Genomic DNA, 41,307 nt, shown 5'->3' on the forward strand with positions numbered 1-41,307 from the left:
GGAACGCCACGTTGTCGAACAGGTTCATCGAGCCGAACAGGGCGCCGTCCTGGAACAGCACACCGAACAGCTTGCGGATCTCGTAGAGCTCCTTGGACGAGCACTCGAGAATGTTGGTGCCGTCGATCACGATCGAGCCCTGCTCCGGGCGGAGCAGACCGATCAGCGACTTCAGAAACACCGACTTACCCGTACCCGACGGCCCGAGCAACGCACTGACCTCACCAGAAGGGAGGGTCAACGTGACGTCCTGCCAGATCCTCTGCGAGCCAAACGACTTGGTTAGGTCGCGGACTGAAACTTCAACACCCATTTTGCGCTTACCTCTATCCGATCTTTGTCGAGATGAATTCACTGAGCATGTCCTCAGTCAGACCGCCGCCACCGACTGCAGCTGCGCTGCCGTCTCCGCGTGACCACATGGTTTCTCGCACAACGCTCGAATCGCCTCTACAGATACCGGACCGTCTCCCGCACTATCGATCCGGGCAAGCCATCCGATACCGACGAAGTGGAGCGAGTCACGCAATACTGCGACTGATGTCGGCGCACCGAGAATCTATTTCTCCGAGAGGGCAGATTCGATCCCGCCGACGTCGGTAATAACCCAATCGTTTCGACTGTCGATGTTCAGGCTGTATGTGGCAGTGGATTGTATTCCTTCAGGGGCTTGACTGTTTTTTGTCAGGACGCTGACAAAACAGTCGACAACATAGATTCCGTTGGACTCGGACCGGACTTTCGCAGCGATCGGGGTGGACGTCGAGACCCATTGCAAGGGGGTGATGATCTGTTCCATCGATGAAGCGGCTTGCGTCAGCTTGTTGGATAGTTCTGGGCCGGTGCCGTTCGTGAGACGCGATCGCCATGCCTGGATGTCCTGAAAGGACATGTCGGCTGCACCGACGGCGTAGTCGAGAGCGACTTGTTCCGCGTGTGTGCCGTTTTCTGCGCGAAGATTCATCTGATCGAGTTCATTAGACTTGTTGTGCAGCAACCAGCTCGACACCCCTAAGGCGGCAACGATTGCGAGGATGAGCGCCGAGACCACGAGTGTCTTGACGGAAATAGTGGAGTTTCCCGCACCGCGGCTACTTCCAATAATCCGGGCGAGACGGTCCGGTGCACCCCGTGAGTTCGACGGAGTATCAACGGTGTTGTCATCCTTGCCGGTTTCTTGGTTCATATTTCTAGCCTTTCCTGAGAACGTTATTGTCACCATTTTCGGCCGCCCACGGCGACGTCTGTGTTTACTTATTTACCTTGCAAATCGACCCGAAGGGTGACGCTGTCTCCGGTAGCGGTGGACGCCAGGGCAGTGTCGAGTAGGTGCCCGATATCGATTGTCCGAATTGATGCGGCACCCGCGCGCACCGCTGGCAGTGTGTCGACCGCAAGGATGTGTATGTCGGGTGCGGCCTTGTCGAGGAATCGTTGAAGCTCCGCGAGAAAGGGTCCCGTCCCGAGCGCAATGCCATCAGGCAACGGCGCGATGACGGACGTATCTGCTGCTGCGTTCAAGAAGCCACCGAGTCCGGTGCCGAATCTCGCGATATCCGTTGTGGTGTCGGACAGGCCGGGAGCGAGCCATGAGCTGTCCAACAGCAGCGACTGTGCGTTGTTCAGCAGGCCGGTCATATCGTCCGTGTTGTCGATCAACATTGTGGCGAGCAGCGCGCCGGCGCGGGAGAGGTCTTGCAAGACCTGGGTTCCTTGCGGCAGCGCGGTGTCGAGTTCATGGAAGATTTGCTGAAGCTTCTCGGGTTCCACTTGTTCCAGCAGCCGAGTCAGCCTTGCAGAGAGCTCTTTGACCGTGGTGGGCACGGTTACCCGATCCGCCGCGATCTCGGCGTCGTCTTCCAAGTACGGGCCGGTGTCGGAATGCGGAAGCACTGCTACGTACGCCTCGCCGAGTGCAGAGAGGTTGTCGAGCCGAAATGTGGCATCGACGGGAATGTCGTAGCTGCGGTCGTATTCCCAATCGACCTTCACACCGCCGGCGGACGGCACGACCGCGGTCACGGCACCGATCGGTACGCCGCGCAGGAGGACTCGCGACCCAACCACGAGACCGTTCGTATCCGGAACACCCATAGTGGCCGTTCGCAGATTCTCGAAGAGCTTGACCTGCAAGCCCAGCGCGTTCATGTAGATGAAGGACGCGATGGCGATTGCGAGCATCCCGGCCATCGAGATGCCGGTACGGACGTTCATTTGACCGCACCCAGCATACGGAGGACGTTCTCGACGTCGCCAAGGAGTTCCTCTCCCTGCGGTGAACTCACCGAGACGACGTTCACCGATGGGTTGCGAAGGAACGGCAGAATCGTCTCCCGGAGGAACGCGGACAGTATCTCGGCGTCCGCTGGGACGTCTTCGCCGGTTGTTCGGATTACCGCTGCGGTCGACGCCAGGGAGTTCAACATGGGCACCAACCACATTCCGCCCTCGAAGATAGAGCCGATGGAGGGCAGCAACGTGCCGACGTAGGACAGGACATCGACGTTGATGCGCTGCCAGTAGTGCATGGCCGTGGGCGTCAACATCTCGGAGATCTCAGCCGACTTGTCGTTGATCGACACAGCGGTGGAGTCGAGACCCTCCAGCGTGCGGTCGAGTTCGCCGGTGTTTTGTGAAAGATCGCGCAGGTCCACGGCTACGGTCGATGCAAGCTTCTCGACCTCGGGGACGCGGGGCATCACGTCATTGATACGAGTGATGGCGTCCTCGACCTTCTGCACGCTGCCGCCGTTGATGAAAGTCGCGAGGACCGCCATGGTGTCCTCGAGTTGGGGCGGTGAAGTCGTCTGGCTCAGCGGCACGGTGTCCCCCTCGCCGAGTATTCCGGCAGTGGAATGGTCGGGGTTCTTCTCGAGGGCTATGTAAGTGTCGCCGAGGAGTGTGTTCTGACGGATCACCGCTCTGAGGTCTGCAGGAAGCTGTGTGCCCTCTTCGATCCGGACGGCAACCTCCACCGCTTGACCGGTGACCGTTATCGGGCCGACTTCACCGATGCGCAGACCATCCATCATGACATCGGCCTGATCAGGGAGGTTCAACGCGCTCGCGAACTCGAGCATAACGGTATATCCGCTTCCGATACCCGACTTGGCCGACGGAAGGTCCGATGGTTGCATCGAGCACGACGTGCTCGCCACGACCGTGGTCATCAATACGGCCGCACAGAGAACCGATTTTGACCTGGTACAGAGATTCATCTACTTTCCTTTCGCAAGAACCAGGTCCAGAAGACGCACGTCGACCATTCGAACGTTGTTGTCGACAATCGAACAACTATGTGCGAGGGCTTGATTGAGCAATTCGCACCACTGCGGACCGTCCGGAGTGCTCACTTGCACAGTCGGTGGCCGGTACTGCACGGAAAACCCGCCGTCGCCTGCCGAGACTTGCCGTACCGCACCGGACATCGATGGCAGCGTCGACAGCAAGCTTTGGATGTCATCCGACCGTGTTGCCGCCACGCGGAGTACATCCGCCAACCCGTCCGCGGCCGGCCAGATGTCCCCGCTGTAGTTTGCCTGTATGTCGTAGATCGTGGCGACCAGCGGGCCGATGCCTTTGATGAGGTTCGTTCCTCCCGGCCACAGTCGATCGGAGGCGGAGGTGAGGACAGTCGGCAGGGTGTCGAACACCTCGCGGACTGTCGACCACTTCGCCAATGCGTCGGTTGTCAACGGTGCCAGATTGACGATGATCGATCGAATGTCCGCAATTGTGGCGTCCGGAGTCGACAGTGCGTCGGAGGAGTGCCGCAGCAGGGACTGTGCACCGTCGCCGTTGCCTCGCAACGCTTCGTCCAGGCCAGCGATGGCGTCGGCAACCGAGTCCTTGCCGGCGGATGGTTCGACCGACTCGAGGAAGTCGGCGAGTGAACCGGTGATCTCTGAAATGCTCTTCGGTGTTGCGGTGTGGGCCATTGCGATACAGTTGCCGGATGAAAGCTCGGCACCCCCGTCGTAGTTGCCGACCAATTCCAGGCTGCGGTCTGCCAGTAGCGATTTCGAGCGCGTCACGGCTTTGACGTCGGCTGGATACTGCCGCCCCGCGTCGAGGGAGAACGTGACCTCGACGTGGTCGCCCTTCGGCTGAATTCGTTCGACCTGACCGACCTTGTATCCCATTTGGGTGACCGGGTTTCCTTCGTACAATCCGACGGCGTCAGACATCAGTGCGCAGTAGCCGGATTCCGCCGTCGCGGCATCGGTTTTTCCCGTGACTGCGAAGCCTGCAACGCTCACAGCGGCGACGATTACACAGGCGATGGCGCCGATTGCTAGCTTCTTGTTGCCGAACATGTCAGCACATCCGTCCGGGTATCGGGATGCAGATCTCGGAAGCGAGCAACTTCCCCCCACCAAGCGTCGCGAGGCCTTCCGGGGTCAGTAGTGATTCCAGTTGTGCGCGCATCCCGGTCAGTTGGTCGACCACGGGGTTGATGGCGTCCTGCATATTCTTGAAGGCATCTCTGGCTTGATTCACGGCGTCCAGCAGTTCCTGCTTGTGGTTCAGGTAATACTCTTCAACGGGTATCAGTCGGATCAACGCGTCGCCCAGGAGTTCGTATGTCTCGTTGAATCCGTCCCGGTAGGTGTAGTAGGTGGCGAGTACGATGTTCACCTTCTCGACGAGCTGGAATACGAAATCGCGGCTTCCGTTGAAGGTTTGTAGGTATTCGGCGGTGAGGTCCAGTGTCGTTCTTACTTGGTCTCGCTGGTGGGCCATCACCGTCGCAATGCTGTCCAGTCCTTTGATCAGCGAGCCCACCGACGCCGAGTTGTGCTCGAGGCCTGCCGCCAGCTGCTCGATATCCGCCTTGACGACTGTCCCGTCGACGTTGTCCGTGACCCGTGGCACCGCTTGGAGGACGTCGGCGATCGAGTAGGGCATCTTGACGCGCTCCGGCGGGATGACGCTGTCCTGGAGTGGAGTGTCTCCGACCGGTATGACCGCGACATAGTACCCTCCGACCGGAGTCAGCATCCTGACTTCGATCCTCGTATCGGCGCCGATGAAGGTGCGGTCTTGGACTTCCATGTCCACATGCACGGTTGTCGGCTCCATGGACACCTTCGTCACTTTGCCGACGGCCACTCCGGCGACACGCACGTCTTGTCCTTCGCGTACCGAGGACGCGTCGGTCGTTTCGAACGAGATCGTCTTTTTCCCCATCGGGTGGATGTAGACGATCGTTGTCGCTGCCAGCGCGGCGACGACGACGATCAGGACCAGAGAACCCAGCAGGAATTCATTCCTCCCGAATCGTCGCATCCCAGCGGTGAGACGTGCGATACGCGAGTTTCGGGGCTTCATCGTTGGTTGCATACCACGACCTGACTGCCGTTGAGTAGCACCTTGACCGCAGCAGGAATATCCGCTGCGCCGTTAATGCAGTTCATATTTCCCGATCCTGCCGTTCTGAGCTCGGGCTGTTGCAGTCCGTCGAAGACAGCAGGCAGCAGACGAAGCGCTTCGGAGGCATCGTTGACTGACGAGAAGGCTGATGAGATGAGCGCGTCGACATCGAGATCGGGTGACAGCCCGATCTCGATCAGCAGTTGGTCGACCGGTGCCATGAATGCCGGTCCGTAGATCGACGTCTTGCGGAATTCGTCGAGGACGGTCATCGCTTGCTCTACGGGAACGCTGAAGTCACGAAGAAACTCGATTATTTGCGGGGACTTGCCACCGAGCGTTTCTGATACTCGTGACAGGTTTGCGACCAGTGTGGAGATCAGCTGCTCCCGATTTTGGGCATAGTTTCCCAGGGTATTGATGCTGTCGAGCATGGGGGCCAGTCCGCCCCCGTCGCCCTGCAGAATCGCGATTGCGTTCTCGGTGAACCGGTTGACTTCGTCGGTGCTGAGGGTGCTCAGCACCGGTTGTAGTCCGTTGAAAAGCTCAGTGATGTCGAACGACGGCTGCGTCATCTCGGTCGAGAGGTGATCGGTGAGGTCGCCGGCCTCGGACGGGACGGTCATGTCGACGTACCGTATCCCGGTCAGGTTCTGATATTTGACGGCAAGTCGGGTGTTCGTGGTGAGTTGATAGTCTCGTTCCAACGAGAAGGTCACTTCCGCACGGCTTTCGCCCTGGTCCTCAGTCAGCCTGATCGACTGCACCTTCCCGACCTTGACTCCCCCGATTCGCACATCAGCGTTTTCGTTGAGCCCCGACACATCCGTAAAATCCGCCGTATAGGAGTCGGTCGGTCCAGATACCGGGCTTTTGACCGCATTCATGATCAGAATGAACAGCATCACCGAGACGACGGCGGCAGCGCCCAATTTCAATAGCGGGATCGCATAAGCAGTTCTGAACTTCATCGCGGCCCCTCCTGACGAGGTTCCGGTCCCAGGCCGCTGAGGGCGAGTGGTGTTGCAAGCATGGGTAGGTTCTCCAACTCGATCCGGAGATTGAGTGTCTTGGCACCGTCGGGGCCGGTCATGGCACGGTCGTAGCGCTCGACAACGGTACCCAGCTTTCCGGTCAGCGCGCCCTGATCGAGCAGGTCCGGAACGACATCGGACAGGGTCTTCACGGCTTCCGTAGCCGGTGCGAGCTCGGCCGGGTGCGACGCCAAGAGGTGGCCGGCCGCTGAGAACAGCGAACCGCTTCCCAGTTCCAGCCCTGCGCCGGTATCGTCGAGGAATTGGTCGTCGACTCCCCGGGAGCCATCCGGCAGACGGTTGAATTTGGTATCGAAGATTCCGTACAGCGCATCTACTGTCTCGCGGTCGAACGCCGGGAGAACGTCCAGGACAGCGTTCGCATCATTGAACAGAGTGCTGGGCAATGCTCGCTGGGTCTTCGCAATCGTATCGGCAAAGACGATGCCGGATTGGATCATCGGGTTCAATCCGTTGGTGTACCGGATGACTTTGTCGAGTGTTGCGATCATGTCGTTCGTGAGTGTCCCGTTGATGACGAGCGATCCCTTTTCGATCATGGTCGACATGGTGAAGTCTCCCAACGGGATCCGGTTCAAAGTTTGCCCTGCGACGAGCTGGCTTCCCCCCGGCTGGCCGATGACATTGACACCGGTCACGCCGAAGTAGTTCGCCGGACGAAAATCGACATCGAAGGCGTCAGTTAGTCCGTCGATGTCGCTCGTGTTGAGGGACAGACCCATCCGCACCGATCCATCGGAGATCTTCTCCAGTCCAACGACCTCACCGACCTCTGCCCCACGCAATATCACCTTGGTACCTGTGGCGACTCCCGGCGCGACATACGGGAGGTCCATGCTGAGCGGGAGGGAGCCGTGCCCTTGACTGTGCCGGTAAATTGCGGTGATTGCGAGCGCCACGACGGCGACGGTCACGATCACGGCGATGGCGACAATATGTAGGGCCCGTTGTTGCCGCCGACCCGTGCCTCGAAGAAAATCCTGTTCCACCGCGCTACCCCTTGAAAACCATCGAGGGGCTGAAACCCCACAGCAGAATGGACAACACGAAATTCATGACGACGATTGCGACCAGACTCGCGCGGATGGCGCGCCCGGAAGCTAGTCCGACGCCGGCCGGTCCCCCGCTCGCGAAGTAACCGTAATAGCAATGGATGAGAGTCACGACGGCGCAGAATGTCACCGCCTTCAACAGTGAGTAACCCACATCTGTGGCACTGATGAACTGGCTGAAGTAGTGATCGTAGGTGCCGGGTGCTTCACCGTGGAAAGTCTTGATGATCGTTGCGCCCGTGAGGAAACTGACGACCAGCGCGAGCAGATACCCGGGCACGACACACAGCATCCCGCCGACCAATCGTGTCCCGACCACGAACGGAATTGCTCGAAGCCCCAGAGCCTCGGTTGCGTCAATCTCCTCGGAGATACGCATCGCACCGATCTCGGCCGTCATCCGGCATCCCGCTTGCGCGGCGAAACCGATGCCGGTGACGATCGGTGCCATCTCTCGGATGTTGGCGAATGACCCAATGATGCCGCTCAGTGCACCAAACCCCAAAAGGTTCAACGCATCGTACGCCTCGATGGCAATGACGGCCCCGACCGCGACACCCAAGATCAACAGCAGACTGATAACGCCGCCGTCCACAATCAGGGAACCGCGACCCCACGCCATACTGTTCATCGTTTTGAAGGTCTGATGCCGGTACAAACGCAGTGTCGTCGGCAACAAGTAAAACGTCTTCCCGACAAAGATCGTCACCCGTCCGACCTCGCCGAGAAGGCGATGTACACCCGAACGAATCGGCCGCAACAGGGAAGTCACGCGCGGGAAGGCGCTGTAGCTCGATGGTCTGCTCATGACTACGCCAGCTGACCTTGAAAGAACATCGACTGCAACTGGCTGACCAAGAGATTCACGATAAAGATCGAAACCACGCTTAAGACCACGGAGGAATTCACCGCATCAGCGACGCCTCTCGGTCCACCCTTGGCTTCCAGTCCGCGAAGACTGGCGATCAGAACAACGATGCCGGCGAAGAGCAGAGTCTTCAAAATGGCGAACCACACGTCCACCGGCGTAGCAAATGCGCCGAAGGATTGCCAGAAGCTCCCCGGCACCACGCCATTGACGTAGGTCGCGATTGTCAGTCCAGCGAAGACACCAGCCGCGATGATGATCACGCACAGCATCGGGGCTATCACGATCATTGCCAGGAAACGAGGCATGACCAAGCGCTCGACCGGATCGATTCCCATCACGCGCATCGCATCAATTTCTTCGCGGATCGAGCGAGCTCCGAGGTCCGAGGCGACCGCCGATGCGGCGGCACCACTCATCAAGAGCCCCGCCGCCATCGGTGCACCTTGCCCCACGACACCGAGTCCGCTCGCAGCACCCGCGAGGGAATTCGCACCGACCTGATTCATCAGTCCACCCACTTGCACGGACACCTCCGCCCCGAGGGGAACCGCCATGAGAACCGCGGGAAGCGCGGTCACTTTCAACAGCGACCACATCTGGGTAAGAACCTCCTCGAGGGGAAGGCGCAACCGTACGATGTCCACCACTGCGTACCGGACGACTTCAGCACTCAGTTGCGCGGACCGGCCCAGCGTTGCAAGGGAGCGCTTCGGGGCAACAGTGAGGTAAGTGACCACCTTGCTCGAATGTCGGCGGCGTTGCGCCCGCTCCTGGCCACTAGCAGAGCTCTGCGGCTCAGCGGTCTGCAAGGTAGTCATCTGACCTACCTCCGTTCACGAGATGGTTTGCCTGCAACGTGGGAAGCCCCCTGACGACGCGGCTACCCGGTTCCGCGGCCGTTGCTCCGCCGCTGGCGCCCACGAGGGGCCGACAGGTGACAACGGCAATACACGAGCCTGGTGGTGAGTCGCTCATCGACCTACAAACGCCTTCCATCGGTTCTGGTTGGTGCCCTGGATCGCATCCCCGGGCCACTTGTGAGTCAGGCCTACGCCGATCACTGCTGTGGTGGACATCACCAACTCTGACATACCGAGCATCACTATGCAACAAACTCCGCAACTATTGCTGTTCTGCAGTACGCATACAGTTGCCTCGACTCGGTATTGAAGCGATATGTGCACGCAAGTCGACTACCTAAACTGCGCAGTTGTGCGTCTTACACTCAACGGAACCCTGGGTCATACAGCGCGCACCGCTCCGGCGTAACCGCTGGCAGTTAAGACGGGCGGTTGTCAGCTGCGAGACTGCGCAAGATGCGCGTCGAGCAGGTTGCCGTTGCGCACACCAAGTACTGCCTGGGTCCACCGCTGCGCTATCCAGGTCGTTGTCACCACTGTCGCAATGATGAGCGTGGTCATCACCGCGAGTGCGACGTAGTCGAGAGCGGGGGGCAGGTTCGAGTAGAGCGCGAGGTAGAGAGGCCATCCAGTCGCAGCGAAGATCATCGGTAGGACCAATGTCGGGATAATCAAGCCCGCGAACAGTCGCCGCCAGCCGGTGAGGCGATCAGTAACGATGTAGATCACGAGACCACCCACCAGTGGAACGCCGGCCATCGCCGCGACACCGCCGAAAAATTTCAGCGGGGCTTCGCCGTAGTACACCCATGCGCCCATCCGGAGGTTGACCAGCTCGACGCAGACTACGGACAGCACACCCACCAAGGCAATCAGATGCAGTGTGCGGCGCGAGATTCCGGACCTCATCGCTTGCGCGATCAAATAGGGCAGCAACCCGACCCACGGTACGTAGCCGATGACCAGAAACCACGGGATGTCCCGCCCGAAGGCGGTGAAAGCCGTGGGATGGTTCTCCGCATAGGAGATCTTGCCCAGAACGTCGAAGATCGGCTCGTTGAGGGCACAGATCAGGGCGCCGATGCACAGCGCGATCGGGAGTGCGTCGCGTCGGCGTATGGCAATCGCGACAGCATAAGCAAAGGCGGCGGCCGCGGCGGATCCGAAGAAGACGAGCAACACCGCCGGGCTTGCTGCCGATGTGATGACCGGCGCTTCGAACATGTCACTGGGCGACATCAGAACCCCTCAGGACGTGCGGACTGAACCGATCGAGGCGAATATCTACGATCAGATCCGGCTGATATTTGTTTGTTGTCAATGAATTTCACCCCACCCAGCGCCGTGCTGCCGCCACTTCCGGGCGAGAGAAGGCTGCAGGAGACTGTCGAGGATGGGGACGTAACCGCAACCGCGGAGGTGGACGTGCTGCGCGCCGGGAAGGGCTCGGCTGGTGGGAGTGTGCGTGGGCCTGGAACAGCGCATCCCATGTGCCCCACGCTCTCGTGACTGAAGATTGTGCACAGTTGCCCCGGACCGAAAGGCATATAGCCCCGAATAAACGGCAAGCGAAATCGAAAGCTTCCGCATAATCCGCGCCGCCGATGACGTCCCCGAATCCGGTCTCTGCGGCCGCGACCCCATCAGCTCCCCCGTTCCGTGCGGGAAAATGAGACCGCTGCGCAACCCACCGGACACTCCTTCGACGTTATCGATGTGGCTAGCATCCCCATCGAGTTGACAGGTTGTCAATAGGATGGGGAAAATGAACCGACCGGGGACGACTGACTATCAGTCCTTCCATGCCCTATGCTGGGACTTTGAAGTGGTGAGCACCCCGTCTAAAAGTCAACAAGCGGGGCGAGGATTACGACAGGAGCGGCAATTGGCTACCCCGAGCGGACTGCAACCGCAGCGCATGGATGCGACCGAACGGCGCGAACAGATCCTCACCTGCGCAATGCGTTTGTTCGAGAAGCACCCCTACAGCGAGGTATCGACCTCCGACATCGCAACGGAGGCCGGGATCGCCCGGCCGCTGATTCACCACTACTTCGGCACGAAGCACGAGTTGTACCTCGAAGTCGTCCGACGCCTGTCCTACGTCCCTGCCGCGGCGATCAGTAGCATTCCGGAGGGAACCCTCGAGGAACGGATCGACGCCAGCATCGAGCGGTGGCTGACGGTTGCGAAGCGACACCGAAACATGTGGTTGTCGACAATCACCATGGAGGGGTCCGGACGCGATCACGCAATAAGTCAGATCCTGCAACAAGCGGATGAGATCGCCGCAGACCGCATACTCGAAGCGCTGGACCTCACCGGAACAGGCCCCGACCAACTGCGCCTGCATGCGATGGTGCGCGCGTACGGCGGTATGGCAAAGGTCGCCAGTCGCCTATGGCTCGTTGATCAAACACTCTCCCGCGAAGAGGTGCACGCATTGCTTACTCAGACGTTGCGCAGCATCGTCGAGGAGGTGGCACCGAAGTTCCTCTAGCGGTGGACAGCTGAGGAAGAAGTGATCCCGCCCAAATGGGCACGCGCAAGTACCTCATACAGAGTCCTGCACCATGCCAGTGTCAGTCGCAGGGTGACGGTACTGGCAAGTCTCTCGGAGCAACCCTCACGCTCTGGAAGAGAAGATTCACTCAGCTCTGCACACCGACCGCGCCGGCAAGTAGGTCGCCGGCACCGTCGAGTCCCCAATCTGCCGGCGCTGCCCGGGCCAGTTCACCTGCCGCCGCCGGGACATTCAATTTCGGTGGGCGTAACCGCAACCGGAACTCCGGCCCAGGACGGCATGCGAGTTGGGCCGGGACGTGGTCCGAGGAGGCGGACGAATTCCGCGTAGAAACTCGCTCGAGCGGACCGACTGCCAGAGAGACCATCCGCGGTTTCGTAGACGCGTAGAACAGTGTTCCTGTGTAGGTTGGGGCCACGGTCGGGCCGCAAGTCCCGCACCGACCATGGCGTAGATCGTCGTCGAGAGGTGCGCGGTGCCATCGACAATCGACGCATCAACGAACCGTCCTTGTCCGGTCAGCTCTGCTCAACGTAATCCTATTAGAACTCGAGGGTGACGTGGAGGGCGCCGCCGACAAAATCTCCGACGAGATTAAGCGGGACCGGTGGGGCTAGTCCCAAAGCCGTGTAGTTGTGTCGTGGGTTGTGTTGTCAAGGGTCGATGCCGGTGAGGATGTTGATGGCGATGGTGGCCTTGAGGCTTGGCCCCCGGGTGCGGCCGCGGGCAGTGCTGGCGACGAACTTGGAGATCGCTCGTTTGACCACGCGGGGGTTGGTTCGTAATCGTCGGGCGGGCATGAGGTGGTCGAAGACGCGTTCGCCGATGATGCCGACGAGGTCGACGACGGTGGTTTCGATGACACCCGCGGCGTGAATGAGCTGGTCGCGGGCCGCGTTGAGGGCGATGGTGAAGCTGGGTGCGGGCGCGCAGCACCCGGCCACCGAGGATCGTCGATTTCAGCTCCAGGAACGCGGTCTCGATCTCCCACCGATCGTGGTACAAACGGACGATTTCGTTTGCGGGACAGTCGGGATCGAGGAGGGTGGTCACCAGCTTGTAGGTCTCGCTGCGTGTCCCGCACTGGTTGTGATGGTGATCTCGCAGCACAGGACACGGACCTCGACCAGGCCCATCCGGACAGGTAGGAGCCGTCGGGCAGCCGGGCGCAGACCGGGAGGTTGCGGCTGTTCTTGACCCGGACCAGCAGGTGCGCACCGGTGTCGCGGACCGCGCGAGCAACGCCTGTGAGGCGAAGTTGCGGTCGGCCAGCACGATCATCCCGCGGTGCCTCCCCCGGAGTAGGTCGAGGGTGTAGGTGGTTTCCCCGACGCTGCTGGCACCGAACGTCGCGTCGATCACGGTGCGGGTGCCGCACGCCACCACGGCGAGCAGGCGCACCATCGGATACCCGGTGCCGCCGTGATACCCGCCGCCCCGGTGGTAGACCTGCAGATTCGCCGCGGTGTCCGGGCAGCACATCATGGCGGGCGTCGATGGCGGTGACCAGTAGCCCCCGCCAGTACACGCCCTTCGTGGCCAGGCGGCGGCGGCAGACCCGGTTGGCGAAGATTCGGGAGGGCGAAGGCCGCCGCCTCGGCCGAGGCCCGGCAGGCGGCACGGGAGCGGACCGACGGCGGACCACAGACCGTCGCGACGACGATGACACCGCTGCGGGTGTGGGGGCAAGCGCGGCCGGTAAGGCGACGCCGAAACCGAAGGCGCAACGCGGGCTTCACCGACCCGGACTCGAAGATCACACTGACCGGCGACGCGGCCTTCCAACAGTGTTACAACGCGCAGGCCGTGGTCGACGAGAAACATCAGGTGATCGTGGCCACCGACGTGAACACCAACGCCGCCGATGTCGGCAATCTGATGCCGATGACCGAACAGGCCGTGACTACACCGGGCAGGTCCCGGACCAGGTCCTCGTCGGCGCCGACGCTCGGCCGACAGCCTCGACCGCGCCGCCGAGTTCGCCGACGAACGCGGCACCGAGTTCTATGTCGCGACCGGGCGTTGGCGCCGTGACGACCCACCACCGGTGTCCTCACCCGGGCGAATCCCCAAGTCCGCGAACGGCAAGCAACGAGTGGCCCGCAAGCTGGCCACCCGGAAGGGCCGCATACGCCCGCCGCAAAGCCATCGTCGAACCGGTCTTCGGCCAGATGAGCACCCTGCAGAACGCCAAACACCTGCTACTCCGCGGACTCGACCAGACCCGCGGCGAATGGCTGCTGCTCGCCGCCTGTCACAACCTCCGCAAGCTCCACAGCGCAGTCGGTGTCCACGGCCTCGCGGCCCTCACGGCGATCTGACCGGCTGGTCAGCCGCTACCGCAGATCCTAAGCCGGCCATCCGCGCAACTTACGTCCATACCGAACCCACCCACCGCCGCGCAATCCACTCCAGTCGCACCATCGCGACAACCCCGATTGGCAATACTGACCCAGGCTCCTAGCCAGAGACGCTCCATGGCCCCGGCGAAAATCCTTCGATCAGAGCACGGCTGTAGACCGTTGGGCCGACGCCGATCACGACGGCGTCACTCATTGCGGTGCACCTGCACCTTGTGGGCTACTCCATGAGATTCGTGGTTTCTCCGGCGCGCACTGATGTCGTCCCGAATGTTTTTCAATTCGAGGCTGTCTCGAATCATTGTTGAAGCGAAGGTGACCATCCCGAAGGCCATAGCGATTGCGTATGTTCCGGCGATCCAGCCAGCCCATTGCGGTACGTCAGAGTGCAGTGTCACCCACACCGGCCATGCACAGGTAGCGTGGGTTGCGGCGAATGCCGTTGGGGAGACGGTCAGCAAGGCCAGCCTGCGCCATCCGCTCAGCCGGTGTTCGAGGGCGAGGAGCAGCCACACTCCGACTGCGGCGACGGCGCCGTTGACGAAGGCCCACCACACTGGGAACCCGAACAATGTATACGGCGAGAAGTCGAAGTAGACGCCGACATCGAGTATCGGTGCGCCGAGGTATTCCACGAACAGATCCATTGCAAAGACTGTTGCGAAGACTTTCCACAGGCTGGTGCCCCGCAGGACGAATCGAGAACCGACATAGACCGTCCCTCCCCAGAACAGTGCGTAGCCCAGCAACAGGAAGGCGGGCTGCGGAACTCCCACCGCCGTGTACACCACCCACGGATTGTCTTTGGCATACCAGACCTTACCCATTGTGTCGACAATCGGCTCGAGGCCTACTGAGAGCAGACCGCTTCCCAGCATGAGCAGTGGCAGAGTGTCTTTTCGGCGCACCGCGAAGGCCAGACACCACAGTGCGATGATCACGAACCCGACCCCCACGACAAGGGTGAAGAACCACGCTGCGCTAGACGCACTCAAATCTTCTGGGCGTGGCCCCAGGCTTCTCAACGGTAACGACAGAGATTCTGTCACTACTACTCCTTGCTCGCTTCTCGATTGCGCGGTCCGTCCCGCAAACCTTCACGGCACATACGTAGGCGATCGAAGTTGTGCAGTTATTGGTTTCTGCGTTCAGAACGGGGGGCTGCACCGCCGTCGCCCACGACGATGCGTTGTCCTGTGATGTGACCACAATCCTCGTTGGCGCGAGGGGGCGAGGATAGGACGAGGAAGTCGCGACCGCAACGGCGAGCCCGTGTCGGGCGCCTGCGCAGCCGTCACGCCAATTAAGTCACAATAGGTCCCTCGATGCGAGATTGCAGACTAAGCTAGCGGCTAGTATACGCATAGTGAGCACCAAAGCAGAAGAGAGTAGCAATAAGTGGCCAGACTATAGTGTACTTATTACGCAGTTGCCACTTCAGCAACCGGGGGCCGGCGGCTGTCGTTCGTTTGAGTAACGGATGTCTCGGTTGCCGTCTCGAAGTCGAGCGGGCACAAGTGCGAGGCTGCCTTGCACATAGCAGTCGGGAGGAAGGCAACTATGAGGCATCGGATGCAGAATGAAGGCATCGTGGAACTCAGACCTCCCTCGATCGAGGGAGCGTCCGCTGGCCAGTCCTTGCTGGGGCCGAACTCTCGTTCCAAGCCAGGCCTCGACGAGCTGGACAGAACACTTATCGCCCTCCTGCTCGAAGACGGACGGATGTCAAATCGAGAACTCGCCTCGGCGGCCGGCACGACGAACGTAACGGCCGGAGCTCGAATCAAACGACTTGTCAACGACAGAGTGCTCATCTTTACCGCCCTCTTCGACTGGGAAGCCGCCGGTTACGAATGGTTCGTCATCGCCAAGATCAACGTCGAGGGCCGGCCCCCGCGTGAGGTGGCCGACGACTTGGCCAAGCTTCCCGGATGTGAGGCGGTGGCAATTGTCTTCGGCGACGTCGATGTACTCGCGTACTTCGTCATGCGGGACCGGGCAGAGCTCCATCAGTTGATCGCGGAGGAACTTGCATCAATTCCTGGGATCAGCTCGATGAAGATGGATCTGTCGACCGAGTCCACTGTGACGTCACTGGGCAGGCAGTTCTTCCTAGCCCGCAACGCCCCCTCAATCCGGCTTCCCGATCCCGTCATCGATCTTGACGAACTCGATGCGTCAATCATGCAGGAGCTTTTGTGTGACGGGCGGCAGTCGAGTCGCAGTATCGCCCGTCAACTGGATGTGTCGGAAGGAACCGTGCGCGCACGGATTCAACGCCTGACCGGGTCGGGGTTGATGCGCATCGTCGCTATGGTCGAGCCGTTGGCCTTAGGCATGATCGGCGTCATTGCCAGCATCGGCCTCCGAGTCGATCGCGACGCGGTCGCGACAGTGGCTTCAGCAGTACGCAAGCTTCCACAAACCATATTTCTGGCTGTCACGGTGGGAAGCGTCGATATTTCGGTGGCGATCGCCGCCAAAGACCAGGATGACATGCTCGAGACGGTGCTCAGCCAATTGCGAACACTTCAAGGTGTGCGTTCGACGGAGACTTTGCAGATGATCGACGTCGTCCGTTTCGCGCCCTACATGAAGAGACTGAATTAGCCTCGTAGTAGTAGCGGTTTGCTTAGCGATCGGCCCAGCCGTTCGTTACATCGATCGCCCCTCGCAACATGACGGTGGCACTCGTCCAGGGGTCGGGAGGGCCATGATCTCTAGGTTCGGGCGACAGCTATTCGACGCGATGTCGCGCCCGCCTACCTCTCACGCGGTGTGTCCGTATTCGAACGCCACCGAGGCAACATCCGGCACGACCGGCCCGGGAAAAGTCAACTCGATAGTCACTCCGAGCTCGAACGCGCCCTCGAGCTCGGACCGACACCGACCACAGCGGCGACCGTCAAATCGGTGGCATCGCATCCAGCTCGCTTCACGGTCAGACGCGCGCCGAACATCCAGGGCAGGGCGAGCTGCCCGACAGCGCCACGGACACGTCGGCCGCCGCGTGTGTCAGGAGGCGGACTTGTTCCGCGACCGCCCGTTGAGCGCAGCTTCAGCCCCCGGATCGCTACCGAGTTTGTACGCCTCGGTCGACCCCGGCCAGTTCTCGGCGAGGTCCGGCGGCACGACCAGAGCCTCGCGGGCGTCGGGGATGACGAAGGTCGACGCACGCGTGCGACCGCCAGGTGCGCGCTGCGCCTTCTGCGCCGCCTCGATGATCTCGGCAACGTTGGCCTTGACGAACGAGTTCCAGACCTGGCTTCCGCGTTCGCTGCGCATGAATGCCGACAGCGCCTTGAACGACAGCCGGACCGCGAGCGTGGACCGCAGCTTCGGTTTCCGATCGATCGAGATCAATCGCCGCTCCTCGGGAGACATGATCGACATCGCCATGTCCGACATCGCCCGCAGACCGAACATCGCCGGGATCCGGTAGTACACCGGAAGATCGCCGATCACGGTACCGCGCGGGTACTTGCCGTGTCCGAATGGTTCGAGGATCTCTCGCGCCTGCAGACCGGGCGCGAACTTGACCCTCGCGTGAGCGAGGAAGTCAACGGATTCACCGAACGTGTTCGGCATGTGATCGGGATCGACACCCAACAGGGCAGCCGGAACCTGCTGCTCCCTGACGAACTGGTCCCGTTTGACGGCCGGCAGCTCACCGTAGAGCGCCTCGTACGCTTCGCGGAACGAATCGACCAACATCACCTGCGTCAGCGCGAGCTCGTAGTCCGCATGCGCGCGGTAGTTTTGACCCGTCATCGGCTCGGTCCCGACAATCCGGGTGTGTGTGCGACGCACCATCGCGCTGAACCGTATCGCGTCGTCCCGAGTTCCGTACGTCGCGCCGTAGGTGTACATCGCGACATGGCGGAATCGGCTGATCGGGTCGTCACCGAAGCTGTCGTGATCGACGGCGGCGGCTGCGAAGTCCGGATGCAGGGTGAGAAGCATCGCCTCCCGCAGCAGACCAACGAGAAACACCGCCGGGTCTTCCATCACCGTCCAGGTCACGGACCCGGGGCCGAGCGCCCAGTCGACCGGATCTTTCTCGTGTGGCTTCGTCGCGAGGGCCGGACGTGCCACCTTTTCCTCAGCTGTGCTGGTCATGATGCTCCAATCGTTATGAGCTGTCGACAGTCTCGCATTTCTCGTTCAGCGGACCTCAGTAGATCGTCGGTGCCACACCGCCGCCGTCGACCGTCAGCCTCGTCCCGGTCAGGTAGGACGCTGCTGGGCTGGCGAGGAAGCCGACGATCGAACCGATGTCGGCCGGGGTGCAGACGCGCCCGAAAGGACTCGCTGCGGCCGTCGAATCGAAACTCGACCCTTCGGACGAGCTGGCGCCCACCAGTCGGCGGCCCATGTCGGTCGCAACCAGACCCGGTGCCACTACGTTCACACGTACGCCGTGCTCCCGCTCCTCCAGTGCCAGCACCCGGCAGGCTGATTCGATGGCGCGCTTGGCCATCACGTACGGTCCGGTCGAGGGTGGGTGGTTGTCGGTGACCGCGCTCGACACGACCACGATGTCGCTTCGATCCTGTCCGCGCATCTGCGGCAGCAATTGTTGGATGAGGGCGATCGGTCCCCACGCGTGGACCGCCATGAGCCGCTCGAACTCCTCGGGCGGGGTATCGGCGATCGTCCGACCGGTGCTGGCGATTCCGGCGTTGCTGACGAACAGATCCACCGGTCCCAACTCGTCGTTCACCCGCGTCACGACCTCGGGCGCCGCAGCGGTATCCGCCACGTCGAGTCGGAGTGAGAGTCCCTCGGCGCCGGACTCACGGACTGTGGCGAGGACCTGCTCTGCGTCGTCGGGTCGGCGGTTGTAGGTAATCGCCACGTTCGCGCCGAGACGGGCGAGTTCGATGGCGATACCCGCGCCCACGCCCCGCGAGCCCCCGGTGATGAGCGCGACTCTGCCGGCCAATGCCCCTGTGGGTGGCTCGAACTCACCCGGATCGGCCAATTGCACGACCGATTGACTCACCTGTGGACCGTCCATTTCTCTCCCTTCTCGGCCCTGTCGCATTCCGCGACGAGACGACCGAGCAGTCTTTTGATGACTGACGACATGCCGATTTGCAACACTTTTCCGGTCGCGGACCAGCGCGGTTCGAAGTCGACCGACCAGGTAATACGCGTCCCGCCATCGGCTGCGGCTTCGGTGAACTGGATCATTCCCCGGTACCGGTCGAACAGGTACGGGCTCAGCATCGTGTAGGTCTGATGCCCCGCCGGATCCCAGTCGGTGACGAGTTCCCGGATCCACACCGGTGCCAGGCCCACCCGGCGGATGGAGCCCTTCCCGTACGCCTGGTCCGTGCCCCACTTCTCGCAGCGCGACTGCGCGAGGTACGGACGGGCCCAGCGCGCCCAGTGGTCGGAGTCGGCGACGGTGTCCGCCACGGTGGACAGCGATGCGGTTGTGAACGCCGAGTGGGAGAAGTCTTGCGTCCTGGTCATCGGATACCTCCCCGGCGCCAGGAGAACCGTGCACGCGTGAGCGCCTTGAGCGCGGGGATGGTGATCGCCGCGCGGTTCAACAGCATCCCGTTCAGTCCGGGCAGATCGGCGATCTTCGTCGAGATCGACTTCGTTCGACTGAACTCCAACAGGCCCTCGGCGCCGTGGATGCGCCCGTTGCCGCTCGCCCCCACTCCGCCGAACGGCAGGGCGGGGATGCTGACGAAGGCGAGTACCGAGTTGATCGACACCATCCCGCACCGCAATTTGTCGGCGATCCGCTGCCCGTTCTCACGCGAGAATACGGATGCCCCGAGGCCGAACTGCGTGCCGTTCGCCAGCGCGATGGCCTCCTCGATCGAGTCGACGACCTTGACAGTCACGGTGGGGCCGAATGTTTCCTCCTGCACGGCCGGGCCGTTCTCGTCGGTGTTGACGAGGACGATCGGGTCGATCAGCCGTCCGTTGATCCTCTCGATGGCGCCGAGCGGTGCCTGCGCGCCACCGGACACGGCCTCGTCGACGTGCCGACGGACGATGTCGGTCTGCGCTTCGAGCGTCATCGGCCCGTAGGTGCAGTCCCCGGAGACGCCTGCGTGCGCGCCGGTCAGCCGTGCGGTGAGTGCGGTGATGAATTCCGCCGCGATCGATTGGTGGACGTACACACGTTCCACGCCCACACAGGTCTGCCCGCCGTTGCTGAAGCCGCCCCACGCGGCGGCGTCTGCTGCCTTGCTCACGTCCGCGTCGGCGGCCACGACGAGTGCATCCTTGCCGCCGCACTCCATGACGACCGGCGTGAACGTTTCCGCGCAGGCCTTGCCGATGATGCGGCCGGTGCGCGGCGAGCCGGTGAACTCGAGTTTGTCGATCCCGGACGCAACCAGCGCGGCTCCGGTTTCACCCCTGCCGGTCACCAGGCTCAGCACCGCGGGATCGAGACCCGGATTTGCGCGGTGAAACGCGTCGACGAGTTCCCGGGCGACCGCTGTGGCGTACTCGCTGGGCTTGAGGACCACCGCATTGCCGGCCGCCAGCGCCGAGGCGATCGGCGCGATCGGCGCGAAAAGCGGGTAGTTCCATGGACTGATGACGCCGACGACGCCGTACGGTTCGTACTGGATTCGGGCCCGGTAGTTCGCCATCAGGATGCCCGAGCTCACACGGCGGGGAGTGAGCACACGCTTGGCGTTGCGCGCCGCCCAGTCGATGTGCTCGAGGGCGATGACCAGTTCCATGTAGGCGTCGTCGTGCGGCTTGCCGTTTTCGCGGTTGATCAGATCCGTCAGGTCGCGGCTGGACCGGGACAGCTCGCCCGCCCACGCCAGCAGCGCGCGGCGGCGCTGCGCGAACCCGAGCGCCGACCATTGCTCGCCCGCTGACCGCGCATCGGTCACCACCGCGGTGACCGCCGCCGGGTCCATATTCGGGAACCGGTCGATCAGGTCGCCGCCGGCCGGTTCGGTCGAGGCGAAAAACTCGGGGGTGCCCGATGCGCGCCGACCCACCTGCGCGGTCACCGCGACACTTTCGAGGCTGCGTACAGATCGTCGATGGCGTTGCCGTACTTCTCCGCGATGGGTCGGCGACGGAGCTTCATCGTCGGGGTGAGCTCGCTACCGCCGGGCATCCACACTTCGGCGATGATCGAGAAGCGCTTGATCTGCTCGATGCGGGCAAGCTGTGTGTTGGCGCGTTCGATCGCACCGTCGATCTCGGCCACGATGTCGGAATGTGCGACGACGGCCTCGAGGTCGCCGTCGGGCAGCCCCAGGGCCTTCGCCCGTGCGGCGGCCACCTCGGGGTCGAGCACGATCAGCGCGGTGATGAACGGCCGGCCGTCGCCGATCGCGACGGCCGAACCGATCAGCGGGCTTTCGCTCTTGATGGCGGCCTCGACGCGCTGGGGCGAAATGTTTTTGCCCGACGCGGTGACGATCAGCTCCTTTTTGCGGTCGACGATGCGGAGGTAGCCCTGGTCGTCGAGCTCGCCGATGTCTCCGGTGTGCAGCCAGCCATCGGAGTCGATCGTGTCGGCGGTACGAGCGGGATCGTTGTGGTAGCCCTGCATCTGGATCGGTCCGCGGACCAGCACCTCGCCGTCCTTGGCGATGTGGACCTCGACGCCGCGCAGGGGGCGGCCGACGGTGCCGGCTCGCTGTTGGCCGACGGGATTGATCGTGGCGACCGCACCGAGTTCGGTCATGCCCCAGACCTCGACGATCTGCAGTCCGATTGCCTCCATGAACAGCAGCACGTGCGGCGGAGTCGGTGCGGCCCCGACCACCAGCCACCGCAGGTGGGACAGGCCCAGTGCGGCGAGGATGCCGTCCAGCACCGGCTTGGCCTTCTCGTAATTCGCTGCCAGCTCCTCGGGCAGCTCGCCCGACTCGCGGCGGGTCAGCACCACCTGCTCACCGATCTCGAGCGCCCCGGTGATGGCCGAGCGTTTGGCCTCGTCCGGCTCCGCGGCGAACTTCGCCGACAGGCCCGCCACGATCTTCTCCAACACTCGGGGCACCGTCCCCCAGATCTCGGGCTGGATTGTCTGCAGTCCTGGCACCAACTGCTGCACGTCGGCGATGGTCACGACGTCGAGGCCGAAGGCCACACCGTTGTAGTGGGTGCCCCATCGCTGCGCAGCGTGCGCCATCGGCATCGCCGACGGCACGCGATCGCCCGGGCGCATCTCGAGTCGCTCGGCGGCGAGGAAGACGTCCGCGATCATCGAGCGGTGTGTCAGTTCGACGCCCTTCGGGGTGCCGGTCGTTCCCGAGGTGTAGATGAGAGTCAACACGTCGTCCGGGTGCACCGCGCGCCATGCGGCGTCGAAGTCGAGGTGTTCGGAACGATCGAGCTGGCCCAGAGCCAGGTATCCATCGCCGGGCTCGCCGGTGGACACCAGCGGAATGCGGCCTCCGGTTGCGGTCTGCAGCGTGGCTACGAATTTCGGCTCACACACCGCGACCTTGGGCGAGCAGTCATTAAGAATGTGCTCGATGTCCCTGGGGGGCGCCGTGTTGTAAACGGAGCAGGTGGCGGCACCGAGATGGACGGCGGCCAGGTCGATGATGTGGAACTCGGGTCGGTTCTCGAACATCATGAGCACGACGTCGCCCCGGCGGACGCCCAAACCGTGCAGGGCCGCGGCGACGTCGCGCACCGCGGTGCGATATTCGCTGTACGTGTAGGACTCGCTACCGTCCGGGGTGCTCAGCGCGCGCTGGTCCGGATAGTTGGTGACTGTGCGGTCGAAGACGCTACAGATGGTCTCGGTTTCGAAAGAGTTGTCATGATTGGTCATCGCGTCGCCGCTCCCGGGTCGAAGGGTTTCTACGGTGTGGTCGGGCCGAACCGAGGTCTCTCCGGACGGGCTCTGGTCCACGACAGCGAAGAGAGGTTGGCGGTCGTATTCGTGTGGTTTGAACTCCGCCGTGGCCCGCGCGTAGGACAGATGCGAGGCCGGCCACATGGCGGTGACCTTGCCACTCTCGTTCGTGTACCAACCAGGACAGCCGTCGGTGAACACGGTTTGTGTCATCTTGCCGTCGAGCCAGTCCTGGAAGATGGCATTCGTGTTGTCGCTGACCGCAATCCACTGCAGGCCGGCGTCCTCGCGATGTTCGAGAGCCTGACGGATGTAGCGCGCCTGCCGTTCGAGCAGGAACACGATTGTGTTGGTGATGCTGTTGGTATTGGGTCCGAACAGCATGAAGAAGTTCGGGAAGTTCGGCACGGTCATGCCCAGATACGCCGTGGCCGCGTTCGTCCACTCCTCGTGGAGGTCCCGGCCGCCGATGCCCTTGATGGTGATCGGGACCAGGAACTCGCTGGCCTTGAATCCGGTGCACCACACGATCACATCGGCATCGATATGCTGACCGTCGGCGGTGATGACGCCAGTGGCATCCACCTTGGACACGGCGGATCCGACGAGGTGCACGTCCTCGCGGCCGAGCGTCGGGTACCACTCGTTGGACAGCAGAAGCCGGTTGCACAGGAGCTTGTAGTCGGGAATCGCCGCGGAGACCTCGGCGGGATCCGAGAGGTTCTTCCTGATAGTCCGGATCAGCCACCACTCGGACAGCTTGCGCACCGGATTCGCCAGCCGGAGCACCAGCGGATAGCGGGACTCGTAGGCCAGGAACAGCAGGTTGTGATGCAAGGTCCGCAGGACGCCGGAGCGGCGCATGAGTGCGGTCTGCAGTTTGCCCGGTACCCGCCGGCTCTTCCACATGACCCAGTTGGGTGAGCGTTGCACGACGGTGAGGTCGGCGACCTCGTCCGCGATCGCGGGAACGAGCTGGACGGCACTGGCACCGCTGCCGACGACCACGACCCTTTTGTCCCGGAGATCGACGTCACTGCGCCACTCGGCGGAGTGGAACGACTCGCCGCGGAAGCTGTCGAGCCCGTCCACGGCCGGCATCTTGGGTCGGCTGAGCTGGCCGGTCGCCATGATCAGCACGTCGAACGTCTCGACCTCGCCCGACTCCACACCGACCGCCCAGGTTCCGGTCGTCTCGTCGAACTCCGCCGAGGTGACCTCGGTGTCGAAACGGATGTGCCGGGTCACGTCGAACTCGTCGGCGACGTGCTCGAGATAGGTGTGTATCTCCGACTGCTTCCCGAAGACCGCCGACCAGTCCGGTTTCAGCGCATAGGAGAAGGAGTAGATCGCCGACGGAACGTCACATGCTGCGCCGGGATACGTGTTGTCCCGCCACACACCGCCCACGGTGGATGCGCGCTCGAAGAGCGTGATGTTGTCGAAGCCTGCCCGCTTGAGTTCGATGGCTGCAGCGAGCCCACCAAACCCCGTCCCGACGATCGCAACAGAGGACGAAACACCCAGCTGCGGCATCGGGGATCGGTTCCGACGACTCTTGCTCATAAATGCCATCACACCCAGCCCGTTCGAATTTCAGTGGAAGGTATCGAGAGCAGCGGCGCCCTCTCGCATTGCATATTGGCACCCAACCTTGAGGAGCCAACTTCATCTTGCGCAACTTGCACACCTCGCGACTACGCATACTCCGGCGCGCTACCCAGGTCTCACTATGGTTCAGGTCACGTCGTTTGTCAAACATACACACAATTTGGCTGCTATAACTTCGCATATGCCATCATATTGCTCGATTTTAGGGATATTGCGTAGCCTCCTTGCCGTTGTTGGCCAAGCGGACGAGTAACAATGTTCACTGTGATGATGTCCAGCGGCGAGCGGAACCGAGTCCAAGGCAGGGAAGATCCCCTGAGATCACAACGTGCGGATTTTGCCCGCATCCAACCACCACTGCTGCCGAGTCGACCGCGGCACAGCACGCATCCAGACGCCCCCGGCACCCTTAGGGCGAACAACGGCAGCACCACAGCGGTTTCGGTCGACCAGCAACTCATCGACCACTTACTCGCCGATTGCCACGCCACCAACCGCCAGCTCGCGCAGCTCACCGGCATCAGCGAGTCCGCGGTGAGCATCAGGCTCAAGAAGCTGCTGTCTGCCGGCAGCCTCGTCTTCACCGCACTTATAGACTGGGAGATGGCCGGATTCGAGTGGTTCGTCATAGTGCGCATGCGCACTATGAACCGTGCACCCATCGACGTCGCGACCACGATCGGCGAGCTCGACAATTGCGAGGCCGTCGCGGTCGTCCTCGGAACGTATGACCTCGTCGCATACTTCTTGGTTCGCGATAGCACCGAACTGCACGAACTGATCAACCGCGACCTTCCGTCGATCGCCGGGGTCGCCGAAATCGTGACCGACATCGCCACTGAAACGGCAGTAACAACTCGCGGCCGACAGTTCTTCATGGTCCAAAACGCGCCCCCGATCCGCCTGCCCGCCCCCGCCCTCGATGTCGACGACCTCGACATCGCCGTTATCCAGGCTCTCGTGACCGACAGTCGCCAGTCGTCGCGGGCGATCGCGCGCAACCTCGGTGTCGCAGAGGGGACGATTCGAGCGCGAATCGACAGACTGGACAGAGGCGGACTGTGTCGAATCGTAGCAATGGCCGAGCCGATATCAATGGGATACGCGGGCGTCATCGCCAATGTTTCTCTGACTGTAGACCGCACCGCACTCGGTTCCATCCGCGAGAAGCTCCTCGCGATGCCGGAAACAGTGTTCCTAGCGACGACGATCGGGCCGGCGGCACTCATCTTGACGCTGACAGCGGACGATCAACATCAACTTCTTGAACTCGTCGCGCGCGACATCCGAGCGATCCCTGGCGTGAATGGCACGGAAACGCTCCCCATGATGGACGTGGTGCGCTTCAGTCCCTACCTCAAGCGGCTGCCATAGGGTGCCAACAATGCACACCCTGACCACATCCCTGTCCCGTCAGCCGAGGCCCCGAAAGCTCGACACCATACTCAGTCTCGGCATTCCGGGCTCGCGCGGGCCTCGAACGACGAGGTGTTCGCCTGAGACACCTAACGCCGCTTCCTCCGGGTGTTCGGCGCTGGCACCGCCCGAGACGTTGGGAGCACCCGGGCCGGGAGAGGTGCAACGCCGCGCGGGTTCACACCGTCAGGCATCGACGGCAGACGCCGCGCAGATCGATCTCGACCGGACATCCACACCGCACCCGCACGCCGGCCATCGACCCAACAGGATACGACCGCACGAGGTCGGGTCATCGAAGAACGGGACGTGCCCACACCCGCGGAGAAGCAGGTGCCGCGCCGTCGGTAGCGCATGCCTGGCCCGACGGGCCTGGGTGCGGTACGGCAGAAGCAGATCGCGGCCGCCCCACACGCACGTCACCGGCGTCGATGTCAGCGCGCCAGGTTCGCCGAAAACATACTGCCCGAACGCATCGCACACGGCATCGAAGGCCGGTGCCGACAAAAACGCCTTCGAGTCGGCAATCACCGTCTCCCGGTCCAACGAGGCCGGTTTGCCGTAAAAGAGCCCTGCCGCAGAAGCCCTGCCCACGGCCGCGCGCGCCAGAACCGGAAGCGCCGGTTGCACAGACGGGCCGACGCGTCGAAACAATCGGAGCGAGAATTGACACCACGTCAACCCGGACGTGCCCCAGAATCCGATCGGTGCAAACGCGGTCACCGACCGGGCCAGTCCTCGCTTGCCCAACTCGAACGCGATCGCTCCACCGAGGGAATTGCCCGCGACATGCGGCCGCCCGATTCCCTGCTCAGCACAGAACTTAACTAACGCGTCCGTGTATCCCTCAATTGTAGGCACAACATCCCCGAGCGGAGTTCCATTGAAGCCGGGCAAATCAACCGCGAACGTGTTGCGTTCGCTACGCACTGCCGGTATCACCGGATCCCATACCTCACGCCTGCTCCCGATCCCGTGGATCAATAGCAGCGGCTCACCCTTTCCGTCGCGGGTGAAACAGATGGTCTCAGCACTCACAGCCGCTCCTCGGCTCGACACTGCGTCGAGCATCGGTCTTCAGTTGACTGAATGTCAACATTACGCTGGTTGTCACCGGGGTTGAACTAGTGCCGATCGGACCGAGCGACGCATCCCGCGTTCAAGGTCCAATCGCTCAGGCGTATGCGCTGTCTGGGATTGCCCACAATGCGCATCATATGCCGAGTCATGCTCTGCGTTTCAGACGAAGCGAGCGTGAACCGTGGTCGCCGTGTGCGAAAAGACCAGGCGCGACAGACACCGAGCGCGCCGAGCCGTGCAAACTCGACCTGCTCACTCGGGTTCGTTCACCTCTCGCCTCGGACCGGGTCGACCACCTATCTTGGAACGCAGGACGCACTTCCGCGTCGACACGTCAATGCGTTGCGGCATCTAGCCATATTGTCCCTGGTGGGACGCCCGTTCCGGGCTGAAAATGGTGTGGTGGGCGCCCGTCGACGCCGTCCCCCTATGGTTCTTCGAGGTCGTCATCTAGCCGGGCGTTGGGGATCACGCCGTGGGCCCTTCACTGTTGCCGTTGATTGTCGAGCACGAGGATTAGATTCCGTTTCACCCCGGTGACCCCCACGGGCGACCACCCTGATCAATCGGTGTGTGCGCCGGTGAGGAGAGAACGACGATGCTGGTGGAATCGCACGACGAGGAACAGATCATCGCCCGGGTCGCCGCCTCGATATCGGCAAGGCGGAGGTGGTGTGCTGCGTCCGGATCCCGGCAGAGCCTGGACGCAAGAAACGGTTGCAGGAGGTGTCCACGCATTCGACGATGACCCGGGCGTTGACCGAGCTCGCGAATCATCTGGGCGAGTTGGGTATCGAGCGGGTGGTGATGGAGGCGACGTCGGATTATTGGAAACCGGTGTTCTATCTTTTGGAGGCGCACGGGCTCGATCCGTGGCTGGTCAATGCCCGCGACGTCAAACACCTGCCCGGTAGGCCCAAAACCGATGTCCTCGACGCGGTCTGATTGTGCAAGGTCGCCGAACGGCAGATGCTGAGACCCAGCTTCGTGCCACCCTGGCCGATCCGCCGGCTGCGGGACCTGACCCGCTACCGCACCGATCTGGTCGGGGCGCGCACGGCGGAGAAGAACCGGGTCGAAAAACTCCTCGAATGTGCCTGCATCAAACTCTCCGTCGTGGCCTCCGACATCTTCGGGGTCTCCGGACGCGCGATGATGGACGCGTTGATCGCCGGCGAACGGGACCCGAAGGTGCTCGCCCAGCTGGCGCGGTCGAGGATGCGGGCCAAGATCGCCCGGCTCGAGGAGGCCTTCAACGGGCACTTCGACAACCACCACGGGTTCCTCCTGGCCCGGATGCTGGGCCGGATCGACGCGATCGACGCCGACATCGCCGCGGTCGACGAGCAGATCGAGGCGCAGCTGGCCCCTTTCGGAACGGCGGCGGTGCGCCTGGATGAGATCCCCGGTATCGGTCCCGTTGCCGCCGCCGCCATTCTCGCCGAGGTCGGGGTGGACATGTCCCGGTTCCCGACCGCCGGGCACCTGTGTTCGTGGGCGAAATTTTCCCCCTGGATCAATTCCTCGGCCGACAAGCCCAAGGGCAACGGCTCCACCGGGCACGGCAACCGCTACCTCGCCGGGCCCTCGGTGAGGTCGCCGTCATGGCCGGCAGGACCGATACGTTCCTCGGTGCCCGGTACCGGCGGATCGCCAGACGGCGCGGCAAGAAACGGGCCATCGTCGCCATCGGCCGGTCCATCCTGGTCATCGTCTGGCACCTGCTCCAAAACACCCGGATACCCGTTTCCACGATCTCGGTGCCGACCACTTCACCCGTCACCTCAACCCGGACACGAAGAAACGCAATCACATCCGTCAACTCGAAGCCCTTGGCTACACCGTCACCCTGACCTCGCCGCCTGACCCACACAACACCACCACGACCTTCCCGGCTCCGCTGCGCTCCGCCGGGAGATGGCACGTGCCGACATCAGCGGCAAGGTCACCATATTTTCGTATCAGCAAATCATTGAGTGCAGATCCGGCACCTTCGTTCGGCGGGTGCCGTATCAGTGGTCGAACGGACCGTGGTGTTGNCTCCGCCTGCGGCGGTGGCAACACCACCTCACCGATCTATTCGTATCGTTCGCCGCTCAGCGCCTTCTCTACGAGGCTGGCCGGGGGCTCGAAGCGGGGTCCGTATGCCTGCGCCAGCTTTCTGGCTCGTGCGACGAAGCCTGCCGGTCCGCCTTCGTACCCGTTGATGTACTGCATCACGCCACCGGTCCAGGCCGGGAAGCCGATGCCGAAGATCGAGCCGATGTTCGCATCGGGCACCGACCGGAGGACACCCTCGTCGAAGCATTTGACGGTGTCAATCGCCTCAGCGAAGAGCATCCGCTCCTTCATGTCCTCGAACGGGATCTCGTACCCGTCTTTGGTGAAGTGCTCCTCGAGTCCGGGCCAGATTCCGGTGCGTTTGCCGTCTGCATAGGCGTAGAAGCCGCCGCCCGTCGAGCGTCCCTTGCGGTCGAACTCGTCGATGAGTCGGTCGACGACTGCCTCGGAACCGTGCTCCTGCCATTCGATTCCGTCGGCCAATGCCGCAGCCTTGGTTTCTTCACGGATCTTGCGCGGCAGGGTCAGGGTCAGCTCGTCGTACAGCTGCAGCGGAGCGGCCGGGTAGCCGGCCTGCAGACCGGCCTGCTCGATCGACGCCGGGTTGATCCCCTCCCCCACCATGGCGATGGCCTCGTCGAGGAACTTGCCGATGACGCGGCTGGTGAAGAATCCGCGGCTGTCGTTGACCACGATCGGGGTCTTGCGGATCTGCTGCGCGATGTCGATTGCCTTGGCCAGCGTGGCGTCGCTGGTCTGGTCGCCGACGATGATCTCGAGCAGGTTCATCTTGTCGACGGGCGAGAAGAAGTGCAGTCCGATGAAATCGGCGGGACGGCTGACACCGCCCGCGAGTCCACTGATCGGCAGGGTGGACGTGTTCGATCCGAGCACCGCATCCGGCGCCACGAACTGCTCGATCTCTTTGAACACCTTGGCCTTGAGCGCGGGATCCTCGAAGACGGCTTCGATGACCAGATCGGCTCCCGCAGCATCCTCGGCCTTGTCGGTCGGATGGATCTTCGCGAGCAGAGCGTCGGCGATCTCGCGAGTCATCGTGCCGCGACCCACCGCCTTGTCGACGATCTTCGCCGAGTAGTTCTTGCCGCGTTCGGCGGACTCGGGCGTCACGTCCTTCAAGACGACGTCGATACCCGCTTTGGCACACACGTGTGCGATTCCGGCACCCATCATTCCGGCGCCGAGAACGACGGCCTTCTTGACGACGTGCATGGGGTAGCCGTCCGGGCGCGAACCACCGGAGTTGATGTGCTGCAGGTCGAAGAAGAACGCCTTGATCATGTTCTTCGTGACCTGACCGGTGGCGAGCTCGGTGAGGTAGCGAGACTCGATCGTCGACGCTGTGTCGAAGTCGACCTGCGATCCTTCGACGGCCGCCGCCAGGATTGCTATGGGCGCGGGCAGGTTGGCGCCTCGGGTTTGCTTGCGCAGGTTGGCCGGAATCGCGGGCAGGTTCGCGGCGAACGCGGGCGAGGCGGGGGTGCCGCCGGGGATCTTGTATCCCTTGGTGTCCCACGGCTGTGCGGACTCGGGATTGGCCGCAATCCATTCCACCGCCTTCGCAAGTAGGTCGTCGGCGGTGTCGACGACCTCGTCGACGAGACCGACCTCGAGGGCGCGCTGCGCGGTGTACCGCTGCCCCGGCAGCAGCACCTTGGTCAGAGCGTTGGTGATGCCGAGCAGACGGACGGAGCGGGTGACACCGCCGCCGCCGGGGAGCAGGCCGAGCCCGACCTCCGGCAACCCGATCTGCATGCCCTTAACATCAAGGGCGATGCGATGGTGACACGCGAGCGCGATCTCCAGCCCGCCGCCGAGAGCGGCGCCATTGATCGCTGCGACGACCGGCTTGCCCAGCTTCTCGAGCCGGCGCAGGTCGGCCTTGATGGCCTCGGCGGTCCGGAAGAAGGTCTCGGCGTCCTCGGGCTGGACAGCCAGCAGGTCGTTGAGGTCCCCGCCGGCGAAGAAGGTCTTCTTTGCGGAGGTCAGCACGACGCCCGCGATGGAGTCTCGTTCCGCTTCCAGTCGATCGACCGTGGCCTTCATCGACGCGATGTACGCGGCGTTCATTGTGTTCGCCGATTGATTCGGATCATCGATGGTGAGGACGACGATGCCGTCCTCCCGCGAATCCCATCGGATGATGTTCTGCTCAGTCATAGGTTCGCTTTCTTTGCTGTACCTGAAGTTGTCACACGCGTTCGATGAGGGTGGCGACGCCCATGCCGCCGCCGATGCAGAGGGTGATGACCGCCCGACGTGCGTCGCGGCGCTCGAGTTCGTCGACCATCGTGCCTACGATCATGGCTCCGGTCGCTCCGAGCGGGTGACCCATCGCGATGGCACCTCCGTTGACGTTGAGCTTCTCGTCCGGGATCTGCAGATCCTTCTGGAACTTGAGCACCACCGACGCGAAGGCCTCGTTGATCTCGAAGAGATCGATGTCGTCGACCGTGAGCCCGGTGTGCGCCAACAACTTCTGCGTTGCCGGTGTCGGTCCGGTCAGCATGATCGTCGGGTCCGCACCCGACGTCGCGGTGGCGACGACACGCGCCCGCGGCGTCAGACCGAGATCGGCTCCAGCCTGCTCACTGCCGATCAGAACCAGCGCAGCGCCGTCGACGATCCCGGAGCTGTTGCCGCCGTGGTGTACGTGGTGGATCTTCTCGACGTTGTGGTACTTCTGCTGAGCCACGGCGTCGAATCCGCCGAGCTCACCTGCCGCCGCGAACGAGGGTTTGAGCTTGCCCAGGCCCTCCAGGGTGCTGTCGGGTCGCATGTGCTCATCGTGGTCGAGCACGATGACACCGTTCTGGTCTCGAACCGGAATCACCGACTTGGCGAAGTAGCCGCCCGACCATGCCTTCGCTGCGAGTTCCTGCGAGCGAAGCGCGTACGAATCGACGTCCTCCCGCGAGAACCCTTCGATCGTGGCGATCAGATCGGCGCCGATGCCCTGCGGCACGAAGTAGGTGGCGAAGTTGGTCGCCGGGTCGAGCGCCCACGCGCCGCCGTCCGAGCCCATCGGAACCCGCGACATCGACTCGACGCCACCACCGATGACCAGCTGCTCGAACCCGGAACGCACCTTCTGCGTGGCGATGTTCACAGCCTCGAGACCGGATGCGCAGAAGCGGTTCAGCTGGAACCCCGCCACGGTGACGGGGAGTCCCGCGGCCAGAGCGGCCGTACGCGCGATACACGATCCCTGATCACCGACCGGTGATACCACACCGAGGACGACGTCCTCGATCGTAGCCGGATCGAGACTCGGGTTCCGCGTACGCAATTCGTCGATCAGGCCGACGACCAGCGACACCGGCTTCGTGCCGTGCAGCGAGCCCGTGGCCTTACCGCGACCACGGGGGGTCCGGATCGCGTCGTAGATGAATGCCTCAGTTGTCACGCTCGTGTTGTCCTTTCAGGGATGGTTCTCAGAGGGTCCGCGCGATCAGTTCTTTCATCACTTCGTTCGCTCCGGCGTAGATGCGCTGCACGCGCGCGTCGGTGTACATCCGTGCGATCGGGTACTCGGTGATGTAGCCGTAGCCGCCGAACAGCTGCAGACACCGGTCCACGACGACGCCCTGCTGGTCCGTGAGCCAGTACTTCGCCATCGCCGCCGTGGCCACGTCCAGCTCTCCGCGCAGGTGCTTCTCGATGCACTCGTCGAGAAAACTGCGTCCCACGCGCGCGATGGTGGCGCACTCGGCCAGTTCGAAGCGGGTGTTCTGCAGTTCGAACAGCGGCTTCCCGAAGACTTCGCGCTCCTTGGTGTACGTGACGGCCAGGTCAACCGCGCGTTCCATGGCCGTGACCGCGGCGATGGCACAGATCAGACGCTCCTGCGGCAGCTGGGACATCAGCTGCTTGAATCCCTTGCCCTCGTCGGGCCCCAGGAGGTTCGCGGCCGGAACCCGCATGCCGTCGAAGGACAGCTCGGTCGTGTCCTGACCCTTCTGGCCGATCTTTTCCAGAATGCGGCCACGGGTGAAGCCGGGGGTCTCATCGTCCACTTCGGCGACGAGCAGCGAGACACCCGCCGCGCGCGCGTTCGGATCGGTCTTGGCTGCGATGACGATGAGGTCGGCGTTGTGTCCGTTCGAGATGAAGGTTTTCGAGCCGGAGATCACGTAGTCGTCACCATCGCGCACCGCGCGGGTGGTGATGCGCTGCAGATCGGATCCGGTTCCAGGTTCGGTCATGGCGATCGCCGCGACCCACTCACCGCTCGCGAGCTTCGGCAGCCATCGCAGCTTCTGTTCCTCGGAGCCATAGGTGAGCAGGTAGTGCGGAACGATCCCGGCGTGAACACCCAGGTGGAGGGAATTGTCGCCGCCGAACACCTGCTCGGAGAACAGCACTGCCTCGTGTGCGAAGGTGCCGCCGCCGCCGCCGTACTGCTCCGGCACCGACATGCACAGCAGACCCAGATCACCGGCGCGGCGGTAGAGGTCCTTGTCCGGATAGCCCTGTTTGGCGAAGCGCTGCTGGTGCGGCTCGACCTCCTTGGCGAAGTACGACCGGGCGAGGTCGGCCACCGCCTCCAGTTCGTCGTCCATCCATGCAGGGCGAATACTTCCCGATGCACGTGTCGCGGCCATATTGACCTCCTGATCTTCTATTTCTGCAGTTCAGAGTGATGCGGTGCCACCATAATGAACTTCTTGTTGACAGGTTGTCAACTGATCGTCATGCTCGATGCGAGCCAAAGGAGGACTCGCGAGTGCGCGACTACGACGAAATTGCCTATACGATCGACGGCCCTGTCGGAGCCATATCCCTCAACCGACCCCAGGCCCGAAACGGCTATACCGTGCAGATGTCCGACGAACTGGCGGATGCCTTCACCCGGGCGGATGACGACGACAACGTCCGGGCCGTCGTCTTCTCCGGAGAAGGTTCCGACTTCTGCGTGGGAGCAGACCTGTCCGGGGGATCGTTCGACACATCGGGCCGCGACGAACTGGATGAGACGTTCCTCGAACCTGCTGGACGGTGCTCTATGCAGATCTTCGGCATGAATAAGCCGGTCATCGCGGCGATCCAGGGCGCCGCCGTAGGCGCCGGCTCGAGCATCATCCTGTCCTGCGACTACCGGCTCGCCGCGGACGACGCCCGTTTCGGCTTCGTGTTCACCCGCCGCGGCATCGTGCCGGAGGGTGCCTCGACTTGGTTTCTCCCCCGCCTCGTCGGACTGCCTACAGCATTGGACTGGATGATCTCGGGTCGCGTCTTCGCAGCGGACGAAGCGCACGCGGCCGGTTTGGTGTCGGAAGTACACCCGCGAGAGTGCCTCCTCGGCCGCGCGCACACACTCGCCCGCGAGTTGGCTGCCACTACCGCCCCCGTCTCGGTTGCCATCACACGGCAGATGCTCTATCGCATGAGTCCGCAGCCCGCACCGTTCGCGACGCAGAAGCTCGACTCGAAACTCATCGCCAACGTCTTGACCACACCCGACGCCGCCGAAGGCGTCAATTCCTTTCTCGAGCGTCGACCAGCGAGCTTCCCTGGCCGAGTCAGCATAGATCTTCCCGATTTCCTTCCGTGGGAGAGCGATTCGTCCGAATTCGATGAGGAACCACGCAAGTCGAACGAGGGACGGACCGCAGGGGTTCCTCTCGAACGCCTGCCAGCAGAACAGTGATGATGTGAGCCGTGAAAAGTTCAGATTCAGACCTTCTTGCCCACATGCGGGTGTGGGCCCCTTACGGCGGCCCGAGACCAGATGATGTTCTCGTCCTGTTCGGCCTGACTCCCGAAAAGTTCCACCGAAGAATCACACGGTTGCTGACCTCCGCAGCGTCGGGCGAACTGACCTTCGATGACCGCCGGATGATCGAGGCTCTGTTGAGCAGATCCCAGACCTCGCCGGTTGTGAGTCAGTCCGCCGGCCATGACCGGCGGGGCGTCCAGCACAGCGGGACGAGATGACCGTGCTTGGCACCGCGGTCGCGCATCCGTGAGAGTGCCTGACCCACCATATGACAGGCACGCGCGGGCGGCTTCGAGACGACGCGGGAGTAGCTCCGTTACAGTCGACAGTGATGCGTCCGACAGTGATGCGTCGGCCAGATCGACGGCAGGCACGTGGCGACGTTCCTGCGGGCCATGCTGTGGTACGTGCGGGTCGGAACGGGTACGAAACCTCTTCGACGCACACGGCCCACAAAGCGCATGCGAAGGCCTGGACCTGCAACAGATGCTCGGATTCGGCCGCATCAGTGTCCACGACTGCACTTCCAGGCTGGACGAGTATCGAGCCCCTCGAAGTCGTCGATGGATACAGCGAACGGCAACGCGCGTACACCCGCTTCCCGGCTTTCTGCACCACGGCTTCCGCCGCTGCTCCCTCCCCGCGGTCGTGTATGAACGACCCACTGTCGTGGGCCAATCTCCTCGCGATTCCCGCACGGCGCCTGTCCCCAGCGCCACGCTATTCGCCAGCCGTTCTCGCACAGCTCCGCCTCCTGCGAAACGGGGCCACCCCACAGATCGGCGCTACCGACGACACCGCTGTGCGCGATGCAAGGGAGCGTTGGACTCAGGACGATCGCCGTGAGCACACCCTGGAACGAGAATCGCAGTCGACACAGGCACGAAGTCGACGACCCGCCGTACAGTCAAGCTGTCAACTGCGCGACGGGGGAGGAAGCGGGCACACATGAGGAAGAGGAATCAGGCAGAATCTGGGAAGCTCATCGAGCTGACGCCACCTCGAATCGACGGGGCATCGGCCGGTCGGCCCATGCTCGGGCCCGGCGCATCCTTCGAGCCTACTAGCTTGGATGAGCTGGACGCTTCGCTGATCGCCCTGCTCCTCGAAGATGGCCGGATGTCCAACCGCGAACTGGCCGCTGCAACCGGAACAACTAATGCCACCGCAGGGGCACGGGTCAAGCGACTCGTCCACGACCGCGTCCTCGTCTTCACCGTTCTTTTCGACTGGGAGGCAGCCGGATACGACTGGTTTGTCATCGCGAAAATCCACGTCGAAGGGCGGTCTCCGAATGATGTTGCGGACGACCTCGCTCAATTGCCGGCCTGTGAAGTCGTGGCAATCGTGTTCGGCGACGTCGAAGTGATCGCCTACTTCCTGGTAGCCAACCGCACCGAGCTGCACGAACTGATCGAAGAGCAGCTCGGGAAAATTCCCGGGATCGGTACGATGACGATGGATCTCGCCACCAAGTCAACCGTCACGGCGTTGGGAAGACAGTTCTTCCTTGCGCGCAACGCTCCCCCGATCCGGCTGCCCAACCCCGTCATAGAACTCGATGATCTGGACGGCTCGATCTTGCAGGAACTCGTCAACGACGGCAGGCAGTCCAGCCGGAACATCGCCCGACAGCTGGAGGTGTCCGAAGGCACGGTTCGTGCGCGGATACAGCGCATGGTGAGTGCGGGGTTGATGCGAGTAGTTGCGATGGTCGAGCCATTAGCTCTGGGGATGGTCGGCCTGATAGCGAATGTGGGTTTGAAGGTGGACCGCGACGCCATCGCCTCCGTCGCCTCCGTGGTCGGCAAACTTCCGCAGACCATGTTCATGGCCGTCACGGTCGGCAGCGTCGATATATCGATAGCAATCGCCGCCCGGGACCAACACGACATGCTCGATACCGTCCTCAACAAACTGCGGGCCCTCGAGGGCGTCCGGTCAACCGAGACACTGCAGATGATCGATGTCGTTCGGTTCGCCCCCTACCTCAAGCGACTCGAATAGCGGGCGGGCTTCAACCCGCCGAACCCGATCCAACCTCGGATTTCCCTGTCGGACTGGTCATTCCGATGTCGACCCCACCATTGCTCGCCCCACCATCACGAAAAGTTCCACACAGCGGTGGACGACTTGGTCGCGCGTGTAGGGAACGGCACCTCCCAACCACGCCGCCATGACCTCGGCGATGCCCGCGATGATCACCAGAAAGGCGAGGTGCGCTTCCGCGCCGTGGAGTTCCGCGCCCTCCCAGAACAGCCCTGCCTGCGGGGCGAGGGCGTCACTGACGGTCCGGGTCACTGCCACCCGCACCCGGCCGAGCACGTCGTCCTTCTGACTCTGAATTGTGATCTCGCTCAATCTCGGATCACCGACCAGTTCCTCGAACATGACGGTCACGGCCGCGCGCGCCCTTGCACGGGGATCGGCCGGCGCGTTCGCGACGGCCGCCAAGATCAATCGCGCTGCCCGCGTAGCCTCCTGGTCGAAAATCGCAGTCATCAGAGCATCGCGATCAGAGAAGTTCTCGTAGAAGTAGCGTTCGGTCAGGCCGGCGCGAGCGCACACCGCCGTCACCGTCAGTTTCGCGGTCCCTACCTCGGCGAGCAGGTCTAGTCCCGCCGCGAGCAGACGCTCGCGTCGGGCCGTCTGGCGCTGCTCCGCGCTCACCCCGCCGTATCCCCTCTTCGTGGTGGTCATCAGCCTCCCTTCCTAGACTAGGCAGCTTTCCTCGGATTCTCGCACACGACCCTTGTCATCTGACAGGATTCCTGTCAGAATTTGCCGATATGACCCAGACCACTCCGGGTCGCCACCGTGAGACACGAAATCAGAAGCGGTTCGACATCGTGTGCTGCCCCGCAGCGGCCGGAGAGATCCGCAGCCAACCCCGCCCCCTTCTCGAAGTTCAGAAACGGAGAACACATGCCGAACTTCGGCCACCGCAGCACATCTGGCGCGAAAGATCGCGTGATCGTCATCGGCGGCGGCCACAACGGGCTGACCGCCGCCTGCTACCTGGCCAAAGCGGGACTTCGGGTGACAGTCCTCGAGGCAGGACCAAGGATCGGCGGGATGACCTCGACGTACGCCGCACTGGAGGACTACCCGGACCATCTACTGAGCGCCGCCTCCATCGACGCGGTGTACTGGCGCGCATCATCGGTGGGGCACGATCTGAGCCTGGCGACATTCGGCCTGGACTTCGTCGAACACGATCCGGCGTGGGCGTGGCTCGGCCCGGACGGCGAGTCGTTGATCTTCCGTCAAGATGTCGATGCCACCGTTGCCGACATCGCCCGGTTCTCCTCCCGAGATGCCCAGACCTATCGCGATTTCGTCGTCGCGTCCCGTAAAGCGCTCGATATCCAGGATCTCTATGGGCGTGGACGGCCCACTCGTGTTGGTGCCGCGACGATCAAAGCCCTTGCGGCGGGGATGCGCGACCGCGCAACCCGCGATCTGCTCGGCGCAGCCCTCACCCGCTCCGCCGCCGAGGTGATCGACGGACTGTTCATCAGCCCGCAGATGCGCGGGGCGTTCGCCGCCATGGGGAACATCCTGGGATCGATCACGGTGGACGGCAGCGGGATCGCGGCGCTCGCGACAGCACCGTTGCACAAATACGGCGTCGGCCGCGCGATCGGCGGGATGCAAGCGATTCCGGACGCGCTACAGCGATGCCTTATCGCGAATTCCGGTGAAGTACGACTCAACAGCGAGGTCACGGGGATCGACGTCCGCGCGGGCTCAGTCGAAGGGACAGTCCTGGCGGACGGTCAGAGACTGGCCGCCGACTACGTCGTAGCCTCGTGCGCGCCGCAGATCACCGGCGCGCTCCTGGATCCGGAGCAAGTTGCCAAGGCATCCGTGCTGCGGGCCGCCCCGGCAAATGCTCTCAACATTGGCTGCTTCAAAGTCGACCTCGCCTTCGGCGGCCAGCTGACCGTTCCGCTGCACGAGCGTGCCGATGGCACGGACATGCGCAAGCCGACGATGATGTTCGGAACATTCGAGCAGGTGCTCGAGGCAGAGCGCCAGGCACGCCAAGGACAAGTACCGTCGAATCCGCCGTGGTGGGCAACGATCCTGTCCGCCACCGACCCGTCACAGGCGCCTGCGGGACAGGACGTGCTCTATCTCTACTCGCCGACACCGGTGCGACCCATCGACCCGTGGACGCAGCAGCGCGAACATGCCGCCGACACCTTGATTTCGGCAGCGTCGGAGGTCCTCGCGGGAATCAAGGAGTACGAGTTGGGTCGCGTGATCGAGACACCGGAGGACCTCGAACGCCGGTTGCACGCACCCAACGGCTGCATCTACCACGTCGACCAATCCGTCACACGGCTCGGCCCACTCCGTCCCGGGCTCGGCTGGGGTACTGGCGACCGGCAAGTGCGCGGACTCTTTCTGGGCGGGGCCGGAACGCATCCCAGTGGTGGGGTATCCGGAATCCCGGGGCAACTCGCCGCTCGCGCCATCCTCTCCACCAGATGACCTCGACTCTCACTGCTGCGAAATCCGACCACGAACACTCCTCGAGGAAGCAATGAAAACACTGCTCGCCGCGGCACCGTCATACCCGGTCCCACCCGCTGACCTGTCTGCCTCACAACCTGCGAGCATCGCGTTTCTCGCCATGTGCTCGCTCGTGATGATCGCCGCTATCGTATGGGTAGTCAGGTTGGCGCTCCGAGGCGAAACACTCGGCATGTATTTCCTTGCCGGCGGACTCCTGATGGCGGGCCTCGAACCGTACTTCGACTATCTCGGCCTGCTCTGGTTCGCCGACGACAACGTAGCAATCGCCATCAATCTGTTCGGACGGCACATCCCGCTCGCTGTGGTTCTGGGATACTCTTTCTTCTTCGGACTGCAGTCCTACATCCTCTACCGTGCAATTCTGCTCGGCAAGAATGCGAAGTTCTTTCTGTACTTCTACGTCTTCGCATGGTTGTTCGACCTATTCCTCCAGGCGATCGGCCGAGCATTCGGCCTTTACCAGTACTACGGCCAGCAACCGTTCCTGATCGTCGGCGTTCCCGCATGGTGGTTCTCCATCGACGCCGTCATGCCGATCCTCGGTGCGTTCGTCCTGTTCAGCCTTCGAGACCGGCTGGTCGGATGGGGAAAATTGCTCGTCATCCCGATCCTCCCGGCGCTCTACGCCGCATTGAACGGTGCGGCCGGAGTCCCGGTCTTCACCGCCTTGAACAGCAACTTCGATCCCACGCTCAACGGCAATAGTTCCACCGCCCTGTTGTGGCTCGGCGGAACACTCACCATCGGACTCGCGTGGTTCATCCTGTGGCTGCTGATCGGGGAGATCGGCAAAGCGCAGAAGCGTGCCGGCATCGACAACAGCGGGAAGATCAAAGTGTCGGAAGTACTTCTGGCGAAGGTCGGTATCGGTCTCGGAGACAGGCCGATTGAGGACAAGACACTGGAAGACCCCGAGTTCGTCACGGCCACGGACTCATAGGCCCCTCCCTCGACGTCCCCCTTGAGAAAATTTTCAGGTTTGCCGTCGATGCTGCACCACCCATCCAAACCGAATACGAGGCGACGGACCGTCGCTCTCACCGCCTGTAGAAACGTTCAACACGCATCCAATCGAAAATTTGATGCAGCTAATGCGACGCGGGCAAAACTGAAAGGAAAAATTGGACAGCTACAGCTCCATTTTGATGCATGATTCTCATGCGCGGGCGCAAACTATGGCCTGGGGCGACAATTCGATTCGGGAGTGTCCGATTAACGACAGGGAGTCTCCGCCCAGGCTCACGAACGAGCTGTCGTCGGTGACGTGTGGGCAGCGGAGGATGTCGTCGAGGACACCGACACCGCTGAATCCTTCGAACTGCCCGGCGCCGACCTGTCCGGCGAAGAACTCACCGTCCGCGTCCTCCCCAAGCAGGCCGACGAATTCACCTGCACCAGTTGCTTCCTCGTCCACCACCGCAGCCGTCTCGCCGACGCTGCGCAGCTGACCTGCCGCGACTGCGCCTGAAAACGAGGACTCGGACGTCTCCACACCGGCAACCGTGCACTCCCTGCGGGGCCATCTCCCGACCGGGTTCCCGCCCGCCGCCGTCTCCCGCACACTCAATCCGCCGGCACGGCGGCCTGACCCACGCCTTCCACGGGCGTGTCGAGGGCTCGGCGATGAACGCGGTGGGGCGGGCGGGGCTCTAATACTGCAACGGCACTTATGGGAAGTGTCCGCGACGTCGGTAGTGGGAGGTGCGGGCCTGGTGTTGTCGGCGCCGTCGCCACTTCGACCAGGACCAGATGTGCTCGTCCGGGTGGGCGTGTCGCAGGATCAGTTGCACGAGCAGGCGGCGGATCTCGGGTAGCGTGTACGCGATCATGCCCTGATCTTCGATCCCGATTCCCCTTTTATCGCTTCGGTTTTCGTCCCGGCGAGCCAGGCGAGGGCGAGCATCGACAAGGTGATGTGGGCGTACCAGGCCCGGTAGGTGCGTACCTGGT

34 protein-coding genes and 3 pseudogenes are annotated in these 41,307 nt (G+C 62.8%); 11 read left to right on the forward strand and 26 right to left on the reverse strand.

Annotated elements, in window-relative coordinates:
* The 11 genes from ACNJ7E_RS19200 to ACNJ7E_RS19250 form a co-directional block, all read right to left on the reverse strand.
* Positions 1-313 (reverse strand): ATP-binding cassette domain-containing protein (locus ACNJ7E_RS19200; protein WP_418340706.1); only part of this gene is annotated, 313 nt, incomplete at its 3' end.
* Positions 314-559: 246 nt separating this feature from the next.
* On the reverse strand, positions 560-1,186 hold the full coding sequence (locus ACNJ7E_RS19205; RefSeq protein ID WP_418340707.1) for a hypothetical protein: 627 nt from the start codon (positions 1,184-1,186) through the stop codon (positions 560-562).
* 68 nt (positions 1,187-1,254) lie between these two features.
* Positions 1,255-2,214 carry an MlaD family protein gene (locus ACNJ7E_RS19210; protein ID WP_418340708.1) on the reverse strand — a complete coding sequence of 320 codons (960 nt, stop codon included), beginning with the start codon at positions 2,212-2,214 and terminating at the stop codon, positions 1,255-1,257.
* Positions 2,211-3,080 carry an MlaD family protein gene (locus ACNJ7E_RS19215; RefSeq protein ID WP_418340709.1) on the reverse strand — a complete coding sequence of 290 codons (870 nt, stop codon included), beginning with the start codon at positions 3,078-3,080 and terminating at the stop codon, positions 2,211-2,213. The genes ACNJ7E_RS19210 and ACNJ7E_RS19215 overlap by 4 nt, the downstream gene beginning before the upstream one ends.
* Positions 3,081-3,218: 138 nt before the next feature.
* Entirely contained in the window at positions 3,219-4,316 is a 1,098-nt protein-coding gene (locus ACNJ7E_RS19220; protein WP_418340710.1) for an MlaD family protein, read from the reverse strand.
* Position 4,317: 1 nt separating this feature from the next.
* On the reverse strand, positions 4,318-5,331 hold the full coding sequence (locus tag ACNJ7E_RS19225) for an MlaD family protein (RefSeq protein ID WP_418340711.1): 1,014 nt from the start codon (positions 5,329-5,331) through the stop codon (positions 4,318-4,320).
* A complete protein-coding gene (locus tag ACNJ7E_RS19230; protein ID WP_418340712.1) occupies positions 5,328-6,344 on the reverse strand; it encodes an MlaD family protein in 1,017 nt (338 codons plus the stop codon). The genes ACNJ7E_RS19225 and ACNJ7E_RS19230 overlap by 4 nt, the downstream gene beginning before the upstream one ends.
* Positions 6,341-7,417: an Mce family protein gene (locus tag ACNJ7E_RS19235; RefSeq protein WP_418340713.1), complete on the reverse strand. Its 1,077-nt coding sequence runs from the start codon at positions 7,415-7,417 to the stop codon at positions 6,341-6,343. The genes ACNJ7E_RS19230 and ACNJ7E_RS19235 overlap by 4 nt, the downstream gene beginning before the upstream one ends.
* A 4-nt stretch (positions 7,418-7,421) precedes the next feature.
* Positions 7,422-8,288 carry an MlaE family ABC transporter permease gene (locus ACNJ7E_RS19240; protein ID WP_418340714.1) on the reverse strand — a complete coding sequence of 289 codons (867 nt, stop codon included), beginning with the start codon at positions 8,286-8,288 and terminating at the stop codon, positions 7,422-7,424.
* A gap of 2 nt (positions 8,289-8,290) precedes the next feature.
* Positions 8,291-9,169: an MlaE family ABC transporter permease gene (locus ACNJ7E_RS19245; RefSeq protein ID WP_418340715.1), complete on the reverse strand. Its 879-nt coding sequence runs from the start codon at positions 9,167-9,169 to the stop codon at positions 8,291-8,293.
* A 477-nt stretch (positions 9,170-9,646) separates the two neighbouring features.
* A complete protein-coding gene (locus ACNJ7E_RS19250; protein WP_418340716.1) occupies positions 9,647-10,450 on the reverse strand; it encodes a hypothetical protein in 804 nt (267 codons plus the stop codon).
* A 526-nt stretch (positions 10,451-10,976) separates the two neighbouring features.
* Here ACNJ7E_RS19250 and ACNJ7E_RS19255 point away from each other — a divergent pair.
* A complete protein-coding gene (locus ACNJ7E_RS19255) occupies positions 10,977-11,711 on the forward strand; it encodes a TetR/AcrR family transcriptional regulator (protein ID WP_418340717.1) in 735 nt (244 codons plus the stop codon).
* Positions 11,712-12,388: 677 nt separating this feature from the next.
* Here the strand turns inward: ACNJ7E_RS19255 and ACNJ7E_RS19260 are convergent.
* Together ACNJ7E_RS19260 and ACNJ7E_RS19265 are read right to left on the reverse strand one after the other, a co-directional pair.
* The gene (locus tag ACNJ7E_RS19260) at positions 12,389-12,679 is read right to left on the reverse strand and encodes a hypothetical protein (protein WP_418340738.1); all 291 of its coding nucleotides are present in this window, start codon (positions 12,677-12,679) and stop codon (positions 12,389-12,391) included.
* Positions 12,680-12,704: 25 nt separating this feature from the next.
* Positions 12,705-13,559, reverse strand: a pseudogene (locus tag ACNJ7E_RS19265) (transposase); the annotation flags it as partial.
* A gap of 182 nt (positions 13,560-13,741) precedes the next feature.
* Here ACNJ7E_RS19265 and ACNJ7E_RS19270 point away from each other — a divergent pair.
* Complete coding sequence (locus tag ACNJ7E_RS19270; RefSeq protein WP_418340718.1) at positions 13,742-14,056, forward strand: transposase; 315 nt, start codon at positions 13,742-13,744, stop codon at positions 14,054-14,056.
* 227 nt (positions 14,057-14,283) lie between these two features.
* Here ACNJ7E_RS19270 and ACNJ7E_RS19275 read toward each other — a convergent pair whose 3' ends face one another.
* Positions 14,284-15,036 carry a hypothetical protein gene (locus ACNJ7E_RS19275; protein WP_418340719.1) on the reverse strand — a complete coding sequence of 251 codons (753 nt, stop codon included), beginning with the start codon at positions 15,034-15,036 and terminating at the stop codon, positions 14,284-14,286.
* A gap of 631 nt (positions 15,037-15,667) precedes the next feature.
* On the opposite strand from ACNJ7E_RS19275, the gene ACNJ7E_RS19280 reads away from it, so the two are divergent.
* Entirely contained in the window at positions 15,668-16,705 is a 1,038-nt protein-coding gene (locus tag ACNJ7E_RS19280) for an Lrp/AsnC family transcriptional regulator (protein WP_418340720.1), read from the forward strand.
* 405 nt (positions 16,706-17,110) lie between these two features.
* On the opposite strand, the gene ACNJ7E_RS19285 is transcribed toward ACNJ7E_RS19280, so the two are convergent.
* From ACNJ7E_RS19285 to ACNJ7E_RS19305, 5 genes are read right to left on the reverse strand one after another with little or no spacing between them, the layout of a single operon-like run.
* Complete coding sequence (locus tag ACNJ7E_RS19285; RefSeq protein ID WP_418340721.1) at positions 17,111-18,214, reverse strand: oxygenase MpaB family protein; 1,104 nt, start codon at positions 18,212-18,214, stop codon at positions 17,111-17,113.
* Positions 18,215-18,269: 55 nt separating this feature from the next.
* Positions 18,270-19,100, reverse strand: a complete 831-nt coding sequence (locus tag ACNJ7E_RS19290) for an SDR family NAD(P)-dependent oxidoreductase (RefSeq protein ID WP_418340722.1) — start codon at positions 19,098-19,100, stop codon at positions 18,270-18,272.
* Positions 19,097-19,576, reverse strand: coding sequence for an SRPBCC family protein (locus tag ACNJ7E_RS19295; protein ID WP_418340723.1), 480 nt, complete (start codon positions 19,574-19,576; stop codon positions 19,097-19,099). The genes ACNJ7E_RS19290 and ACNJ7E_RS19295 overlap by 4 nt, the downstream gene beginning before the upstream one ends.
* The gene (locus tag ACNJ7E_RS19300; RefSeq protein ID WP_418340724.1) at positions 19,573-21,096 is read right to left on the reverse strand and encodes an aldehyde dehydrogenase family protein; all 1,524 of its coding nucleotides are present in this window, start codon (positions 21,094-21,096) and stop codon (positions 19,573-19,575) included. Before ACNJ7E_RS19300 ends, ACNJ7E_RS19295 begins: the two co-directional genes overlap by 4 nt.
* Positions 21,093-24,470, reverse strand: coding sequence for an AMP-binding protein (locus ACNJ7E_RS19305; RefSeq protein ID WP_418340725.1), 3,378 nt, complete (start codon positions 24,468-24,470; stop codon positions 21,093-21,095). The genes ACNJ7E_RS19300 and ACNJ7E_RS19305 overlap by 4 nt, the downstream gene beginning before the upstream one ends.
* A 312-nt stretch (positions 24,471-24,782) precedes the next feature.
* On the opposite strand from ACNJ7E_RS19305, the gene ACNJ7E_RS19310 reads away from it, so the two are divergent.
* On the forward strand, positions 24,783-25,889 hold the full coding sequence (locus tag ACNJ7E_RS19310; RefSeq protein WP_418340737.1) for an Lrp/AsnC family transcriptional regulator: 1,107 nt from the start codon (positions 24,783-24,785) through the stop codon (positions 25,887-25,889).
* Positions 25,890-26,117: 228 nt separating this feature from the next.
* Here ACNJ7E_RS19310 and ACNJ7E_RS19315 read toward each other — a convergent pair whose 3' ends face one another.
* The gene (locus ACNJ7E_RS19315) at positions 26,118-26,969 is read right to left on the reverse strand and encodes an alpha/beta fold hydrolase (RefSeq protein ID WP_418340726.1); all 852 of its coding nucleotides are present in this window, start codon (positions 26,967-26,969) and stop codon (positions 26,118-26,120) included.
* Positions 26,970-27,683: 714 nt separating this feature from the next.
* Between ACNJ7E_RS19315 and ACNJ7E_RS19320 the strand changes: the two genes are divergently transcribed.
* Positions 27,684-27,956 carry an IS110 family transposase gene (locus tag ACNJ7E_RS19320; RefSeq protein ID WP_418340727.1) on the forward strand — a complete coding sequence of 91 codons (273 nt, stop codon included), beginning with the start codon at positions 27,684-27,686 and terminating at the stop codon, positions 27,954-27,956.
* A 24-nt stretch (positions 27,957-27,980) separates the two neighbouring features.
* Positions 27,981-28,877 (forward strand): transposase, encoded by an 897-nt coding sequence (locus tag ACNJ7E_RS19325; protein WP_418340728.1) that lies wholly within the window; start codon positions 27,981-27,983, stop codon positions 28,875-28,877.
* Positions 28,878-29,087: 210 nt separating this feature from the next.
* Here ACNJ7E_RS19325 and ACNJ7E_RS19330 read toward each other — a convergent pair whose 3' ends face one another.
* The 3 genes from ACNJ7E_RS19330 to ACNJ7E_RS19340 are packed head-to-tail and all read right to left on the reverse strand — an operon-like array spanning position 29,088 to position 33,655.
* Positions 29,088-31,253 carry a 3-hydroxyacyl-CoA dehydrogenase NAD-binding domain-containing protein gene (locus ACNJ7E_RS19330; RefSeq protein WP_418340729.1) on the reverse strand — a complete coding sequence of 722 codons (2,166 nt, stop codon included), beginning with the start codon at positions 31,251-31,253 and terminating at the stop codon, positions 29,088-29,090.
* Positions 31,254-31,284: 31 nt separating this feature from the next.
* A complete protein-coding gene (locus tag ACNJ7E_RS19335) occupies positions 31,285-32,499 on the reverse strand; it encodes an acetyl-CoA C-acetyltransferase (protein WP_418340730.1) in 1,215 nt (404 codons plus the stop codon).
* A gap of 28 nt (positions 32,500-32,527) precedes the next feature.
* On the reverse strand, positions 32,528-33,655 hold the full coding sequence (locus ACNJ7E_RS19340) for an acyl-CoA dehydrogenase family protein (protein WP_418340731.1): 1,128 nt from the start codon (positions 33,653-33,655) through the stop codon (positions 32,528-32,530).
* Positions 33,656-33,819: 164 nt separating this feature from the next.
* Here ACNJ7E_RS19340 and ACNJ7E_RS19345 point away from each other — a divergent pair, with 164 nt between their 5' ends.
* Positions 33,820-34,743 carry an enoyl-CoA hydratase-related protein gene (locus ACNJ7E_RS19345; RefSeq protein ID WP_418340732.1) on the forward strand — a complete coding sequence of 308 codons (924 nt, stop codon included), beginning with the start codon at positions 33,820-33,822 and terminating at the stop codon, positions 34,741-34,743.
* A gap of 1,137 nt (positions 34,744-35,880) precedes the next feature.
* Complete coding sequence (locus ACNJ7E_RS19350) at positions 35,881-36,819, forward strand: Lrp/AsnC family transcriptional regulator (protein WP_418340733.1); 939 nt, start codon at positions 35,881-35,883, stop codon at positions 36,817-36,819.
* A 57-nt stretch (positions 36,820-36,876) separates the two neighbouring features.
* Here the strand turns inward: ACNJ7E_RS19350 and ACNJ7E_RS19355 are convergent, their stop codons facing one another.
* Positions 36,877-37,512, reverse strand: coding sequence for a TetR/AcrR family transcriptional regulator (locus ACNJ7E_RS19355; protein WP_418340734.1), 636 nt, complete (start codon positions 37,510-37,512; stop codon positions 36,877-36,879).
* A gap of 225 nt (positions 37,513-37,737) precedes the next feature.
* On the opposite strand from ACNJ7E_RS19355, the gene ACNJ7E_RS19360 reads away from it, so the two are divergent.
* The 3 genes and pseudogenes from ACNJ7E_RS19360 to ACNJ7E_RS19370 form a co-directional block, all read left to right on the forward strand.
* Positions 37,738-39,312, forward strand: coding sequence for a phytoene desaturase family protein (locus tag ACNJ7E_RS19360; RefSeq protein ID WP_418340735.1), 1,575 nt, complete (start codon positions 37,738-37,740; stop codon positions 39,310-39,312).
* 214 nt (positions 39,313-39,526) lie between these two features.
* Positions 39,527-40,297 (forward strand): hypothetical protein, encoded by a 771-nt coding sequence (locus tag ACNJ7E_RS19365; protein ID WP_418340736.1) that lies wholly within the window; start codon positions 39,527-39,529, stop codon positions 40,295-40,297.
* A 345-nt stretch (positions 40,298-40,642) separates the two neighbouring features.
* A pseudogene (locus ACNJ7E_RS19370) lies at positions 40,643-40,825 on the forward strand (DUF4193 family protein); the annotation flags it as partial.
* A gap of 199 nt (positions 40,826-41,024) precedes the next feature.
* Here ACNJ7E_RS19370 and ACNJ7E_RS19375 read toward each other — a convergent pair.
* Both ACNJ7E_RS19375 and ACNJ7E_RS19380 read right to left on the reverse strand, forming a co-directional pair.
* The gene (locus ACNJ7E_RS19375; RefSeq protein WP_418339497.1) at positions 41,025-41,186 is read right to left on the reverse strand and encodes a hypothetical protein; all 162 of its coding nucleotides are present in this window, start codon (positions 41,184-41,186) and stop codon (positions 41,025-41,027) included.
* A pseudogene (locus ACNJ7E_RS19380) lies at positions 41,183-41,307 on the reverse strand (IS701 family transposase); the annotation flags it as partial. The pseudogene ACNJ7E_RS19380 and the gene ACNJ7E_RS19375, both read right to left, overlap by 4 nt.

The sequence above is a fragment of the Rhodococcus mengyinensis genome (assembly GCF_048381435.1).
GTDB classification, from domain to species: Bacteria; Actinomycetota; Actinomycetes; order Mycobacteriales; family Mycobacteriaceae; genus Rhodococcus_F; species Rhodococcus_F opacus_D.

What these genes read in the sequence shown, in the direction of transcription:
- ACNJ7E_RS19310 (WP_418340737.1), top strand. Translation starts at nt 24,783, where the DNA reads ATGATGTCCAGCGGCGAGCGGAACCGAGTCCAAGGCAGGGAAGATCCC.
- ACNJ7E_RS19375 (WP_418339497.1), bottom strand. Translation starts at nt 41,186, where the DNA reads ATGATCGCGTACACGCTACCCGAGATCCGCCGCCTGCTCGTGCAACTG.
- ACNJ7E_RS19255 (WP_418340717.1), top strand. Translation starts at nt 10,977, where the DNA reads ATGAACCGACCGGGGACGACTGACTATCAGTCCTTCCATGCCCTATGC.
- ACNJ7E_RS19225 (WP_418340711.1), bottom strand. Translation starts at nt 5,331, where the DNA reads ATGAAGCCCCGAAACTCGCGTATCGCACGTCTCACCGCTGGGATGCGA.
- ACNJ7E_RS19365 (WP_418340736.1), top strand. Translation starts at nt 39,527, where the DNA reads ATGTATTTCCTTGCCGGCGGACTCCTGATGGCGGGCCTCGAACCGTAC.
- ACNJ7E_RS19230 (WP_418340712.1), bottom strand. Translation starts at nt 6,344, where the DNA reads ATGAAGTTCAGAACTGCTTATGCGATCCCGCTATTGAAATTGGGCGCT.
- ACNJ7E_RS19240 (WP_418340714.1), bottom strand. Translation starts at nt 8,288, where the DNA reads ATGAGCAGACCATCGAGCTACAGCGCCTTCCCGCGCGTGACTTCCCTG.
- ACNJ7E_RS19210 (WP_418340708.1), bottom strand. Translation starts at nt 2,214, where the DNA reads ATGAACGTCCGTACCGGCATCTCGATGGCCGGGATGCTCGCAATCGCC.
- ACNJ7E_RS19215 (WP_418340709.1), bottom strand. Translation starts at nt 3,080, where the DNA reads ATGCTCGAGTTCGCGAGCGCGTTGAACCTCCCTGATCAGGCCGATGTC.
- ACNJ7E_RS19340 (WP_418340731.1), bottom strand. Translation starts at nt 33,655, where the DNA reads ATGGACGACGAACTGGAGGCGGTGGCCGACCTCGCCCGGTCGTACTTC.
- ACNJ7E_RS19220 (WP_418340710.1), bottom strand. Translation starts at nt 4,316, where the DNA reads ATGTTCGGCAACAAGAAGCTAGCAATCGGCGCCATCGCCTGTGTAATC.
- ACNJ7E_RS19285 (WP_418340721.1), bottom strand. Translation starts at nt 18,214, where the DNA reads ATGACCAGCACAGCTGAGGAAAAGGTGGCACGTCCGGCCCTCGCGACG.
- ACNJ7E_RS19270 (WP_418340718.1), top strand. Translation starts at nt 13,742, where the DNA reads ATGTCGCGACCGGGCGTTGGCGCCGTGACGACCCACCACCGGTGTCCT.
- ACNJ7E_RS19330 (WP_418340729.1), bottom strand. Translation starts at nt 31,253, where the DNA reads ATGACTGAGCAGAACATCATCCGATGGGATTCGCGGGAGGACGGCATC.
- ACNJ7E_RS19245 (WP_418340715.1), bottom strand. Translation starts at nt 9,169, where the DNA reads ATGACTACCTTGCAGACCGCTGAGCCGCAGAGCTCTGCTAGTGGCCAG.
- ACNJ7E_RS19305 (WP_418340725.1), bottom strand. Translation starts at nt 24,470, where the DNA reads ATGAGCAAGAGTCGTCGGAACCGATCCCCGATGCCGCAGCTGGGTGTT.
- ACNJ7E_RS19280 (WP_418340720.1), top strand. Translation starts at nt 15,668, where the DNA reads ATGCAGAATGAAGGCATCGTGGAACTCAGACCTCCCTCGATCGAGGGA.
- ACNJ7E_RS19325 (WP_418340728.1), top strand. Translation starts at nt 27,981, where the DNA reads ATGCTGAGACCCAGCTTCGTGCCACCCTGGCCGATCCGCCGGCTGCGG.
- ACNJ7E_RS19250 (WP_418340716.1), bottom strand. Translation starts at nt 10,450, where the DNA reads ATGTCGCCCAGTGACATGTTCGAAGCGCCGGTCATCACATCGGCAGCA.
- ACNJ7E_RS19295 (WP_418340723.1), bottom strand. Translation starts at nt 19,576, where the DNA reads ATGACCAGGACGCAAGACTTCTCCCACTCGGCGTTCACAACCGCATCG.
- ACNJ7E_RS19360 (WP_418340735.1), top strand. Translation starts at nt 37,738, where the DNA reads ATGCCGAACTTCGGCCACCGCAGCACATCTGGCGCGAAAGATCGCGTG.
- ACNJ7E_RS19355 (WP_418340734.1), bottom strand. Translation starts at nt 37,512, where the DNA reads ATGACCACCACGAAGAGGGGATACGGCGGGGTGAGCGCGGAGCAGCGC.
- ACNJ7E_RS19205 (WP_418340707.1), bottom strand. Translation starts at nt 1,186, where the DNA reads ATGAACCAAGAAACCGGCAAGGATGACAACACCGTTGATACTCCGTCG.